The 57,671-nt window shown below is 60.5% G+C and carries 48 protein-coding genes and 1 pseudogene (1 of these 49 running past the window's edge); 22 read left to right on the forward strand and 27 right to left on the reverse strand.

Annotation, left to right across the window (positions count from 1 at the left end):
• Window positions 1-280 precede the first annotated feature (280 nt).
• Complete coding sequence (mrdA, locus tag JJD66_RS09475) at window positions 281-2,173, forward strand: penicillin-binding protein 2 (RefSeq protein ID WP_054898205.1); 1,893 nt, start codon at window positions 281-283, stop codon at window positions 2,171-2,173.
• Between the two features lies 1 nt (window position 2,174).
• Here the strand turns inward: mrdA and JJD66_RS09480 are convergent, their stop codons facing one another.
• Window positions 2,175-2,576: a GFA family protein gene (locus JJD66_RS09480; RefSeq protein WP_198716636.1), complete on the reverse strand. Its 402-nt coding sequence runs from the start codon at window positions 2,574-2,576 to the stop codon at window positions 2,175-2,177.
• A gap of 98 nt (window positions 2,577-2,674) precedes the next feature.
• Between JJD66_RS09480 and JJD66_RS09485 the strand changes: the two genes are divergently transcribed.
• The 3 genes from JJD66_RS09485 (at window position 2,675) to JJD66_RS09495 (ending at window position 6,486) form a co-directional block, all read left to right on the forward strand.
• Window positions 2,675-3,142 carry an SRPBCC family protein gene (locus JJD66_RS09485; RefSeq protein WP_198716637.1) on the forward strand — a complete coding sequence of 156 codons (468 nt, stop codon included), beginning with the start codon at window positions 2,675-2,677 and terminating at the stop codon, window positions 3,140-3,142.
• Window positions 3,143-3,328: 186 nt separating this feature from the next.
• Window positions 3,329-5,686 (forward strand): DNA polymerase II, encoded by a 2,358-nt coding sequence (locus JJD66_RS09490; protein WP_200648022.1) that lies wholly within the window; start codon window positions 3,329-3,331, stop codon window positions 5,684-5,686.
• 230 nt (window positions 5,687-5,916) lie between these two features.
• Entirely contained in the window at window positions 5,917-6,486 is a 570-nt protein-coding gene (locus tag JJD66_RS09495; protein WP_105226350.1) for a DUF4174 domain-containing protein, read from the forward strand.
• A 36-nt stretch (window positions 6,487-6,522) separates the two neighbouring features.
• Here JJD66_RS09495 and JJD66_RS09500 read toward each other — a convergent pair whose 3' ends face one another.
• The 15 genes from JJD66_RS09500 to JJD66_RS09570 form a co-directional block, all read right to left on the reverse strand.
• Window positions 6,523-7,929, reverse strand: coding sequence for a lipid II flippase MurJ (locus JJD66_RS09500; RefSeq protein ID WP_200648023.1), 1,407 nt, complete (start codon window positions 7,927-7,929; stop codon window positions 6,523-6,525).
• Window positions 7,929-8,750, reverse strand: a complete 822-nt coding sequence (locus JJD66_RS09505; RefSeq protein ID WP_105226352.1) for an acyltransferase — start codon at window positions 8,748-8,750, stop codon at window positions 7,929-7,931. Before JJD66_RS09505 ends, JJD66_RS09500 begins: the two co-directional genes overlap by 1 nt.
• Entirely contained in the window at window positions 8,747-10,150 is a 1,404-nt protein-coding gene (locus JJD66_RS09510; protein ID WP_105226353.1) for an O-antigen ligase family protein, read from the reverse strand. Before JJD66_RS09510 ends, JJD66_RS09505 begins: the two co-directional genes overlap by 4 nt.
• Entirely contained in the window at window positions 10,150-11,253 is a 1,104-nt protein-coding gene (locus JJD66_RS09515; RefSeq protein WP_198716642.1) for a glycosyltransferase family 4 protein, read from the reverse strand. The genes JJD66_RS09510 and JJD66_RS09515 overlap by 1 nt, the downstream gene beginning before the upstream one ends.
• On the reverse strand, window positions 11,244-12,458 hold the full coding sequence (locus tag JJD66_RS09520) for a glycosyltransferase family 4 protein (protein WP_198716643.1): 1,215 nt from the start codon (window positions 12,456-12,458) through the stop codon (window positions 11,244-11,246). Before JJD66_RS09520 ends, JJD66_RS09515 begins: the two co-directional genes overlap by 10 nt.
• Before the next feature lie 22 nt (window positions 12,459-12,480).
• Entirely contained in the window at window positions 12,481-13,821 is a 1,341-nt protein-coding gene (locus JJD66_RS09525) for a beta-galactosidase (protein ID WP_105226356.1), read from the reverse strand.
• Entirely contained in the window at window positions 13,818-14,999 is a 1,182-nt protein-coding gene (locus JJD66_RS09530; protein ID WP_200648024.1) for a glycosyltransferase, read from the reverse strand. The genes JJD66_RS09525 and JJD66_RS09530 overlap by 4 nt, the downstream gene beginning before the upstream one ends.
• Entirely contained in the window at window positions 14,999-16,978 is a 1,980-nt protein-coding gene (locus tag JJD66_RS09535; RefSeq protein ID WP_105226358.1) for a GumC family protein, read from the reverse strand. The genes JJD66_RS09530 and JJD66_RS09535 overlap by 1 nt, the downstream gene beginning before the upstream one ends.
• 76 nt (window positions 16,979-17,054) lie before the next feature.
• Entirely contained in the window at window positions 17,055-17,852 is a 798-nt protein-coding gene (locus JJD66_RS09540; RefSeq protein WP_105226359.1) for a polysaccharide biosynthesis/export family protein, read from the reverse strand.
• 6 nt (window positions 17,853-17,858) lie between these two features.
• Entirely contained in the window at window positions 17,859-18,770 is a 912-nt protein-coding gene (locus JJD66_RS09545; protein ID WP_200648025.1) for a glycosyltransferase family 2 protein, read from the reverse strand.
• Entirely contained in the window at window positions 18,770-20,230 is a 1,461-nt protein-coding gene (locus tag JJD66_RS09550) for a mannose-1-phosphate guanylyltransferase/mannose-6-phosphate isomerase (RefSeq protein WP_198716647.1), read from the reverse strand. Before JJD66_RS09550 ends, JJD66_RS09545 begins: the two co-directional genes overlap by 1 nt.
• Window positions 20,230-21,669 (reverse strand): undecaprenyl-phosphate glucose phosphotransferase, encoded by a 1,440-nt coding sequence (locus JJD66_RS09555; RefSeq protein ID WP_200648026.1) that lies wholly within the window; start codon window positions 21,667-21,669, stop codon window positions 20,230-20,232. The genes JJD66_RS09550 and JJD66_RS09555 overlap by 1 nt, the downstream gene beginning before the upstream one ends.
• Before the next feature lie 427 nt (window positions 21,670-22,096).
• Window positions 22,097-24,583, reverse strand: a complete 2,487-nt coding sequence (locus JJD66_RS09560; protein WP_198716648.1) for a TonB-dependent siderophore receptor — start codon at window positions 24,581-24,583, stop codon at window positions 22,097-22,099.
• A gap of 104 nt (window positions 24,584-24,687) precedes the next feature.
• Entirely contained in the window at window positions 24,688-25,638 is a 951-nt protein-coding gene (locus JJD66_RS09565) for a FecR domain-containing protein (protein WP_200648027.1), read from the reverse strand.
• The gene (locus JJD66_RS09570) at window positions 25,625-26,140 is read right to left on the reverse strand and encodes a sigma-70 family RNA polymerase sigma factor (RefSeq protein ID WP_034125829.1); all 516 of its coding nucleotides are present in this window, start codon (window positions 26,138-26,140) and stop codon (window positions 25,625-25,627) included. Before JJD66_RS09570 ends, JJD66_RS09565 begins: the two co-directional genes overlap by 14 nt.
• 168 nt (window positions 26,141-26,308) lie before the next feature.
• Between JJD66_RS09570 and JJD66_RS09575 the strand changes: the two genes are divergently transcribed.
• The gene (locus tag JJD66_RS09575; RefSeq protein ID WP_105226365.1) at window positions 26,309-26,938 is read left to right on the forward strand and encodes a LysE family translocator; all 630 of its coding nucleotides are present in this window, start codon (window positions 26,309-26,311) and stop codon (window positions 26,936-26,938) included.
• A 571-nt stretch (window positions 26,939-27,509) separates the two neighbouring features.
• Here JJD66_RS09575 and inhA read toward each other — a convergent pair.
• A complete protein-coding gene (gene inhA, locus JJD66_RS09580; protein WP_200648028.1) occupies window positions 27,510-28,190 on the reverse strand; it encodes an isonitrile hydratase in 681 nt (226 codons plus the stop codon).
• Window positions 28,191-28,279: 89 nt separating this feature from the next.
• Between inhA and JJD66_RS09585 the strand changes: the two genes are divergently transcribed.
• A complete protein-coding gene (locus JJD66_RS09585) occupies window positions 28,280-29,248 on the forward strand; it encodes a GlxA family transcriptional regulator (RefSeq protein WP_200648029.1) in 969 nt (322 codons plus the stop codon).
• Here JJD66_RS09585 and JJD66_RS09590 read toward each other — a convergent pair.
• The 3 genes from JJD66_RS09590 to JJD66_RS09600 are packed head-to-tail and all read right to left on the reverse strand — an operon-like array spanning window position 29,234 to window position 32,752.
• On the reverse strand, window positions 29,234-30,145 hold the full coding sequence (locus JJD66_RS09590; RefSeq protein ID WP_198716652.1) for an alpha/beta fold hydrolase: 912 nt from the start codon (window positions 30,143-30,145) through the stop codon (window positions 29,234-29,236). The two genes, JJD66_RS09585 and JJD66_RS09590, sit on opposite strands and share 15 nt — an antisense overlap.
• On the reverse strand, window positions 30,133-31,959 hold the full coding sequence (locus JJD66_RS09595; protein WP_034125824.1) for a glycoside hydrolase family 15 protein: 1,827 nt from the start codon (window positions 31,957-31,959) through the stop codon (window positions 30,133-30,135). Before JJD66_RS09595 ends, JJD66_RS09590 begins: the two co-directional genes overlap by 13 nt.
• Window positions 31,952-32,752, reverse strand: coding sequence for a glucose 1-dehydrogenase (locus JJD66_RS09600; RefSeq protein ID WP_200648030.1), 801 nt, complete (start codon window positions 32,750-32,752; stop codon window positions 31,952-31,954). The genes JJD66_RS09595 and JJD66_RS09600 overlap by 8 nt, the downstream gene beginning before the upstream one ends.
• Window positions 32,753-32,898: 146 nt before the next feature.
• Between JJD66_RS09600 and JJD66_RS09605 the strand changes: the two genes are divergently transcribed.
• From JJD66_RS09605 to JJD66_RS09635, 7 genes are all read left to right on the forward strand, one after another.
• Window positions 32,899-33,300, forward strand: a complete 402-nt coding sequence (locus tag JJD66_RS09605; RefSeq protein ID WP_200648084.1) for a c-type cytochrome — start codon at window positions 32,899-32,901, stop codon at window positions 33,298-33,300.
• Window positions 33,301-33,378: 78 nt separating this feature from the next.
• Window positions 33,379-33,879, forward strand: coding sequence for a sigma-70 family RNA polymerase sigma factor (locus tag JJD66_RS09610; protein WP_054898227.1), 501 nt, complete (start codon window positions 33,379-33,381; stop codon window positions 33,877-33,879).
• A 26-nt stretch (window positions 33,880-33,905) separates the two neighbouring features.
• A complete protein-coding gene (locus JJD66_RS09615; RefSeq protein ID WP_200648031.1) occupies window positions 33,906-34,856 on the forward strand; it encodes a FecR family protein in 951 nt (316 codons plus the stop codon).
• 97 nt (window positions 34,857-34,953) lie between these two features.
• Window positions 34,954-37,347 carry a TonB-dependent siderophore receptor gene (locus tag JJD66_RS09620; protein WP_200648032.1) on the forward strand — a complete coding sequence of 798 codons (2,394 nt, stop codon included), beginning with the start codon at window positions 34,954-34,956 and terminating at the stop codon, window positions 37,345-37,347.
• A 243-nt stretch (window positions 37,348-37,590) separates the two neighbouring features.
• A complete protein-coding gene (locus JJD66_RS09625) occupies window positions 37,591-38,607 on the forward strand; it encodes a type III secretion effector protein (protein WP_200648033.1) in 1,017 nt (338 codons plus the stop codon).
• A gap of 291 nt (window positions 38,608-38,898) precedes the next feature.
• Window positions 38,899-39,075, forward strand: coding sequence for a type III secretion effector protein (locus JJD66_RS09630; protein ID WP_080757665.1), 177 nt, complete (start codon window positions 38,899-38,901; stop codon window positions 39,073-39,075).
• A 421-nt stretch (window positions 39,076-39,496) separates the two neighbouring features.
• Window positions 39,497-40,159, forward strand: coding sequence for a type III secretion effector protein (locus tag JJD66_RS09635; RefSeq protein WP_234452193.1), 663 nt, complete (start codon window positions 39,497-39,499; stop codon window positions 40,157-40,159).
• A 9-nt stretch (window positions 40,160-40,168) separates the two neighbouring features.
• Here the strand turns inward: JJD66_RS09635 and JJD66_RS09640 are convergent, their stop codons facing one another.
• Window positions 40,169-41,320 (reverse strand): MFS transporter, encoded by a 1,152-nt coding sequence (locus JJD66_RS09640; RefSeq protein ID WP_054898231.1) that lies wholly within the window; start codon window positions 41,318-41,320, stop codon window positions 40,169-40,171.
• 359 nt (window positions 41,321-41,679) lie between these two features.
• On the opposite strand from JJD66_RS09640, the gene JJD66_RS09645 reads away from it, so the two are divergent.
• The 5 genes from JJD66_RS09645 (at window position 41,680) to JJD66_RS09665 (ending at window position 48,619) form a co-directional block, all read left to right on the forward strand.
• Window positions 41,680-42,666, forward strand: coding sequence for a diaminopimelate epimerase (locus JJD66_RS09645; protein WP_200648035.1), 987 nt, complete (start codon window positions 41,680-41,682; stop codon window positions 42,664-42,666).
• 285 nt (window positions 42,667-42,951) lie between these two features.
• Entirely contained in the window at window positions 42,952-44,847 is a 1,896-nt protein-coding gene (tssI, locus tag JJD66_RS09650) for a type VI secretion system tip protein TssI/VgrG (protein ID WP_200648036.1), read from the forward strand.
• The gene (locus tag JJD66_RS09655; protein WP_200648037.1) at window positions 44,847-45,683 is read left to right on the forward strand and encodes a DUF4123 domain-containing protein; all 837 of its coding nucleotides are present in this window, start codon (window positions 44,847-44,849) and stop codon (window positions 45,681-45,683) included. The genes tssI and JJD66_RS09655 overlap by 1 nt, the downstream gene beginning before the upstream one ends.
• A complete protein-coding gene (locus JJD66_RS09660) occupies window positions 45,676-46,455 on the forward strand; it encodes a hypothetical protein (RefSeq protein WP_371920446.1) in 780 nt (259 codons plus the stop codon). Before JJD66_RS09655 ends, JJD66_RS09660 begins: the two co-directional genes overlap by 8 nt.
• Window positions 46,456-46,468: 13 nt before the next feature.
• Complete coding sequence (locus JJD66_RS09665; RefSeq protein ID WP_200648038.1) at window positions 46,469-48,619, forward strand: lipase family protein; 2,151 nt, start codon at window positions 46,469-46,471, stop codon at window positions 48,617-48,619.
• Window positions 48,620-48,628: 9 nt separating this feature from the next.
• Here the strand turns inward: JJD66_RS09665 and codA are convergent, their stop codons facing one another.
• The 4 genes from codA to JJD66_RS09685 form a co-directional block, all read right to left on the reverse strand.
• The gene (gene codA, locus JJD66_RS09670; protein WP_200648039.1) at window positions 48,629-49,864 is read right to left on the reverse strand and encodes a cytosine deaminase; all 1,236 of its coding nucleotides are present in this window, start codon (window positions 49,862-49,864) and stop codon (window positions 48,629-48,631) included.
• Window positions 49,865-49,914: 50 nt separating this feature from the next.
• On the reverse strand, window positions 49,915-51,183 hold the full coding sequence (codB, locus tag JJD66_RS09675) for a cytosine permease (RefSeq protein WP_200648040.1): 1,269 nt from the start codon (window positions 51,181-51,183) through the stop codon (window positions 49,915-49,917).
• Window positions 51,184-51,580: 397 nt separating this feature from the next.
• Window positions 51,581-51,937 carry a 6-carboxytetrahydropterin synthase QueD gene (queD, locus tag JJD66_RS09680; RefSeq protein WP_003190259.1) on the reverse strand — a complete coding sequence of 119 codons (357 nt, stop codon included), beginning with the start codon at window positions 51,935-51,937 and terminating at the stop codon, window positions 51,581-51,583.
• Window positions 51,938-52,034: 97 nt separating this feature from the next.
• The gene (locus JJD66_RS09685) at window positions 52,035-53,114 is read right to left on the reverse strand and encodes a hypothetical protein (RefSeq protein WP_054898802.1); all 1,080 of its coding nucleotides are present in this window, start codon (window positions 53,112-53,114) and stop codon (window positions 52,035-52,037) included.
• Between the two features lie 158 nt (window positions 53,115-53,272).
• On the opposite strand from JJD66_RS09685, the gene JJD66_RS09690 reads away from it, so the two are divergent.
• The 4 genes from JJD66_RS09690 to JJD66_RS09705 are packed head-to-tail and all read left to right on the forward strand — an operon-like array spanning window position 53,273 to window position 55,864.
• Window positions 53,273-53,575, forward strand: a complete 303-nt coding sequence (locus JJD66_RS09690) for a PepSY domain-containing protein (protein ID WP_105226380.1) — start codon at window positions 53,273-53,275, stop codon at window positions 53,573-53,575.
• Window positions 53,575-53,886 (forward strand): PepSY domain-containing protein, encoded by a 312-nt coding sequence (locus tag JJD66_RS09695; RefSeq protein WP_198715420.1) that lies wholly within the window; start codon window positions 53,575-53,577, stop codon window positions 53,884-53,886. The genes JJD66_RS09690 and JJD66_RS09695 overlap by 1 nt, the downstream gene beginning before the upstream one ends.
• Window positions 53,886-54,554: a response regulator transcription factor gene (locus JJD66_RS09700; RefSeq protein WP_034125807.1), complete on the forward strand. Its 669-nt coding sequence runs from the start codon at window positions 53,886-53,888 to the stop codon at window positions 54,552-54,554. The genes JJD66_RS09695 and JJD66_RS09700 overlap by 1 nt, the downstream gene beginning before the upstream one ends.
• Window positions 54,551-55,864, forward strand: coding sequence for a sensor histidine kinase (locus tag JJD66_RS09705; protein ID WP_200648041.1), 1,314 nt, complete (start codon window positions 54,551-54,553; stop codon window positions 55,862-55,864). The genes JJD66_RS09700 and JJD66_RS09705 overlap by 4 nt, the downstream gene beginning before the upstream one ends.
• Before the next feature lie 128 nt (window positions 55,865-55,992).
• Here JJD66_RS09705 and JJD66_RS28450 read toward each other — a convergent pair whose 3' ends face one another.
• Both JJD66_RS28450 and JJD66_RS28455 read right to left on the reverse strand, forming a co-directional pair.
• A complete protein-coding gene (locus tag JJD66_RS28450) occupies window positions 55,993-56,748 on the reverse strand; it encodes a methyl-accepting chemotaxis protein (RefSeq protein ID WP_370694801.1) in 756 nt (251 codons plus the stop codon).
• Window positions 56,749-56,850: 102 nt separating this feature from the next.
• A pseudogene (locus JJD66_RS28455) lies at window positions 56,851-57,671 on the reverse strand (HAMP domain-containing protein) (its annotated part continues 469 nt past the right edge of the window); the annotation flags it as partial.

Genomic DNA, 57,671 nt, shown 5'->3' on the forward strand with positions numbered 1-57,671 from the left:
CAGTGAAACGATGCATCGCCGATGGTAGTGTGGGGTTTCCCCATGTGAGAGTAGGTCATCGTCAAGATTAAATTCCAAAACCCCAATTGCGAAAGCAGTTGGGGTTTTGTTTTGGGCGCTCGAAAATTCCAGCGCTTTCAGCAACATTAAATAAGCTGCCGTTGAGGGAATTCGATACAAAGTGTTTCTGCATTTTTGCTATGGTGCAGCACATTTTCAAAAGGATTGATCTTTATCCGCAGGATGCGGCGTCGACCTTCTCCAACGAGATGCTGTAGAAATGCCTGAACCAATACCTATCAAAGATCACGAAAAAGAAAACCGTTTGGTCAACAAACGTTTGTTTGCCTGCGCATTGCTGGTAATTGGGATCACGTGCGCCTTGGTGGGGCGTATGTATTTTTTGCAAGTCGTGCAGTACGACTACCACTCAACAATTTCGGAAAACAACCGGGTCCACGTACTGCCCATCACACCGACTCGCGGCTTGATCTATGACCGTAATGGTGTGGTCCTGGCCGACAACCGCCCGAGTTACAACTTGACCATCACCCGTGAGCGCACAGCCGACCTCAAGGGTGAACTGGACGAAATCGTCAATCTGCTGCATCTGCCTGCCGAAGACCGTGCGGTGTTTGATAAGGCGCTCAAGCAGGCCCGCCACCCGTTTGTTCCCGTCACGTTGTTCTACGAGTTGACCGAAGAGCAGATCGCCGTTTTGGCCGTCAACGAGTTCCGTCTACCAGGGGTGGACGTGGAGCCACAGTTCGTTCGCCACTACCCCCTGGGCGCGCACTTTGCCCACTCCATTGGCTACGTCGGTCGTATTAACGAAAAGGAATCCAAGACCCTTGATTCGGTGGAGTACCGCGGTACCCAATCTATCGGCAAAACCGGAATCGAGCGTTTTTACGAGTCTGAACTGCATGGCCATGTCGGTTATGAAGAGGTAGAGACCAACGCACAGGGCCGTGTGCTGCGCGTGCTCAAGCACACCGATCCGATACCTGGCAAAAACATCGTCCTGAGCCTCGACGTCAAGCTACAGGAAGCTGCCGAAGAGGCTTTGGGTGACCGTCGTGGTTCGGTGGTCGCCCTGGACCCGCAGACCGGTGAAGTACTGGCTATGGTCAGTAAACCGAGTTTCGATCCGAACTTGTTTGTCACAGGCATTAGCTTCAAGGAGTACGCTGCGCTACACGACTCCATTGACCGACCGCTGTTCAACCGCGTGCTACGCGGGCTCTATGCGCCGGGCTCAACCATCAAGCCGGAAGTGGCCATCGCCGGCCTCGACAGTGGCGTTGTTACTCCACAAACCCGAGTGTTCGACCCGGGTTACTATCAGTTGCCAGACTTTGACCATAAATACCGCAACTGGAACCACAGTGGTGACGGCTGGGTGGACATGGACGCGGCCATCATGCGTTCCAACGACACTTACTTCTACGATCTGGCCCATAAGCTCGGGATCGATCGCCTGCACGACTATCTGGCCGAGTTCGGCCTGGGTCAGAAAGTGTCCCTGGATATGTTTGAAGAGTCTGCCGGCTTAATGCCATCCCAGGCCTGGAAGCGTGCAACCCGACGCCAGCCGTGGTTCCCAGGCGAAACCGTGATCCTCGGCATTGGCCAAGGCTACATGCAAGTGACACCGCTGCAATTGGCCCAGGCCACTGCATTGATCGCCAACAAAGGCGTATGGAACCGACCGCACCTGGCCAAGACAATCAATGGTGTGCCACCGGTGGATGAGCACCCAATGCCCAACGTGATCCTCAAGGACCCGCGTGACTGGGAGCAGGTCAACCACGGCATGCAATTGGTGATGCACGATCCCCGCGGTATCGCCCGAGCGGCAGCGCAAGGCGCGCAATACCGCATCGCCGGCAAGAGTGGTACCGCCCAGGTGGTTGCGATCAAGCAGGGTGAGCGCTACAACCGCAACAAGACGTTGGAGCGGCATCGCGATAACGCCTTGTTCGTCGGTTTCGCGCCGGCCGAACACCCGAAAATCGTGATTTCAGTCATGATCGAAAACGGTGAGGCCGGCGGCCGTGTAGCCGGGCCTGTGGTGCGACAGATCATGGATGCTTGGCTGCTCGACCAGGAAGGCCATCTCAAGCCGCAATATGCAGCGCCGGCCAAGGCACCCGGCGACCCAAGGGTTTGACTCAAACCGCCCACTCATCCCAGCGCGCTACGCCGTCATAGGCCAGCCAGGGCACTTCATGGGCCGTCCAGATGTGCGAGGTGGCCCTGACGCCCGGATCATCATCCAGCGTCGCCACCCGGACGATCACGTGGGGCTGATGCCCACGTTCAGCGATCAGATGTGAGCCGCAGCGTGAGCAGAAATGTCTGAATTTGCCCGGCGAAGACTCAAAGGACGACAGCAGCTCCTCACCGAGTGTCCAGCGAAAATGTTCACGCATCACCCCGGCCGTGGCAACAAACGCGGCCGCGTGCGCCTTGCGGCAGCTTGCGCAGTGGCAGTGGCTGATGGGCATGTCCAGGCTGTCCACTTGATAGCGCACACCTTTGCACAAGCAACTTCCATTCAGTGGGTCAGTCATAACCTATGGCCAGGCAAGGAGGGGGTCATCATCATCGCGCACAACGCAAGGTTGCGCATTGATTGATGTCGCCTACTGTTCAATGAAGGAGGTGACTTATGCACGTATTAGATCGCATCGAACGTAAAGTCCTGCTCAATGCGTCACGTAAACAGGTCTGGGAGGCTCTCACGCAGGCCGAGCAATTTGGACACTGGTTCGGTATCGCGCTTAAGGGTAAAACTTTTGTGGCTGGGGAAACCATCGAAGCGCCGATTACCTATCCAGGTTATGAACATGTCGTATGGAAGGCCAGGATCGAACGTATCCTGCCCCAAACGCTGTTTTCCTTCTGGTGGCATCCTTTTGCAGTGGAAGAGGGCGTCGACTACGACAAAGAGGCACCGACGCTGGTGGAATTCACGATTGAAGATCGCGCCCCAGGCATCCTGTTGCGGGTCGTCGAGTCCGGTTTTGACAAGGTGCCCGAAGCGCGTCGTCAGAAAGCCTTCAAGATGAACTCCCGTGGCTGGGACGAGCAAATGAGCAATATCGAAAATTATCTGAGCAAGCCCCCAATAAGGTGATGGGGCACACCGGAGGGCAGTCTTCACTCCGCTAGGCAGACAGGCCGCTGACGGGCTCACAAAGCACGTTCAGCTCGATGCCTTTTCTTGATTTGCTGGCCTTCATGCACACAGCGGTCGGTGGTGGCGTTTGCACGGATGCCGAGTAGAATCACGCCCTGAAAGCGATTCCTGAGGTGCGGTACGGTGGATTTACAGCAGGGTTTTGTCCTGACCCGGCATTGGCGCGATACCCCAACCGGTACGGAGGTCAGCTTCTGGCTGGCCACCGACCAAGGGCCAAGGTGCATTCGCCTACCCGTGCAGACCTCGGTGGTGTTCATCCCAGAGGCCCATCGCAAGCCACTCGATTGGCTGCTCAAGGGGGAGCGCGATCTCGAGTTGCGGCCCTTGCAGCTATGCGACTTTCATCACCGTCCGGTTCTGGGCCTCTATGCCCGCCAGCACCGTCAGTTGATGGACATCGAGAAGCGCCTGCGCGCTGCCGGGGTCGATGTGTACGAAGGTGACGTGCGGCCGCCCGAGCGCTACATGATGGAGCGCTTTATCACCGCCCCGGTGTGGTTCGGCGGCACTGCTGATGCAAGCGGTACCTTGCTCGACGCGCAAATGAAGCCAGCCCCCGACTACCGTCCTCCCTTGAAGCTGGTGTCCTTGGACATCGAGACCACCGCCCAGGGCGATCTCTACTCCATCGCTCTTGAAGGCTGTGGCGAACGCCAGGTGTACATGCTCGGCCCGCCGAACAAAACCGACGCCGTGGATTTCAAGCTCGACTATTGCGACACCCGCGCTCAACTGATCGAACACCTCAACCAATGGCTGGCCACTTTTGACCCCGACGCGATCATCGGCTGGAACGTGGTGCAGTTCGACCTGCGCGTACTCCACGAACACGCCCAACGCCTGAACGTGCCGCTGTTGCTGGGACGTGGCGGTGAAGCCATGGCCTGGCGCGAACACGGCAGCCGCAATCACTACTCTGCGGCGGCGGCAGGAAGACTGATCATCGACGGTATCGAAGCGCTGCGTTCGGCGACTTGGAGTTTTGAATCCTTCAGCCTGGAAAACGTTGCGCAAACCCTGCTCGGCGAAGGCAAGGACATCTCCACGCCGTACCAGCGCATGGACGAAATCAACCGCATGTTTGCCGAGGACAAGCCTGCCCTGGCGTGCTACAACCTCAAGGACTGCGAACTGGTCACGCGGATTTTCGAAAAGACCGAGTTGCTCAAGTTCCTGCTGGAACGGGCCAGCGTCACCGGGTTGCCGGCCGACCGCAACGGCGGCTCCGTGGCCGCCTTCACGCATCTGTACATGCCGTTGATGCACCGCCAGGGTTTTGTAGCACCGAACCTGGGAGACAAACCGCCCCAAGCCAGCCCTGGCGGTTTTGTCATGGACTCGCGCCCAGGCCTCTATGAGTCGGTGCTGGTGCTGGACTACAAAAGCCTTTACCCGTCGATCATCCGCAGCTTCCTCATCGACCCGGTGGGCTTGATCGAAGGTCTCAAGCATCCCGACGACAGCGATTCGGTGGAGGGCTTTCGCGGGGCGCGCTTCTCCCGCACCCGGCATTGCCTGCCGTCCATTGTCACGCGGGTGTCCGAAGGCCGCGAAGAGGCCAAGCGCGAACGCAATGCGCCGTTGTCCCAGGCACTGAAGATCATCATGAACGCCTTTTACGGTGTACTCGGCTCCAGCGGCTGCCGGTTCTTCGACACCCGGCTGGCGTCCTCGATTACCCTGCGTGGGCATCAGATCATGCGCCAGACCCGTGCACTGGTCGAGGCCCAAGGGTACGAGGTGATTTACGGTGACACCGACTCCACCTTCGTCTGGCTGGGCAGCGCGCACTCTGCGCAGGACGCCAATCGCATCGGCCTGGCGCTGGTGCAGCACGTCAACGACTGGTGGCGCGCGCACCTGAGCAACGAGTACGGCCTGCAAAGCGCCCTGGAACTGCAATACGAAACCCACTTCAGTCGCTTCCTGATGCCGACCATTCGTGGCGCCGAGGAGGGCAGCAAAAAGCGCTATGCCGGCCTGGTCGTGCGCGAAGATGGCAGCGAAGAAATGGTCTATAAAGGCCTGGAAACCGTGCGCAGCGACTGGTCGCCCCTGGCCCGGCAATTCCAGCAGGAACTCTACCAACGCATCTTCCATCGCCAACCCCATCAAGACTACATACGCGACTATGTGCGGCGTACCTTGAGCGGCGAATTCGATGAGTTGTTGATCTACCGCAAACGCCTGCGCCGGCCCTTGCACGACTACGAACGCAACGTCCCGCCCCACGTACGCGCCGCGCGCCTGGCAGACGAGTACAACGACCGCCTGGGCCGCCCGCGCCAGTATCAGCGTGGTGGCTGGATCAGCTACGTGATCAGCGTCAACGGCCCGGAACCGCTGGAAGTGCGGCAGGCGCCCATCGACTACGACCACTATGTCACGCGCCAATTGCAGCCCGTGGCTGACGCAATCCTGCCGTTCGTGAATGACGATTTCGGTACGCTGGTGGGCGGGCAGATGGGGCTGTTCTAGAACGTCGAGCAGCAGTGCTCTCAATGCCCGTGGCTTGCATCGTGTGCAGACCCGCTCATCGCAGGAAGGCCTCGTAACCTGAAGAAACAATGACTTCAGTCACCACCCAAGCCCTTGCGTAGCGGGCTTCCTGACCTACGCTTCTCAAAGTGGTGTAGGAATCATCCTTGAATTTGGCTGTCGCAGACATGAAACTCAAGAACCCTGCATGGAATTCAAAGGAGGTGCGCATGCTCATCCGGTCGCTGACCCTGGCTACCTTGATGGCTTTTACGGGGCCTTTGTTGGCCGCTGATGATAATCCGCTCAAGCAGGAATTGGGCAAGACGCGCCCACTGGTGGTCGTGGAGCTTGATGCTGGAAACCCGACACTGGCAACGCTGAAGAAACAACTGGAAGAGGCTGCCACCAAGCAGGCGTTCGAAGAGCGCAGCATGGTGTTCTACACCGTGAAGTTCGGCAGCATTGGTGCCGAAGGGGAGAAGTTCGCCAAGGATCCCAAAGACAGCAAAAAGCTCACGCCGCCTGAAACCAACGCACTGATCCGTGCCCTCAAGCTCGGCGTCGGCAGCGGCACCAAAGTGATTCTGATCGGCAAGGACGGCGAGAAGAAACTCGAGAAAACCGTGCCGCCGGACAGCCTTGACCTGAAGGAATTCTTCAGCGCCATCGACCAGATGCCGATGGCGGAAAAGGAGCTTGCCGCCCCTGCGGAACCGGAGCCTGTTGCAGCCGCTCCAGCCAAGGGCACCAAACCCGCCAAGCCCGGCAACAAAACCCCTAAGCCACTGGAGGATTGAACAGGCCCCCACCCACCGTTCTGGTGGGAAGCGGCCTCAGGCTTTCCACGGCTTGAGCCAAAGCCCCAGCCCCACCAACACCAGCGCGCCGGCCAGGCTACTTAACCCCAACTGCCACCCATCGTTGTGCAATGGATGCAGGGCCAGCGCCGCCATACCCAACAGAACCCCGCTCAAGCCCCACTGCAACGGCCAGCCCAGTTGGCCGAGCAGTTGCTGGCGGTGCATTAGCAACACGTTGGTCACCACCACGCCACCCAACGCCGCCAAGGCGATCCCCGGCAGGCCGAAACAATAGGGCAGCGCCACCAGCAAAGCGGCGTTGACCAGGCTGCCCAGCAGTTCGCAGTTGAGTGGCAGGCGCGTGTCGCCGCTGGCATAGGCATAGCGGGCGAGCATGGCGTTCCAGGCGCCAAACACCAGTGGCGTGGCGAACCAGGCCAGCAGCGCCGGCAGTGGGCCGTCGACGCTCTGGGCGGGCATCAGCAGATGGATCAGCGTGGGGCTGGCGCCAATCAGGCCGAAGGCTGCAGGCAGGCTCAGCAGGGTCGCTGCATCCAGGCCGCGGCGCAGCAGGGCCAGGCGCTGTTGACCTTGCTCGCCGCTCATCATGCCCAGCAGCACTTGGTTGAGGCTCATCAGGGCGATCAATGGCAGGTTGATCAGCTTGCGTGCGAGGTTAACCCACGTAACAGCGCCTTCCCCCAGGAAACTGGCGATCAATCGTTCCAGTAGCGCCAGGCCCTGGCTGGCCACGTTGCTGGCCAACAACGGCCCGATGCGCCCCAGCAATTCGCGGCCGGCCAGAGGGTCGCCGGTGACCTGCCACGGCCGCCAGCCGAAAGACCAGACCGGCGCCAGCAACGGCAGGCACATCAAGACACTGCCAGCAAAAAAGCTCATGGCCAGTTCGGCACTGTCGCTGGAACTGCCGCGGATAAACAGGTACAGCACCGGTGGCAGATTGAACAGTAAAGAGCCCAGGCCTGGCAGGACAAAACGTTGGCGTGCCTGCAAGGGAATACTGAACAGCCCATGCATCACCAGGCCTGGCGCACAGGCGGCCAGCCAGCGCAGGTTGGCGGCGGCTTGTGCATGGGCCGCGGCGTCCAGGCCGGGCCCGATCAGGCGCACCCACAGCGGCGCGCCCAGCGCCAGTATGGCAAACAGCGCCAGGCCCACCCCCAGCAGGCGGGGGGACAGGCTGGCCAACCAAGCTTGCTGGCGGTGTGGGTCGCGTTGCTGATAGAGGGGCAGGGCCGCCGCTGCGAGCAAGCCGGCAGCCAGGGTCATGCGCAATGCTTCGGGCAAAAACACCGCCACCAGAAACCCGTCGCTGCGACTGCCCGCGCCCCAGGCCGCCACCAGTAGCCATTCTCGGGCAAAACCGGCCACCAACCCGGCGAGCGTCGCCAGGGTCAGCCAGAGCGTGCTGCCGAACATCAGTGAAACAGGGTGAACAGGCCCTTGCCACCCACCTTATAGTTCAGGTCATGGCAACGCTCGCCCATGATTTTGGCACCACTTCCGCCAATGATTTTGTAGGGCGCAACGGCTTTGGCCACCACGGTATTGGCGCTTATCACCGAACCATAGCCCAGGTGCGTGCCGAAGCCGATCAACGCACGGCTGCCGATCCAGACGTAGTCGTCGATGTAAGTCGGCCCGGAAATCGACCAGAACTCCGGCGCCTGCAAATCATGGCTGCCGGCGATGAGCAGAACATGCGACGCAATCGCCACATGGTTGCCGATCACCAGTCCGGCGCGGGCGTCCACTTGGCAATGCCAACCGATTACCGAATCGTCGCCGACCACCAAATTGTGCATGCCCAGCACTTCGGTGTTACGCCACAAGCTGGAGCCCTTGCCGATCTTCGCGCCACCCAGGCGCAGCCAGGCAATGCGCACATGGTGGCTGGGGATCTTGTTGATCAAGATGTTGTAGGCCATGTCCCAGGCACTGCGCCAGCGGTCTTTGACGGTTGCCCAGTTTTTGCCGTAACGGGGCAGTAACTCGGCCGCAAGGTCCTGTTTCATCCGGCGGAACAGGCGTCGGGCCACCGGGTGTTCAATCGCAGTTTCCAGGTCGATGGAGCTGATCCAGAACCGCTTGTTGTCGCCTTCGCCTTCTTCAAATACCACGTCGTTGGCCAGGCACCAGTCCAGCGCCTCTTCCAGGTCTGGCAGGCTTACGCCTAGTTCACTGGCCAGCATGGGGAGACGGTCGCGCAAGTCGGTGGAGTGAATCATCCGGTGCTTCATGGTCGGTTATCCTTTGGCGCAGTAGCAGGAACGGTGGCGGTAACGGTGGGGCGCAGGCGCACCTGTTGCAGGCTCATGCCCATCAACAGCCAGAACAGCGCGATCAGTACAAAGGTGAAGCTGAAATAGTGGTCGAAAATCCCCGTCAGCAGCGCCGCTAACACGCCACAGATGCACCCCAGCCACAGCGCATTGTCGGCGGTGACCTTGCGCACCTGGCCCAGGGGCCGCACTTCGCGCCACCACAACAGGGTGACGGTGATAAACAGCAGCATCCCTGGAATGCCGACCTTGTAGATGAAGTTCAGCCACAGGTTTGAGATCCCCAACAGATTGGTGCCGGGCACGGGCGGGTCGATCTTGAAGCCGATCCCCAGGGGGAAGGTCGCCATGGCGGCGGGGAACTTGGCGTACTCGTCAAAGCGGATTTCGGTACTGGCGTTGGTGGTCGAGAAGATGGTCATCAAGCGGTCCTGCAACGGCGGATAGAACATCACCAGCGCAACGGCGAACGCCGCCCCGATACCGATGATGCGTCCGCTGTTCGGCACGCGCTTGTAGGCCAGCCAGATCAACACCAGCGCCAGGGCCACGATGGCACCACGGGAAATACTCAGCAGCAGGCCGGCACACCCCAGCACCGCCACCGCCAGGCCCAGCGCCCGGCGCCAGCCGCTGCGGGTCCAGCCATAAAACAGCGCCAGGGGAATAAACAGCACCAGCACGCCACCGGTCAGGTTGGGGTGCACCCAGGGCGAGGCCATGCGTGTGTAGTTGGCAGAGAAAATATCCTTCACCGCTTCCGGGTGGGCGTATTTGAGGTCGGTGAGAATATCGATCATCGACATCGCGTTGCGCGTCTTCAGGAACATGAAGATCGACAGCAGCAGCATCGCCAGGTTACCCAGCAACAGGGCGACCACCACCTTGTCGCGGTCGGCATCGGTGCGTAGCAGCAGAGGCACGATAAACAGCATCGACAGGTTCATCAGCCAGCGCACCCAGTTCACCGGCCCGTTGCCTTCGGCATGGATGATCAACATGCCCCAGATAAACGGAATGGTGCTGAACAGCATCAGCCACATCAGCGCCCGCTCGGTCGGCCGCCACAGCATGAAACCACGGGTCTTGCCGATGAACGATTGCCAGAACACTCCGACCCAAGTCAGCCCCAGCACCGCCTCGCTGACGGTGGTGCGGATACCCAGTTGCAAGGTGGTGTAGGGAATACTGGTGGCCAGTACCGCGAAAATCAGCAAGCCCCACAGGGGAAAGCGGATCAGCGTCAAAGCCACGGCTACACCGGCCACGACCAGCATGACCTTGATCGGCGACAGGGCCAATAGCAACCCGCCGAACACCAGGCCCAGCAGCAGACTGACGAATTTTCCTGGCAGCATTAGCGATCCAATTCCTTGAGCAAAGTGTCCAGGCGTGAGCGATAGGCCGGTTCGGCAAATTGCCGGGCCCAGGCGCGGTGTGTTTCGCCGTCTTGCGTGGCATCGGCGGCTGCCAGTTGTTGCATGACGTTTTGCAATTGCTCGGCATCATGGGGGGCGAAGCGCGGGGCGTTGGGCGGCGCGATTTCATCCAGGGCGCTGCCGCGTGCCACCGCGACCGGCGTGCCGACACTCAAGGCTTCCACCACTGGCAGGCCGAAGCCCTCGGCATAGGATGGCTGCCACAGGCACGCGGCATGACGGTAGAGTGCTTGCAGTTGGCCGTCCGACAAACCGGTGCACCAATGCAGGCCCGGCAGGTCACCAAGTGCCGCCGGTACATCGCTGGCGTGGCCCACCAGGACCATGTCCGGCACGTCAGGGTTCAGCGCACGGCAGGCCTGCCATTGGCGCAGGAAGAACTCCATGTTCTTGCGCGGCTCCCGCGTGCCCACCACCAGCCAGTAGTGTGTCGGCAGGTTGGTTGGCAACGGCTCTGGCGCTGCATTCAATTCGGGCACTAGGTTGTTCAGCACGCGGAACTTGGCCCGGGCCCAGGGGAACAGGCGCGCGGCCTCATTGCAGGAAAACTGCGAAGGGCACCACACCCGATCAGCCTGCCACACCGACCAGGCAATCGAGGCCCCGTCGATCAGGCGGTAGGCCAGGGCCTTGAGCTTGGATCGATGGAAGTTGCGGTGGGTGAGCTGAAACAGGTCATGCAGCACCAGCACATAGCGGGTGCCAGCGGGTTTGCGGCACAGCGGCAAGCCCATATTGGCCGTGGCGATGTACAGGTCGATCTGCTGCTCGTGCAAAGCCTTGGGCAAGAAACCGCGCTCGAACCGCAGGCGCACTTGTGGGCGTTGCAGGCCGTCCAGCGGGCTGGCCCAGGCCGGGCAAACGGCAGTCTGGCGTTGTGGATGGTCCAGGGGCGCCTCGGTGAACAGCACCACCTCGGTGTTGCCGCGTGCGCGCAGGGCGTCTTCCAGAGCCACGACCTGGCGGGCGATGCCCGAAGACGGCGCAACCGTGGCGGGGCGATAGTCCAGGGCTACACGCATGGCTGAGACTCCTTGGCGGTGAGCAAGCTGCGGTAGAGGTGCTCCAGTTCGTTAGCCGCCACCGCCCAGTCGTGGTAGTGACGCGCATAGTCGCGTGCGGCATCGGCCAGCCGCCCGGCCAGCGCCGGTTCATCCAGCAGGCGCACAACGGCGTCGGCCAGGGCCTCGGCGTTTTCGCCGGCCAGGTAATGCACCTGGGGCTGCACCGCCAACCCGGAGACACCCTGGGCCGTGCTGACCAGCGGCAAGCCGGCGGCCATCGCCTCCAGCACTTTGAGCTTGGAGCCGCCGCCATGGCGCAACGGGGCGACAAAACCGGCGCAGCGGCGCTGCAAGGCGCACAGGTCGGGAACAAAACCCAGCCACTCTATACGCTCATCTGGCCAACGCTCGCGCCAGTGTTCGGGTAAGCCATAGCCGACCACCGCCAGGCGCGCATTCGGGCACTGCAACCAGACCCTGGGGAAGATCTCTTCGAGCAGCCACTGCACGGCGTCCAGGTTCGGTGCATATTCGTAGTTGCCAACGAACAACAGGCGCTGGCTCTGCGCATCAGCGCTGACGTCGGCAAAGGCTCGGCTGTCCACCCCGTTGACCACCACGGTCACCGGCGTCGATGACAATGGCCGCATGGCCTGGGCGTCCGCCTCGGTCACGGCGACTACCTGGGCGGCGGTATCGAATGCCTTGCGTTCCCATTGTCGGCAGCGCCACTGGTCATACTGTACAAACGGTGCGGCCCACTTCGGGAAGCGGTCGTAAGTGGCGCCGCCGAGGCTCGATTCCAGGTTGTGCTCGGTCAGCACAAAGTCGCGCCGTTGCTGCTGCAGGGTGCGCAGGAACGGCTGCAGGCTGTAGCTGTGTTCCACCTGAATCACGTCCCAGCGCTCGTTCAACAGTTGCGCAAACTGTGCCTGCAACGGTGCCGATAGGCCGTTGACCGTGGTCAACAGCGGCCAGGGGGCGAACACGCCACCGAGCAGGGTCAGCGGGTGTTTCAGTGGCCGGCGCGGTACGACGATCAAGCGTTCGAGCAACGGCTCCAAGGCCGCATGCACCGCGTCATCGGCCAGCGTTTTTGATTGCGCCAGCAGCGTGATGCGATGCCCGCGCTCACTCAAGGTGCGCAGCAAATGGTACTGCCGCGTTTTGCCGCCGCTGGTGGTCGGCCACGGCAGGTAGGGCACAATCCATAGGATTCTCATGTACAGCTCTCCATGCCCAGGGCTACCACACCAGTATCTGCAAACTTGGCTTCACCACCGGGCGAATACCGTTGTCGTCGCTCAGGGTTTGCCGGGCGCCGGTCAGCGGGTCCAGCAGTTCTGCGCGTTTGATGCTGGGCAGGCTGATGTTGCTGCCTTCGGCACTCCAATACATCAGCAGGTGTTTTCCGTCAGGGCGGGTCCAGGCCACGCTGTAGAAGCTGTCTGGTACATCCTGCAACGGCGGCGTGTTGCCGGGTTTAAGCGTGGGGCCGGTGATCTCCAGGAATCGGGCGAGGGCGGTGTATACCGGCTTGGGTTCGCCATCAAGGTTCAACAGGCCGTAATGCTGGTCGCGTGGCGAGGCGCGTTGGTCGAGGTCAGACAAGGCGAACAGAAAGATCTTCTGGTAGTCCTGGGAAGCCATCAAGGCCAGGCGGCGCAAGGTGTAATCGGCTTGCCCGTCGATACCGATCAGGTCCTGCATTTCCTTGGGGCCGGCATAGCTGGACCAGCCCCATTCAGTGGCCCATACCTGCTTGATCCCGGCACCGTGGAGCATCGAATTGAGTTGATCGCCGCGCAGCAGCACTTCGTTCTTGCCTGGCTCATCGGTTTCCGGGGTCATCGAATAAGGGTGATACGCCGCGACCATGCCCAGGCTTTGCACGCCCAGCGCGCCGAGGGCTTCAAACATCAGGGTTTTGCCACGGGGCGGCATCTGGCTGTAATACGCCATGCCGCCCATGACTTGCAGTTTGTCGGGCGCAGCAATGTTCAAGGCCTTGTGACTGGCCAACAACAACTGCGCGTATTCCTTGGCGTTGACTTTAGGGCGCCAGTTGTTCGGCAGGTTCTGTTCATTCCACACCTGCCAGGCATCGATATTCGGGTAGCGCTTGGCCAGGACGGCCAGGCGCATCGCATAGATGTTGGCGTCCCGTGGCTGATACTGGTCTTGGAACGGCACGCCCTTGGGTGCGGTGGTGATGAAGGGCGCCGAGCCCACCAGGTAAAACACCGAGCGCAGTTTTTCGGCGGTCAGGGTGCGGTCTAGTTCGTCGAAGGTGCTCAGCTGATACTCGTCTTCCTTGGGTTCCAGGCGATCCCAGTGCAGGTCGACCCGCACCCATTGCAACCCTAGCTTTTTATATTGCTTGATCTGCTTGCGGTACTGCTCGGGTGTGAACCACAGGAAGTGCGCGTTCACGCCGAGGAAGTCCTTCCAGACTATGGTGCGCTCCGGGGCCAGGTTGACCGGCTGCGCATCAACTTTTTCACTCAACAGCAGGGCGCTACCGACGGCGATTGACAGCGCCAGCGGCAAGTAGCGCCACACTGGGCGAACGGATGACAGGTTCATCGCAACGGCTCCTCACAAGCATCCCGAAATAATTCAGCAAACCGCTGGGCCGTGTTGGCCCACTGGCGTTGGCGGCCGATTTCTCCCGCCCGGTCGGCCCATTGCTGCGCCTGTTGCGGGTCGAGGATCAAGCGGTTCAAGGCGTTGCTCAAGGACGCTGTATCGCCCTGCTGATAGGTGATGCCATTGCCGCCGGCCACCTCTTCGGCAAAGGCGCGGGCGTTGGAGGTGATCACCCCGCGCCCGCATGCATTGGCCCACGACAGCGCGCCACTGGTGCCGCGCATCTGCCCTAGGAAACTGAGTTTTTTCGATTCGCGATAGGGCAGCACCATCACATGGTGCGCCTGGATCGTAGAAGGGATCTGCGCCGAGGGCAGGTCCAGTTGCCAGTCCACCACATCCTCCAAGTGCAGCGCGCTGATCTGCTGGCGCAGGCCATCGAGGTAGTTGCCGGCGGGGTCAAAAGTCATTTCCGGCGCGGTGCCACCGGCCAAGGTCAGGCGTACCTGGCCTCGGCATTGCGGGTGGGCGGCCAGTGATTGGGCCAGGGCCTGGAGCAGGTCCTCAATGCCCTTGCCACGGTAGATAAAGCCGAAATACAGCAGGCGCAGTGGCGCCAGTGGCGGCAAGGCCTGGGGCGCGATGGGCAGGTTGCCATGGGCAATCACCGCCACCTGTTGCGGGCGCAGGCCCATGCGCTGGCGCAGGCAGTCGCCGCCCAGGCGGGTGAGGGTGATCAGCCGGCGCATACCTTTGGCCAAGCGCCGTTCTTCGTGCAAGGTCAGCGGGTCGGCCAACAGCGCGGCCGCTTGGGGCAGCGGGTGGGGCAGGCGTTCAAGTAGCGTCAAGGGGAAAAACAGCTTGGCCCGGCGCCAGATCAGGCGCTCCGGGTCATGCACCGTGGCGGTCAACGGCAGGTGCGGTTGCGCCCGGCGCAGGTACTCCAGCGCCTGGAACTCACCGAAGCGTCCACCTCCCAGTTCAGCATGCACCAGGTCCACGCTGCGCCAGTCAAAGGCCTGCAGGCGCTTCAACTGTTCAGGCAGCTCCAGGCAGCCGGCGAGCGGGGTCACCACCTCCAGGCCCTGTTCGATCAACGCGTTGCGCAAGTGCGCGGCGTAATCGGCGATCCCGGTCTGCTCCGGTGGCAGCGGCGCCAGCAATGCGATACGCATCAGGCCGCCCCACGCCAGCTGTTGAGTCGCGCCAGCACCTTGGCCGGCACTTCGAAGCGGCGGCGGTTGAGGATCATGCCATCGACTTTGCCGAACGCAGTGGTCAGCAACGACACGGCATTTTCGATCGTCGGTACGGTGCTGGTGCGGGCCTCGATCACCAGCACGATCTGGTCGGCGCGGCGCAGCGTCAGGAACGCCTGCGGGTTGGAGGACAGCGCCGAGGCGTCCAGCAGTAATACTTCACCCGGCGTTGGCGCGTTCGCCCCATCGACCGAGACGCGATGGCCACGCTCCTCCAGCAAACGCTTGAGTTGCGAGGCGATAAAGGTCACACCCTCGCCATGGCGCGCCGAGGTCAGGCCCAGGGCGAAACCTTCGGCGGCGATGCGATCCAGGGGCAGCAGGCTGTACAAGCGATAAAGGCTGGCGGTGACGGCTGCCGGCGTTGCGTCCTGTACATCGGGAATGCTGCTCCACAGCGGCACATGGAACATCTCCTGCAAGCGGGTGCCATCGTGGATGCGCTGGTCCAGCAGGTACAGCACATAGATGGTCAGCAAGCCCACGGCAACGCCAGCGGGAATGGCGAACAACAGCATCAGCAGGCTTTTGGGAAACACGCGTGCCGGGTTGAGGGTGGCGTGTTCGATCAGGGCAATGTTACTGATCTGGCTATTGTCCAGTTCGTGGTCGATTCGCGCCTGTTCAAGATTGTCCGAGTACAAGGCATAGCTCTTTTCGGCCGTGCGCAGTTGTTGGCTCAGGGTATTGAGTTGCGGTTCATCGGTCATCGCCTGGTCACGCTGGGTGCGCAGTTCGGCAAGGGTCTTGTCGTAGTTCTCGATTTCCCCGGCCAGTTTGCGCTCTTGCAACTGGGCGTCGATCATTTGCTGTTTGACGTTGATCACCAGGCTGTTGGGCGCGGTGTTTTGCGAGCGTTCCAGGCGTGTGGCTTCCTGAGCACTGAGCGCTTCCATGTCGCGGATGTTCTGCTCGATCTGATTGACCTGCGGCGTACCCGGCAGGTAAGTGCGCAACAGCCGTGCCCGCTCCACTTGCAGCGCATTGAGCTGGCGCTTGAGGTCGAGCTGGGTGGGGTTGAGGCTCGTTTCGCGCATCGTCACCACGTCTGCCGGCTGGCTCTTGATCTGCTGGCTGGCGTTGGCCAGGAGGCTGCGAATCCCTGATATCTGGTTCTGAGCACTGACCTTGGCGTCGGTGACGCGGTCGATCTGGTTGGTCAGGTTCTTCAGGCGCGCATCGACACTGATCGAGTCGATCTGCTTCAAGCGGCCTTGCAACTGATCTTTCAGGCTCTGGATATTCTCCGCCACCTTGGCGCGTTCGGTTTCATAGAAGGTGTGCAGGCTCTTGCGCCCAAGAATCCGCGCACGTTCTTCGAGGTAGGCGTTGACCCATTCCTCGACGATTTTTTGCGCCACCGCCGGGTCGTCCCAGGTGAAGGAAATCTCGATCACCGAAGAGCCCGGCTCGTGACCAGCGGTGAAGTTCTTCTCCAGTGAGGTCGCCAAGCGCTCCAGCGGGCTTTGTTTCTCGGCAAGGCCCACGAACTGCAGCACACTACGAATGCCATTGATGACTTCGCCAACGCCCTTTTTGATGTAGAACTTGGTGACCTTCCAGAAGCCTTGCGGCGGTTCGGCGGTCATTGCCATATAGCGCTCGGCAACGATGTGCACGATAGGCCGGCCCGTGAGCATTTTTTCTTCGTCGACAATCGGGTCGTGCTGGGTGCTTGGGGCAATCAGCGTCTGGCGATTGGCGGCTTCGATCGGCAAGGTGGTGTTGTCTCGCCCCGGCTTGACCAGCAAGCGTGCGTCCGACTCGTAGCGGGCCGGCAACAGGAAGGCACCCAGCACCGCGACGACGATTGTGGTGATCACGGCTAGTTTGAATTCGCGGCGGTAGATGAAAAACAGCCGCAGCAGGTCGCGAAGAGAGCGGATTTCGATCACAGGATCACTCCGTTGGATAGATGTTGTTCATCGAATAAAATCAGCGTGCTCAAGTGATATAAAGCCTGCGTCATAATCATTGTGGAGCGCTGATATAGGTATCGCCGGACTTGTTGCCATTGAGCTGATAATTCAAGCCCAGTCCAATCCCTTTGCTAACCGGAAACAGCTTTGTGAAATACATATCCACAGCCTCCACCGTCGCGCCGATGCCCGACTGCGGCACAAAGATCAAGTCGCCGCGCTGCAAGGCCACGCGCGGCTGATTGGGGTTGGTCAGCATGCTCTCCAGGCTGATGAAGTACGTCTTGTACTTGCCATCTGGCCCGGTGCGCAGCAAGGCCACGTTGGAGGCATCCGCCGAGGGCAATACACCACCGGAACTGAGCAGTGCCTGCTCGACGCTGACGTTGCCGGCCAGGTCGAAAAATGCCGGGTTAGGCACTGCACCGCCGATAAACACCTTGTTGCTCGGTGCGCTGGCGATGTTCACCGTCACCGCAGGTTCGCGGTAAATGCGCTTGTACTTCTCGGTGATTTCCTTGCCCAGGTCTTCGGGCGTGCGCAAGGCCGCCTTGACCCGGCCAATATTGGGCACTGAGATCACGCCGTCGGGGCGCACCACGAACACCGTCATGTCATCGGCCGCCGCCGGTTCCTGGGCATCACGCACGATACGCAGCGAGTCGCCGCTCTGGATCAGCACCTGCGGCGGCGGCAGGTCGGCCAGGGTCAGTGCCGCTTGATGACCTGCCTTGAGCGTATCGTTGTCAGGAAGCGGCACCCGCGCGGGGGTCGAACAGCCAGCCAGCCAGATTGAGGCGCTCAAGAGGCCGAGCAGGGTAAGACGGGAACGTCGGTTGATAGTCTTCATGACGGCTCAAGTCCAGTAGGTGGAAAACATGCCCAGGCGCCGTTTAAGCGCGTTGGGCAGGTGGCGTTCAAGGTGGCCGAGGCGGTAACCCAGCAATTTAAAGGCACTGCGCACCACCACTTCGGGGGCGCGGTACAGCGAGTTGGCCTCGCGCAATGCGTGCAGTTCGGCCAGCACATAACGTTTGCCTTCGCCGCCGGCGTCGCCAAACGCCTGGCGAATCCACGGCTCGCGGCCGTAGAACACACCGATATCGAAGTAGCGGCGAAACTCTTCCAGCAAGCGGTAATCGTGGGAGTGATAAACCTGCGCACTCGCGGCGTAGCGCACCTGGTAGCCGGCCAGCAGCATGCGCGCGGCCACATAGGCGTCTTCACTGCCAATCACATCCTGGGGGAAACCGCCCACCGCGCTCAGGGCGCTGCGTCGGTACACCGAAAATGAGTCGGAGCTGAAGCAGGTCTTGATGCCTAGTTGCGCTGCATCGTCCAGGCGCTTAGTGCGGCTGGCCGCCGGGTAATTGAAATGCCGCGACTGCGCGCCGAGCACGCCGGCACCGGGGTGCGGCAGCTGCCGTCCATAGGCCACGCCATTGAGCGGCTCCAGTTGCAGCTCGCTGATCAGGTTGGCGAAGGTCTCGGCGGTGGCGGGGATCGCGTCCTGGGTCATGACGATCAAGGCGTCGCCGCCCACCTGTTCACTGGCCCAGCGCCGGGTACCGCCGTGGTTGAAATCACGCGCATCGATCCGCTCCACGCGGGCGCCGAACTCGCGAAAGCGCGCCACGGTGGCATCGCTCGATGCGCTGTCGACCACCAGCATTTCGTCGGGTTGCAAGGTTTGCATGCGCACCGCTGGCAACAGGCGATCCAGATGGCTGGCCGCGTTGCGGGTGGGGATGATCAATGACGTACGCATCAGGGCTTCACTTCAACCGGCGCGCGGCCGTAGATGTCGTCATAGCGCACGATGTCGTCTTCACCCAGGTACTCACCGCTCTGTACCTCGATCATCACCAGGTCGATGATGCCGGGGTTGGTCAGGCGGTGTTTGTGCCCGGCGGGAATGTAGGTGGACTCGTTCATGTTGAGCAGGATCTCGCGCTCGCCATTGGTGATCATCGCTGCGCCGCTGACCACCACCCAATGCTCGCTGCGGTGATGGTGCATCTGCAGGGATAGCGAACCTTTGGGCTTGACCACGATGCGCTTGATTTTGAACCGCGTGCTTTCTTCCAGCACCGTGTAGGTGCCCCACGGGCGGGTGACGGTGCGATGCAGGCTGAACGCCGGGTGATTCTGGCGCTTGAGTTCGGCAACGATATGCCGCACGTCCTGGCTGCGATGGGCGTCGGCAATCAGCAGGGCATCCGGGGTGTCGACGATGATCAGGTCGCGCACACCCACTGCACCGAGTACTCGTTTGGGCGAGTCGATATAGCAATTTTGCACGTCGTGCAGGATTGCCTCGCCATTGACCTGGTTGCCATTGTCGTCACTGGGCGTGAGTTGGCGCAGGGCTTCCCAGGAGCCGATATCGCTCCAGCCTATGTCGCAGGGCACGACCGCCACCTGGGCGGATTTTTCCATCAGCGCCACATCAATGGAGATATCCGGCGCGCTGGCGAAACCTTCAGGGCTCAGTTCGCGTTGGCGACTGCTGCTGTTTTGCAGGCTCTGGCTGTGCTCCAGTGCAGCCTTGGCCGCCTCTAGAACCGCCGGGGCGTGGCTGGCCAATTCTTCCAGCAGGGTGGCTGCCTTGAAGCAGAACATGCCGCCGTTCCACAGGTGCTTGCCGCCGTCCAGGTAGCCTTGGGCGGTGGCCAGGTCGGGCTTTTCGACAAAGCGCTGCACTCGAAACCCAGCGCCCAGTGCCGGCCCTTGTTCGATATAGCCAAAGCCGGTTTCTGCTCGGTCAGGCTGGATGCCAAAGGTCACCAGGTAACCGGCCTCGGCCAGTGCGCGGGCTTTTTCCACCGCCTGGGCAAAGGCGCCTTCATCGAGGACCAGATGATCGGCCGGCATCACCAGCAACTGCGCGTCTGCGCCAAAATGCTCTTGCACGTGCAAGGCCGCCACGGCGATGGCGGCGGCGGTGTTGCGGCCAAACGGCTCCAGCAGCAGGTCGAGGCCCAGGCGCTGGGTGTTCACCGCTCGGTAGTCGTCCAGGGTGCGAAACAGCAGGTCGCGGTTGGTCACGGTCAGGATGCTGTCGACGCCCGGCAAGTGACTGGCCCGCAGGAAGGTCTTCTGCAACAGGCTCTGGTCGTCGCGCATACGCATGAAGGGCTTGGGCATGTTCTGTCGCGAAACCGGCCACAGCCGCGTACCCGAACCACCGGAGATGATGCAGGGAATCAATCCGTTAAGTGGGTTCATCAATAGACTTCCTTGGTGGAAAGAACGGCCGGGACCGTCATGAAAACGATGTAAAGGTCCAGCCACACGGACCATTTGGCGATGTATTCAAGGTCGTACTCGACCCGCTTCTGAATCTTGAACAGCGTATCGGTCTCGCCGCGGTAACCGTTGATCTGCGCCCAGCCGGTAATGCCAGGCTTGACCCGATGGCGCGAACTGTATTCGCTGACCGCCTCCTCGAAAGGAATCCCGGCGGCCTTGGTGGCCGTGGCGTGAGGGCGCGGGCCGACCATCGACATATTGCCCAGCAGCACGTTGAACAGTTGTGGCAGCTCATCGATGCTGGTCTTGCGGATGATCCTTCCCACCCGGGTGATGCGCGGGTCCTGGCGCGTGGTCTGGTTTTCGGCGTTGAGGTCGGTCTGCTCGACGTACATCGAGCGGAACTTGAACACGCGGATCAGGTTGTCGTTGTAGCCAAAGCGCTTCTGGCGAAACAGCACCGGGCCCTTGGAATCGAGTTTGATCGCGATGGCGGTCACCAGCATCACCGGCGACAGCAGCAACAGACCGATGCTGGCCAGCAGCAGGTCTTCGCAACGCTTGATAAAGGGCGACCAGCCGCGCAGTGGCAACTGCGAGGTGTTGAACATCAGGATGCCGCCCACATCGGTGATACGGTTATGGCCGTAGCGCAAGGCGGCCATGTCCGGCACCAACATGACGTTCACCGACATCTGCCGCAGGCGCTTGACCAGCCCATTGATGCGCTGCTCGGCGGCCCAGGGCAGGGTGATCATCACCTGGTTGACCTGTTCGGAGCGGATCAGCTTTTCCAGGTCGCGGGTATTGCCCAGCAACGGCAAGCGGCTCAGTTCTTTGGGAATACGCTCGGTACGGTCGTCGATAAAACCGATGAGGCCGGAGCGGATATCACTGTTGCGCGACAGGTGTTCAGCCACATGCACGGCGGTATCGGTAAAGCCCAGGATCACGGTGCGCTGGAGGAATTTGCCGTTGTCCATCAAATGGCGATACAGGCGCAGCATCAGTATCCGCTCCAGGCCAAACAGCAACAGGCTCGCGCAAAACCAGAACGCCAGGTTGCGAGGGCTCAACTGCGGGAACAGAAGCAGGATCTGGTACATGAACAACAGGATGCAAAATGCCGAGACCCAGGCCACCAGCATCACACGAAAACGCAGGCGATTGCTGAACAGGTCATCGGAGTAAACCCCCAAGGCCTGGAACAAAATAATGGTCAGGATCGCAAAGAACGCCAGCAGGCCCAGATAGTGAGAGCGCATGTGCTCAGCGACGGGATCCGGGTAGAACAGCAGGATGATCGCCGGCGAGATTGCGGTCAGCCCGTGAAGCAGTTTTACGAAAACGACAAAAAACTCAACGAAACCGGTGCGAGTTAAAAACAGGCTATCAACCGACGACTTACCGCGCATAAATCAGATCCTCAATACACCACCAGAACGTTCCTATTCGTCTGCTCATCCATAAGGCATGTGTGCTTTACAAGTGGTGCAAATCGAACGACTTCTGTTGCTGGGTAATCCGTAATGTCTGTCTACGCGCAGGCATTTACTGGGTGATGGCTAAATAGTGGCTCCTTTGAGGATTTGTGTCAATGATTTGGCTTTTTGTCCTTTTTATTTGATGTTCCTCTCAAGATCTCCATGTTATGACGGTTTGTTGACGTGTGTGGTGGGTATTTCAGAATAATCGAGAATCGATGATGGCTTTTTGGAGTGTAGGAATAAACGTAGGGATTTGCCTGCCAGCGACGAAAAGCTTTTTGATGGCGGTGCATGAGGAAGGGGCACAGCGAACCAGGGCCGGCGTACCGGCTCTGGTGGAGGAGAGGGGCAGCGCTTAGAAGTTGCCTTTGAGGCTCAGCGTAAGGTTACGCGGCTCCCCGTAGAGATTACCCCAGCCTGCTGTACCCACGGTCTGGTAGTAGTTTTTATCGAACAGGTTGTTGCCGTTGAGCGCCACCGTCCAGGTGTCGTCCACCTGATACGCCAGGCGCGCATTCCACAACGCATATCCGGCCTGTTCCAGCTTGATGGTTTGCAAGCGGTAGTTGCTGCTCTGGGCGTTGACCCCTGCGCCGACTGTCCATTTCGAGAGCGCACCGTCCAACTGGTAGTCGCCCCACAAGCGCAGCATATGCCGTGGTACGTAGGTGTTGGACACCGCGCCTTCGGCTGCGCTGTCGATGTTCTTCAGGTTTTTGGTTTGCGTGTAGGTATAGCCGCCGAACACTTGCAGGCGTTCAAGCAATTCGCCGCTCAGCTCGGCCTCGACCCCTTGGGCGCGAACTTTGCCCGTGTCGGTGTAGCAGTAGCCGTCGGAGGAGCTACCGCAGCGGGTCTCGAAATCGGTTTGGGCGGCGTTTTTTTCGATGGCGCGAAACACCGCCAGGGAGCTGTTCAGGCGCCCGTCAAACCATTCGCCCTTGATGCCCAACTCATAGTTCTCCCCCATTTTCGGCTTGAGGGCCGAACCGCTGACCGTGGCGTAGGAGCTTTGTGGCTGGAAGATATCGGCGTAGCTGGTGTACACCGAGAGGTTGTCATTGAGGTCATAGATCAACGCGGCAAACGGCGTGACCACCCCGGTTTCCTTGGTGCGTGCGTCCTGGTCGGCCCACTCGCCCCACGCCAGGTTCAGGGATTTGCGGCGGTTTTCGTACCAGCTCACGCGACTGCCCAGAACCAGCATCAGAGGCTCGGCCAGACGCAGGCGCAAGGTGGCGTAAGCGCCGTATTGGGTGGCGGTTTCGTTGACGGTGCCGCCACGGTACATGTTGGGCCAGAAGGTATCGTCGGCAGGTTCCGGGAAGTGGTGATTGGGGTTGAAAACGCTTTGGCGCTGGGGCAGGTTGCGGATCGCATAGACATCGTCTTGGGTACCACGACTGCCATTGGCACCGAGGATCAACTCATGTTGCAGGCCAAAGGCTTCAAATTGACCATCGATATAGGCATCCAGGCCGTAGTCTTTGTGGTCGTAGTCCAGCAATGCTGCGTAGCTGGTGAGGGTGGGGGCTGGGTTGCCATAGTCCACGGTGCTTTCGCTGGCAGCGTATTTGATGTCTTGCAGGTTGCGGCTGTGTACGGCGCTGACTTTGAGTTTCCAGGCGTCATTGAAGTGGTGAGTCACATCGGCGAACAGCGTGGTGCGCTGGCTTTGCCAGTCGTTCCAGGCTTGGCCCAGGCAGGTGGAGCGGCTCAGACCGAGGCTTTTGCCGTCGCGGTAACGCGGCAGGCCACTCCAGCACGGCGTGGAATCGACATCCTCATAGCTGGCACCGAAGCCTAAAGTGGTGTCAGGGCTGATATCCATGTCCAGGGCCGCGTAAAACGCCTGGTCCTGGCGCTTTGCAAGGTCCATGTAGGAGCCGCGATTCTGTTGGCTGACCGATGCACGGCCACGCACCGTGCCGCTGTCGTTCAACGGGCCGCCGGTGTCGAACTCGGCGTGGTAGTTATCCCAGGTGCCCGCCGATAGGCCAAGGCTGGTGGTGGGCTTGTCCTGGGGCCGCTTGCGCACGAAGTTCACCGCACCACTGGCCGTGCCGGCACCCTTGAGCATGCCAGCAGCGCCTTTGAGGACTTCTACCCGATCATAGATCGCCATGTTCGCGCTGAAACTGTCGGCTTGTATGTAGTCCTTGCCAATGTCCAGCGGTACGCCATCGAACTGGTACTGGCCGAGCATCTTGAAGCCCCGGGAGTAGAAATACTTGCCGCCCATGGGCGATTCGTAGCTGGTGATCCCCGGGGTGCGCTCCAGCAATTGGTCGATGGTGGTGATGTTCTGGTCATCCATGAGTTTGCGGGTCATCACGCTCACCGATTGCGGCGTTTGTCGCAGGCTGTGTTCGCCCTTGCCGATGGTCACCGCGCCGGTGGTGTAGGAGCCGCTGCCTTCGGTAGTAGCGCCCAGGCGTTCGCCGGTAATGGTGGTGGCGCCCAGGTTCAGGGTCGAGTTGGCGGCCTGTTGGGGCAACAGTAACCAAGCGTTCGGACCCTGGCTTTGAGCTTGCAAGCCCTGGCCTTGAAGCAGTCGGCTCAGGGCCTGTTGTGTTTCCAGAGCGCCGCTCAGCCCAGCACTGCTTTTGCCGGCTACGCTGCCGGCGTCATACGACACGCTGATACCGGCCTGCCGCGCAAATTGATCAAGGGCGCCGGCCAGTGGGCCGGGGGCGATATTCCAAGTGCGCGCCTGGCGTTCGCCGCCGGGTGGCTGGGCACCTGCGCTATACGGCAGGGTACTGGCCGCCAGGCACGCGCCGAGGAGGGTCGCCTTGATGGCGTGCCTGAGAGGTAAACGCAGTGAGGGGAACGCTTGCATGACCGCGGGATGCTCCTGAAGGAAGTGGACAAACCAGCCTGTTGATCGGCCTTTCCTTACAGGTCGAATGGCAATGAGAATTCACCTCATTTATTTTTGGCCGGTCATACCCGAGCGGAGACTGTCACCCAGTAGCGGCTGCGGTAGGTCACATCAATCGCTAGCGATTGAGCCACCAACTTGAGCACCTGGTCGGTGTCGTCCAGTTGGTAAGTGCCCGAAACCCGCAACCCTGCCACGGCTTCGCTGCAACGCACCAACCCATTGCGATAGCGGCCCAGCTCGGCCAGGAAGTCGTCCAGGCGCATGTTGTGGGCGCTGATCACGCCGTCACTCCAGGCCCAGGGGTCCAGGCCGTTGTTGGGGGAAGGGCGAATGCCGCTGCGGTTGAACATCACCTGTTCCCCGGGCTTGATCACCTGGCGTGCGGCGCTGTCATGGCGATCGGCAAACACCGCTACCGCACCCTGTTGCACGGCCAGCAGGGTGCCTTGGGGTTCTTCGCGCACCAGCAAGCGCGTGCCGAGGGCGCGCAGGTAACCGTCGCGGGTATGCACCCATAGCGGGCGGTGGTCGGCGCCGGTATTGATCAATATTTCACCCTGGCGCAGGTTCACCAGCCGTTGTTCGGCGCTGGCGGTAATGTCGACGGCGCTGGCACTGTTGAGCTGAACTTTGCTGCCATCCTCCAATGTTACCCAGCGCCGCTCGCCAGTGGCGGTGCGGTAGTCCGCCATCAAGGCAGGCAGGGGCGTGTAGTCGCGGCCCAGCCAGGCTAAACCTGCGGCGCCGGCAAACAGCCCGAGCAGTTTCAGGCTTTCACGACGGCTGATGTGCTGGCGTGCGCCGTCGAGTGCATGGCGACTGACATGCGCCGGCAAGTGGTTGAAATCGTCATTCAGGGTGGCGACCCGTTGCCAGGCTTGTTGATGCGCCTCGCTGGTGTGCAGCCACTGGTCAAAGGCCGCGGTGCTGGCGTCGTCGGCGGTGTTGTAGCGCAGCTTGATCATCCACTGGATGGCCTGGTCGACCAGGTGCGAGTCAGGAGTCGGCATAGCGCAACCGGTAACAGGCGTGCAGCGCCTTGGACAGATCGCGTTCCACCGTTGCCTTGGACACGCCCAGGCGCAAGGCGATCTGCGGGCAGGTCAGGCCGTCCAACTGGGCCAACAGGAACGCCTCGCGTACCCGCGGCTTGAGCTGGTCGAGCAAACGGTCAATGCGCTCCAGGCTGTCGAGGATCAGCCGCTTTGTTTCTTCGCTCGGCACCTCTACTTGCGGGAAGTGCGCCAGGCTCTCCAGATAGGCGCGTTCCAGTTCGCGGCGCCGGTATTGGTCGATCATCAAGCTGCGCGCGATGCTGCTCAGATACGCGCGCGGCTGCTGCAAGGTCTGTTGCTGACGCGCGTTGAGCAGGCGCACGAAGGTGTCCTGCGCGAGGTCAGCGGCGCGCTCATGGCAGCCCGTGCGCCGGCTCAACCAGCCGCGCAGCCAGGAATGGTGGGCTTGGTAAAGCTGGCCGATGGCAGCAGGGTCCAGTGGGTGATCGCTCGACATGGTCATCCTGGCGCAGCAGGCTTAATTGATAATGTTTCGCATTCTAGACGTTGGTCGTGGCATTCAGCAATCACTCGGTTCGCTGCGTGAGCAATGTATCCAGCACAATTTTTTGTAGGGCCTGCAAACGCCGATTAATCTGGATTTTTTCCAGCGGACGGTTCAACCATGATCAGCCTCGTCACACTCGGCGTTTTTTCCGGCGCTGTGTTGCTGTTGCTGCTGTCACCGGGGCCGAACATGGCGTTTGTCATCAGTCAGGGCGTCACCCATGGCTGGCGCGGCGGCGTGGCCTCGGCCCTGGGCATTGGCGTGGCCGACCTGTTGCTGACAGCGTTGACCGCCATGGGGGTGACGGCGTTGGTCGCCAGTTGGCCACCGGCATTCGATCTGATCCGTTATGCCGGCGTGATTTACCTGCTGTGGCTGGTCTTCAAAACCTTGCAGAAACGCCCCGGCCTGGGCACCGCTCACGTCGGCCGCGTGGCGTTGGGCCGAGTGTTTCTGCAGGCCATGCTCAACAGCTTGCTCAACCCCAAGGCGTTGTTGTTTTTCATGGTGTTCCTGCCACAGTTTGTGCGGCCCGAGGCGGGGCCTATCGCCTTGCAACTGATGGTACTGGGCGGCGTGCTGACGCTGATCGCAAGCGTGTTTCATGTATTGTTGGGCTTGTTTGGCGGAGCGCTCAGCCGCTTTTTCGCCAAACGCACAAAAAGCGCCTGGCTGCAGAAATGGGGCTTGGCGGCCGTGCTGATGGCGTTGGCTGTGCGCTTGGCGGTGATGTCACGTCCTGCCTGAAGCCACGCGGGAAGCCAAGCAAGTTTCTTTGTGGCGAGGGAGCTTGCTCCCGTGACGGCCCGACAGCCGATGCTCATCTACCTGACACCCCACAATCCGACACCCCACGCTCCAATTGTGGGAGCGGGCTTGCTCGCGAAGGCGGCCTGACAGTCGACACAGCTATACCGTGTACATATCCATTCCTGCGGTAACGGCCACCTAGGGTTCCGCTCTGACAGCGGCTCACTTTTGAAAAAAAGCGCAAAAGTGAGCAAAACGCTCTTGCCCCACCACTCGGCACCTCGCTTGGGCTCGGTGTGCCCGAACGCAGGCTTGAATCCGTGGGCCACGAATTCAAGCCTGCGTTCGGCCAGCGTGGTTTAACGGGGCGCCCAAGATCAAGAGCGACTCGCTTCGCATCGTGATTACTGTCGGCTACAGCTGGACGGCCGTTGAGCACTGAAATAATCAAAAGGAGTTTCGTACAGCGGTCTAGGACTTACCTCACGTTCAAGCGTTGAAACCGGTTCATTCCCACGGACCTTCCCAGTCGCTGCAAATTCAGCGACCGGACGTGAGAAATCCAAATTCACCCCAACCGCGCAGCCGCCCGCGCAACAATCTCCCCGCGCACTTTGCGTGACTCCACCGTGCGCTTGTTGGCTTCCTCCAGCACATGCCGGGGCGCTGTCTCCGGGCGGCCTGAGTCAAACGGTGGGGCCGGAGCGTATTCGATCTGCAGTTGCACCAGTTGCGCCCCCGCGTCGCTGTACAACTCCGCGGCCAGAGTCAGGGCAAAATCGATGCCGGCGGTGATCCCGCCGCCGGTAAACAGGTTGCCATCACGCACCACACGTTCCTGTACGGGGATGGCACCGAGCGGGGCGAGCAGGTGGTGGTAGGCCCAATGGGTGGTGGCCTTGCGACCGCGCAGCAACCCTGCCGCGCCCAGTACCAGTGAGCCGGTGCACACCGAGGTCATGTAGCGCACTGTCTGGGCCTGGGCCTTGAGGAAGTCCAGGGTTTGCGGGTCTTCCATCAATGGGCCCACACCGGCGCCGCCGGGTACGCAAAGCACATCCAGGTTCGGGCAGTCGGCGTAGGTCATGGTCGGCGTGAACACCAGGCCAGTGCTGGAGGTGATCGGCGCGAGGTCTTTCCACACCAGGTGCAGCTTCACGTCTGGCAGCGAACCGAGGACATCATAGGGGCCGGTAAGGTCCAGTTGCTGGATGCCGGGGAACAACAGAAAGCCGATCTGCAAGGTCATGATTCAAGCTCCGAAAAGGAATGGACGTGCTCACTGTAGAAGCCTAGGCTTTGGCGAATACGCCATTGAGCCCACTAATCTCGCCAATCATGCCTAAAATTATTCATGTACTCGCGTTTGAGAATGCCCAGGTACTCGATGTCACCGGGCCTCTACAGGTATTCGCATCGGCTAACGATTTGGCGCGCCAGCATGGTTTGCCATTGCCCTACGCGGTCAACGTCATCGCCGCTCAGGCTGAGCCGGTGATGACGTCCTCCGGCCTGGCGCTGCTGGCTGAGCCGCTGCCCGCCATTGACCAGCCCTGCGACACCCTGGTGATCGCCGGTGGCTGGGGCGTGTACGGCGCTGCCGAGGACCCGGCGCTGGTGCAATGGGTGCGCGATAAATCCCATTACACCCGGCGCATGGCTTCGGTTTGCACCGGGGCTTTTCTGCTGGCCGCCAGTGGCTTGCTCGATGGCTGCCGCGTGGCCACGCACTGGACGCGCTGTGAAGAACTGGCGCGCAAGTTCCCTGCGCTCACGGTGGAGGCCAATCCGATTTTCATCCAGCAAGGTGCGGTGTGGACGTCTGCCGGCGTGACCGCTGGGATCGACCTGTGCCTGGCCCTGGTAGAGGATGACCTGGGGCGTGCGATTGCCTTGGAGGTGGCGCGCCACTTGGTGGTGTTCCTCAAGCGCCCTGGCGGTCAGTCGCAATTCAGCGTGACGTTATCCCTGCAAAAGAGCGACAGCCGTTTTGCCGAGCTGCATGCCTGGATCGCCGATCACCTGACGCTGGATCTGAGCATCGCCACCCTGGCGGCCCAGGCTGGCATGAGCGAGCGCAGCTTTGTACGCCACTACCGCACCGAGACTGGCCAAACCCCGGCGCGGGCTGTGGAACTGATTCGCGTCGAAAACGCACGCCGGCAACTGGCAGATAGCACAACCTCCATCAAGCGTATCGCCAGGCAATGCGGTTTTGGCTGTGAAGAGACTTTGCGCCGCAGCTTTCTAAGGGCTTTGTCGGTGACGCCCCAGGCTTATCGAGAGCGTTTTTCACCGCTCCAGTAGTTCCAGCAAAGCTTGAAGCGTGACCTGAGGCGCTTCCTGGAAAACGTTATGACCCACGCCGGGCAACACCTGGCGGCGATAAAAACCGCTGAAGTGCTCCACGTCATCATCCTCCAGCGACGGTGGGCCCACGCCATCGTCGGCCCCGCACAGCGAAATGCTCGGTACTGATATCGGCGGTTGCGGCACCAGCGCCTGCTCGATGTATTCCAGCGCGGGATCACCCGGCGCATACATGAAGCGATGGCGATAGGAGTGAATCACCACCTCGACAAAATCCGGGTTATCAAACGACGGCGCGGTCAGGGCGTAGCGGCTTGGCCCTTCGGCCCAGGACGGTGACCACAGCGTCCAGAGCAATTGGCAGAGTTCACGCCGGTTGGCCGTCAACCCGTCGACCCCGCGCTGGGTGTGAAAGTAGTACTGATACCAGAGCCGGTGCTCTGTCTCAGGTGGCCTGGGCTTGAGCGACTGGCTGATGGCCTGGATGTTGTAGCCATCGCCGGTCACCAGGCCGCGCACCCGCTGCGGCCATAGCGCCGCTACAATACAGGCGGCGCGCCCACCCCAGTCAAAGCCGGCGAGGGTGGCTTGCGGGATCGACAACGCATCCATGAAGTCGAGCAAGTCCTTGGCCAGCGCTGCCTGTTGGCCAGAGCGCATCACTTGCGTGTTGATAAATCGCGTCGGGCCATAACCGCGTAAATACGGGACCAATACCCGATAACCACGTTCAGCCAGCACCGGCGCGATGTCGTCGTAGCCCCGTGGGTCGTAGGGGAAGCCATGCAACAGGATCACCGGTTCGCCATCGAGGGGGCCGTGGGTTTCGTAAGCCACATCAAGCAGGGTTGTGCGCACATACAGCAGCGGGGCGGGGGACGTCAGGGTTGCCATACGGTTTTCTCCCCGCTGAGTTTGCGGTCCAGGAACGTTGCCGCACTGATCAATGCCAAGTGGCTCAAGGCCTGGGGCGTGTTGCCCAGGTGCCGGGCCTGGCTGTCGAACTCTTCGGCGTACAACCCCAGCGGGTTGGCGTAACGCAGCAACTGTTCGAATTCCAGATGGGCTTTTTCGACTTGCCCGGCGCGCGCGAGGCATTCGACGTACCAGAACGAACAGGCGGCAAACGCGCCTTCGACGCCTTGCAGCCCATCGATCTGGCTATCGTCATTGCGGTAGCGGTAGACCATGCCGTCGCGCACCAGGCTTTTCTGGATCGCTTCCAGTGTCGTGAGCCAGCGCGGGTCCGTGGCGGCGACAAAGCGCACCAGCGGCATCAACAGCATCGAGCCGTCGAGGGCGGTGCTGCCGATATGCTGCACAAAATGCCCGCGTTCTTCGTTCCAGAAGTTAGTCCAGATGTCGGCGTAGATCGCCTGGCGCGTCTGGTCCCAGCGTGCGAACGGGGCCGGCAGCGAACGTTTGGAGGCCAGGCGAATGGCACGGTCCAGGGCCACCCAGCACATCAGGCGTGAGTGCAGGAAGTGGTGCTGCTCACCGCGCATTTCCCAGATGCCCACGTCTTTGTGGTTCCAGATCTCACACACTTGGTCGACCACTTCCACCGTGTGTTTCCAGCCTTGGTGGGAGATGGCTTCGCCGTACTTGTTGACCAGATAAACCGCGTCCATCAGTTCGCCGTAGATATCCAGCTGGATCTGGTCGAACGCTTCGTTGCCCACCCGCACCGGTTGGGCGCCGCCGTGGCCGCTCAAGTGGTCGAGGGTGGTTTCCGGCAGTTCCTGGCGACCGTCGATGCCGTACAGGATGTTGATCTTGGTCGGCTGGCCGCAGCAGTCGCTGACCCGGCCCCTGAGCCAGCGCATATAGGCGTTGGCTTCCTCGACGAAACCCAGGCGCATGAACGCATAGACGGTGAACGAGGCATCGCGGATCCAGGTATAGCGGTAGTCCCAGTTGCGTTCGCCGCCGGGCGTTTCCGGCAGCCCGAACGTGGCCGCGGCGATGATGGCGCCGTGTTTGCGCGAGGTGAGGAGTTTCAGCGCCAGGGCCGAGCGGTTGACCATCTCGCGCCAGCGTCCGCGATAGTTGGACTGGCTGATCCAACCGCGCCAGAACTTCAAGGTGCGCTCCAGGTAGAGGTCGGTACAGTCGTTGGTGACGCGCGCATCCTCCTGGCCACCGAGGACAAATTCGGCGCCTTCATCCTGGGCGAGGGTAAAGGTGGCGATGGCGGTATTGCCTTGGAGGGTCAGCGGCTGGCTGCCAATCAGGCGCAGGCCGGGCTGGCCGCTGGCGGTGAACACCACGCTGGCAGCCTCGGCCTTCGCCTCGGTGGGGGCCCGGGCATAGTCGTGGCGCACGGCGCAGCTCAGGTGGATAGTCGCCTTGCCACTGACCACCCGTACCCGCCTGATCAGCAAGGGCAGTTCATCGACGTTTTCGCTGACGGTCAGCAGGTCGGTGATCTCCACCACCGCTTCATCGCTCAGCCAGCGAGTCTGCAGCACATTGGTGTCGGGCAGGTAGATCTGCTCGCGGCGGGCGTTGGGTAAGTCCGGGGTAAGCTGGAACGTGCCGGCCTCGGGCGTGTCGAGCAGTGCGCAAAACACCGAAGGGCTGTCGAATTCCGGCCAGCAGAAGAAGTCGATGCTGCCGCGGTCGTTCACCAGTGCCGCGCTGCGCATGTCGCCAATGATCCCGTGGGCATCAATGGCGCTTTGAGGTTCGTTCTTGAAATCAACCATTGCCACGGAACTCCGGGTAGAGGCTCATACCGCCATCGATGAACAAGGTGCTGCCAACCACATAATCAGAGGCATCGCTGGCCAGCCAAACCACCGCATTGGCCACATCTTCCACATCACCGACGCGGCCATAAGGAATCAATTTGAGCAGCTCTTTTTCTGCCGCGCCTTCAGTGGCTGCGCGGTTGATCGCCGTGCGAATCGCCCCAGGCGCAATGCCGTTGATACGGATGCGCTGTTCGCTGACTTCCTGGGCGAGGGTGCGCATCAGCATCTCCACGCCGCCCTTGGACGCGGCGTAATTCACATGCCCGGCCCAAGGGATGACTTGATGCACCGAACTCATATGGATGATTTTGCCGGCGGCCCGTGACACACCTTCGCGAATACCCTGGCGATTGAAGGTACGCACCGCCGCGCGCGCGCAGAGGAACTGCCCGGTGAGGTTGACGCCAATCACCGTGTTCCAATCCTCAAGGGTCATATCGACCAGATTGGCATCTTTTTGCAGGCCGGAGTTGGCCACCAGAATATCCAGGTGGCCGAAGGCGTCGAGGGTTTGCGCGAACAGGCGTTCGACATCGGCCTCCTTGGACACATCGCCGCCAATCGCAAGCGCTCGGCCGCCGTTGGCATTGATCTGCGCGGCGAGGGCCTCAGCCGGTGCCGCCTGGGAGTTGTAGTTAAGCACTACCGCCGCGCCTGCCGCGGCCAGGGCTTTGGCCGCGCCCGCGCCAATGCCGGAACTGGCCCCGGTGACCAGGGCCACTTGTTGCTGCAAGGAAATCTGCATCGCCCACCCACCGTTTTATGAGAGTCCTTCTTGCTGACTGGCGGCTGGGAGCGGAAGTTCAGCCCCTGGCGCTTACGCCCAACTCGGGCAAAGCGCGACTTTATCGTATGATGCTGAAAACAAAGGGCAATACAGGAAGCGATGGAATGCATGCGTGGGCCGATACCCGATGGATGAAACTATTACTCAGCGGCGTAGTGGCCGCTTTATCACTGGCTCAGACAGCCTTGTGCGTCGCGGAAAACAGCAATGGTAAAGCGCTGTATCTACAGCGCTGTGCTGTGTGCCACGGGCCCGATATCAAAGGCACGGGCCCATTGGCAAAAAAAAGTAATCCGCCAACCCCCGACCTGACAACTGCCACCTTCAAGAAACGACTCCATGATTATCCGGGCGTTATCGTCTCCTCGGTCATCCTTCGCCCCAATGGCAACCTGATACCCAAGACGCTGCAAGACAATGGCGTAAAGATCGCGCCACATGCCTGGAGCGTTAAAGACTTTCGCGATTTGCATCAATACATGAGTGAGATCATTTCAAACAAATAGTGGGGGGCGATGAGCTGCAATTGCCCTGCTTAATAGGAAGCATTACTATTCACGCCCCGCCTTCCCAGTGCTCTCGCGATGACTCCTCAGCCGCCCCGCAGAACAGGCTTTTTCGAGCACTACGAAGAGTTGATCGGCACCTGGACGCGCCGCCTGAGAAACCGTCAGCAAGCCGAAGACCTGGCGCACGACACCTTCGTGCGGGTGCTTGAGTCCGCTGCCTGCGAGGTGGCGCAACCGCGCGCTTACCTGCATCAAACCGCGCGCAATATTGCGGTGGATGCCTACCGCCGCGAAGACCGCCGCGAGGCGTTGACGCTGCAGGCGGCTGATCACAGCACGCCTCACAGTAGCGACCCGGAGCATTACATGCACGCGATCCAGTTGGCCGACGCCATCGAGCGGGCGCTGGCCGAGTTGCCGCTCAACTGTCGCAGGATTTTCATCTGGCAAAAGATCGAAGGGCTCACCCAGCAGGAAATCGCCACACGCCTGGGGCTGTCTAAAAACATGGTGGAAAAGTATATGATCCGCACCCTGCGGCATCTGCGTGATCGTCTGGATGCGAGCGCGCCATGACCGGCTTTGAAACAGGATCTTCCACGATGGATAACCGTGTCCGTGATGAGGCCGCGCAGTGGTTTGTACGCCTGCAAGACGGCCCATTGAGCGCCCAGGAACGTCAATGTTTCGATGCCTGGCGCAGGTCGCAGGCCGCGCATCAGTACGAAATCGATGTGCTGCAAGGGCTATGGAGTGCGACGGATTTGCTGCCCAAGGCCCGCTTGCAGGCGCTGGGCGATGCGCCGACCGAGCGCCTTGGACGGCGTGCGCTGCTGCGTTATGCCGTGGCCGCCAGTGTGGTCGCCGTTGCAGTGGGCCTGGGTGCGTACAGCGGGCAGGGGCAGCCAAAGCCCTACAATGCCGAATTCAGCACGCGGTTAGGCGAACATCGTCAGGTGACCTTGCCTGACGGTTCCGTGATGGACCTCAACAGCCGCAGCGTGGTCTCGGTTCATTACGAAAAGGGCCGTCGGGGCGTAGAGCTCAAGCAGGGCGAGGCGATGTTCAGCGTGCAGCATGACGCCGGGCGCCCGTTTGTGGTCGCAGCCGGGGCAGGGCAGGTGACCGTCACCGGCACGCGCTTTGATGTACGTCGGGAGGCGGACCAGACCCGCGTGGCGGTCGAAGCCGGCACGGTCAAGGTGCAGGGCCGGGCATCCGATCACATCGTCACGCTCACCGCCGGGCGTGGCACCCATGTCGATCCCCAAGGCCAAGTGGCGGCGGCCTACGCGGTGAACCCTGAAGAACTGACCGCGTGGCGCAACGGTAAACTGGTGTTCAACAACGCCACCCTGGTCGACGTGGCACGGGAAGTGTCGCGCTACCGCGAGCAACCGCTGCGTGTCGGTACGGCAGCGGTGGGCAATCTGCGCTTGACCAGTGTCTTCAACTCCAGCGATACCGATGCCTTGCTCAAGGCCTTGCCTCACATCCTGCCGGTCGCCTTGCGCACTCTGCCGGACGGTAGCCAGGAAATTATTTCGCGCTGACATTCAGGTTTTTTTCGAGTTCTTCGTCTTCTCCTGCAACTGCAACTGGTTTGCATTAACGGCCGCGCATGCTTGCGATCACAGGACTAGGTTCGACGTGAAAAAACTTGCCCCCCACAACAATAAAATTTCCCGCTGGGCGCCCTTGGCCCTGGCCGTTGCCATCAGTACCGCACAGGCTGCCGAGGGTATCCACATTCGTGCGCAATCCCTCGGCGCAGCCTTGAGCCAATTGGGCCAGCAGACCTCGCTGCAAGTGTTCTTCAGCACCGATATGGTTGCCGGCAAGCAAGCTCCTGCGGTCGATGGCAACCTCTCGCCCGAACAAGCCCTGCGGCAATTACTGCAAGGCAGTGGCCTGGATTACCAGATTGACGCCGGCTCCGTGACCTTGCGTCCGGTGAGCCGCGGCACCGGTGAAGCGGGCTCACCGCTGGAACTGGGGGTCACCGATATCAAGGTGGTGGGCGACTGGCTTGCCGACGCCGATGCCGAAGTGGTGCAGAACCATCCCGGCGCACGCACCGTCATTCGACGCGAAGCCATGGTAGAGCAGGGCGCGATGAACATCGGTGACGTCCTGCGCCGCGTGCCTGGCGTGCAAGTGCAGGAATCCAACGGCACCGGCGGCAGTGATATTTCCCTCAACGTCGGCGTACGCGGCCTGACCTCGCGCCTGTCACCGCGCTCCACCGTGCTGATTGACGGCGTACCGGCTGCGTTCGCTCCCTATGGCCAGCCACAGCTGTCGATGGCGCCGATTTCTGCCGGTAACCTGGAAAGTATCGACGTTGTCCGCGGTGCGGGTTCAGTGCGTTATGGGCCACAGAACGTCGGCGGCGTGATCAACTTCGTGACCCGTGCGATCCCGCAAGACTTCTCCGGTGAAGTCGGTACCACCCTGCAAACGTCTGCCCACGGTGGCTGGAAGCACGTAGAGAATGCCTTCATCGGCGGCACGGCCGACAACGGTATCGGTGCCGCGCTGCTGTACTCCGGGGTCAATGGCAACGGTTACCGAAACAGCAACAACGGCAACGACATCGATGATGTGATCTTCAAAACCCACTGGGCGCCGACCGATCAAGACGATTTCTCGCTGAACTTCCACTATTACGATGCCAGCGCCGCTATGCCCGGCGGCCTGACCCAGAAGCAGTTCGATGCCAACCCGTACCAATCGGTGCGTGACTGGGACAACTTCAGCGGGCGCCGCAAGGACGTGTCGTTCAAGTACATCCGCCAGATCGACGACCGCACCCAGGCCGAAGTGCTGACTTACTATTCCGACAGTTTCCGTGGCAGCAACATTGCCAACCGCGATCTCAAGACCCTCAGCTCCTACCCGCGCACCTACTACACCTTCGGCATCGAGCCGCGTGTGTCCCATGTGTTTGACCTGGGGCCCAGTACCCAGGAAGTCAGTGTGGGCTATCGCTACCTCAAAGAAGGCATGCACGAGGAGGCCACCAGCCTGAACCTGGTCAACAACGTACCGACGCCGGGCGGGCAGAGCGACGGTCACGTGTATCAGGACCGCACGGGGGGCACTGAAGCCAACGCCTTCTATATCGATAACAAAATCGATATTGGCAAATGGACCATCACCCCGGGCATTCGCTTTGAAGATATCCGTACCGAATGGCATGACCGCCCGGTCGTTGCCCTGAACGGCAAGCGTACCGAGGAAAAACGCCGCGAGGTCCACAACAACGAACCGCTGCCGGCGCTGAGCGTGATGTACCACGTGTCTGACGCCTGGAAACTGTTCGCAAACTACGAAACCTCCTTCGGCAGCCTGCAGTATTTCCAACTCGGCCAGGGCGGTACCGGCGACCAGACGGCCAACGGCCTGAACCCGGAAAAGGCCAAGACCTACGAGGTCGGTACGCGCTACAACGACAGCGTCTGGGGCGGCGAAGTGACGCTGTTCTACATCGACTTCTCGGATGAACTGCAATACGTCAGCAATGACGTGGGCTGGACCAACCTCGGCGCCACCAAGCACAGCGGCATCGAAGCATCAGCCCATTACGACCTGTCCAACCTCGACCCGCGCCTCGACGGCCTGACCGCCAACGCGGGCTTCACCTACACCAAGGCCACCTCCGAAGGTGATGTGCCCTTCAAGGGCCGTGACCTGCCACTGTATTCCCGCCAAGTGGCGACCCTGGGCCTGCGTTACGACGTCAACCACTGGACCCACAACCTGGACGTCTATGCCCAGTCCGGCCAGCGTGCGCCCGGCACCGGCACCACCTATATCACCCAAGGCACTGCTGATGGCCAATACGGTGATATCCCCGGGTATGTCTCGGTCAACCTGCGCAGCGGCTACGACTTTGGCGCGCAACTGTCGAACCTGAAACTGGGCGTGGGCGTGAAGAATGTCTTCGACCAGCAGCATTACACACGCTCTAGCGACAACAATGCAGGGTTGTACCTGGGTGAGCCTCGCACGTTCTTCCTACAGGCAAGCGTAGGGTTTTGAGCTTTAGCCGATAAAGAAAAATCGCGATCTCAAAGGTCGCGATTTTTTTTGGCCCGGGGCCAGGGGCACCGCCCATACATCGCGAGAAGATCGCCGCTATCCAAGCTTTCCTACACCTTGATCACATATTGTTGCTGGATCAGGAACTGATTCCGACGCAAAACCACACATGGGAAAGCTGATGGGCTTCGACATTGCGTTGGAGCGACAAGCTGAAAATCGCCCACTGTCATGGAGAAACTTATGTCGGTATCGATGTTGGATACACCCGTCTCTGCTTCAGCAACGTCTGACCTTCCACCGGCCAAGGTCGACATCAAAGTCGCTAACGAGGCTGCGGCTGCGCGTTCTTTCAATGGCCAGAATGCTGCCCATGTTAATTTCCAATCCAGGGAGAACAAGGATGGGCCGGTATTTGGTAGTCCTCAGGCGCCGACCACCACGGCTGACGCGCATGGGCGTCACCACAGCCCGCAGGGGGCGCAGAGTTTGCTGAGCCAATTCAAGCAGTGGGTCGGTCATTGCTTCAGCGGACATCGGCCGCCCACGCATCCTGGTTGTGAACATCGGCCGCCAAGGCCGAACCCAGGTTGCAGCAACCCGCCCCCCAGACCGAATCCTATTGAGAGCAATCCTCCACCACGACCGGACCCCACCGCAGGTCGACCGTATCCGCCCGCCCCCGGCAGGCCGGATCCGCAGTACGCGTTGAAGAACCGCGAAGAGTTGGCCCAACAACTGCTCGACAGCTTCAATGCCTTCAGAGACCCGAAGAAGCCTGGCTACGTCAGCGTTGACAGCATTCTTGCGATGGCGAAAAGAGGGTGGTCGCCTAACCCCGTCATGAACGAGAACATCCGCCTGGCCAATGAGCTGCTACGACGCCCGGAACTGATGGCAGCGATGGATCGGCACAGTTCCACCGGCGCCCTGGATGGTCTTATCGACCGGCAAAAACTGAATATGGTGATCAAAGGAGAAAACTACTTCAAGTACAAGACTGACAAGGAACTGGCCGGTGAGCTGCTTGATCATTTCGACGAGTTGAAGAAAAGGAGCGGGGGCTCAAGCCTGAAAATCAGCGAGCTGAAAGAGTGGGCGCGCAAGCCGCTCACTGGCGATGCAGCCAAGGACCATCTGATTCAGTTATCCCAGGAAATACTCACGCGCAGTGACGTGCTCGAAAAAATGGATAACCACTTCAGTAAATACGGCGATGGGAAGATCAGCCGTAGAGGGTTGTACTCGTTGTCCCGCTGACCGCTCTTGCGGCGCCACCTTTTTGAGGTGGCGCCAGTTTTATATGTTTCAAGGAACGAATTATTCCCGGTTGCCACATAGGTGGTACCTGCGGTAGTGATTTGGCATGCCGTTTTTTCAGCTTTCGAATGAGGGAAACATATGACTTCAACCTCGTTTAATTCCCCCAAACCTGGCCCTCTCGAGCTTTTGCACAACACCCGGCAAGCGAGTCTGGCAATGCCAGAGGAGTGCGCAGCGTCGCAAAGTCTTCCCTTTGAGTCGACCGAATATGAGGCCGAGGCGCGGCGCATGAAGGCTTATGCCGGCGAGCGCAAATTCCAGGCGCCCGTTTCGGATGATTTTTCCCGGGGCCTGCTGGCGGAGTTGCAGACGCCGGGGGCCGGTGGCGATTCATTGAAAGACACCGGCTTGATCAACAGCCTGGCAGGCTGGTGGCGTAGGCGAAAGCTGGATGAGGGTGGTTGACCACGGTTTTACATATTGTCATTGGTATTAGCCTTTTACTCGGAACTGTCGAGCCCATCCAACCACACATGAGGTACCTGCCTGAGGAGAGTCTATTCGTTGATTTTGCCCATCACGGCACAGACCACCCAGCGGATATGCATCTGAAAAGAGTTGGAGAAAACCCATGACAATTAAGGGTGCAGTACCTTCCGGCCGGCCGCTTCCTCCCGACAGGCTGGCCGCACAATCAACCACTCCACCACCGGTCTGCCAATCTGAAACCTGGTATGAAGCCCCATCCGCGCCCTCGGCTGGAGGCTCGCACAAACCCTTTCTCTTGCGTGGGACCTTATCCGCTCTGCGCTATCGAGACTTGCAGAACTCCCCTGTTGAGCGGGCCAGTGGTTCCCTGCCGAGTGCGACTACAAAGGATAGCCAGTTGGCAAAGGCCTTGGAAAAATCCTTCGGCGCAGTGCACCCGTTCCTGAATGACGGGCGCTTGACTTGGACGTCCTTGAAGCGGATCGCTGCTCAACCGACGGGTGAAAACGAGGTGTTGGACAACGCGATCCAGGTCGTCAGAGAAATTCTCAAACGCCCTCGGCTAAGCGACGCTATCTTCAGCCGTGATGGCGATATCACACGTGACAGCCTCCGTGCGGCTGCCCAGACCTTGCAGGGCAACAGCTCTCCAAGTGTTTTCAGCCAGGATCCGTTTCATGCCCAAAGCAATGCACAGGTGGTGCAAGCGCTGCAAAGCCAGTTTGCGCACCTGCGAGACGAGACCATGGATCGAACCTATCTCTTTGAAACGCATCAGTACGTTGAAATAGCCAAGCTTCGGTCGGTTATGCAAGACCCGTATGAGGTAGATCAACACGGCGCGCCTGTGCTGGATACGTCTACAGGCATGCCCAGGTCCCAATACAGCGAGCTCAGTGTCTACACAGCGAAGAATATTCTTGACCGTCCGGGTTTGCTGTCGTCATTACAGCGAGCCAATGGCACACGACTGTTTGGCCCGCCTCACAAGGACGGTTGGCTCAGCAACAAAAGCCTCGAACGTTGGCGGGAGCAGGACGATGCTCGCAAAGCGCGTTGAAGCTTGGACTTATACCTTGAGGATTTTTCCACTGATGGCTACTGCAGCCAGCAATACCGCGATCAGGATGAACGCAGTACTCAAGCTGCTGCCATGGGCGATAAAGCCAATCATGGCGGGGCCGGCGAGAATCCCGGCGTAGCCCAATGTGGTGATGGCAGGCACTGCAATATGCTCTGGCATCACCGTTTGCTTACCCACGGCGGTATACAGTACCGGTACGATATTCGAACACCCTGCACCCACCAGCGCGTAGCCGAGCAGCGCCGTTTCCCACGCTGGCAATAGGGTCGCGAGGAGCAAGCCGGCACAGGCCAGCGCGCCACCGATCACGATTACGCGAGTGGGCCCCAGGCGTCGAACAATGGCATCGCCGGTCAGGCGTCCAGCAGTCATGGTCAAGGCAAATGCCGCGTACCCCAGGCCGGCGTAAGCCTCATCCAGGCCGCGCTCGGCGCTGAGGAACACAGCACTCCAATCCAGCACGGCACCTTCAGCCAGGAATACGATGAAACACAGGCAACCGATAAACAACACCACGCCATGGGGCACTGCAAATGCCGGTCCCGAGCTTTTGCTGCCATAAGGCAACAAATGCGGTGCGGCTTTCAACAGCGCCGCCACCGTGATAACGACGACCACCAGAGTCGCCTGCAATGGCGACAGGCCCAGCCCCAGCAACCCCGCAACCCCCGCTGCGCCGACAATGCCCCCCAGGCTGAACAACCCGTGAAAGCCCGACATCATGGTTTTGCCACTGGCGCGCTCAACGATCACCGCTTGCAGGTTGACGGTGGAGTCCACGGTGCCCAGGCCCGCGCCAAACAGGAATAACCCCGCGATCAACAGCGGGATCGAACTGACAGTGGCCAGCATCGGCAGGGCCAGGCAGATCATCAGCGTCCCTGCGGTGAGCACGCGTCGGCAGCCAAAGCGAGATGCCAGCACGCCCGCAGCGGGCATCGCGATGATCGACCCCACCCCCAGGCACAACAACAGCAGGCCAAGGGTCCCTTCATTCAGATTTGCACGCGCCTTGGCGTACGGCACCAAAGGCGCCCAGGCGGCGATACCAAAACCTGCGATAAAAAAAGCGATGCGGGTCGACATCTGCTCCAGCCGCCCGGGAACCACGGGGGCAGGGGTGGGAATGGCAGTCATGAAAAATCCTTGGTTTGGCGTTCAACGAACGATGTCCGGCGCGACATCCTTGCACATCAGGCCCTGTCGAGCGAGCTGGGTTCCTTTTGTGATCAGGATTAAAAACGCAGATTGCGAGCTTTTTTTTACAAAAAATGGAACGCTTTGGCGTCGGGTAACCACGTAGGAATGGTCGAACCTGTAGGAGGTGGTCCGGAAGGTGTGTACTCCCAGCAGGAGTGGCTGAACCCCAGGTTCTTGCAGTGGCTTACTGCCTTTGCGCCCACCTCCCACAGATCGACCGTTCTGTAATACGCTGCTGTCCCGATGGTCGATAAGTGAGCGGACGAACCGATGAAAAATCTCTGGCTGGCGTGGTCATGACTCGGTTCTACGATGCACGCGGAAATATCTATGGGGTGGTCAGCCCGGCCCATTTGCGCGTTCTGGGTATCGATGTGCCCGACAACGCCCGCTTGGCTGCAAGCACGCGCAAGATGTGGGCCGCGTCGGCCATTGCGTCCGAATGTGGCTGGGGTGCATTACCACCACCGGCCGGTGCAAAGGCGTATCGCTGTGATGGTTTGTTAGTCGGGCCATTTCAAGCACGGCCACCGTTTGATCTGCTGATCATCAATACTGACAGTTCTCTCGCCGAACGCAGTGGTAATGGCCTGACCATTTTTGCTCAGGCGTTAACCGACCAGGGGTTAATGGTGCACGGTAGCGAGTTGCGGGTGTATCACGACAAGCCGGATGCGGTATCGCCCGTGATCACCTATGTCGAGCCGGCGAAGCATGAACAGGTGCCAGGCTTCTGGCTGGCGTTGGGCAGGCCCGAGTTTGGCCCCTTGGCGGTGGGGGCGGTCGGTGTGAGCCCTGTGGTCGCGGCACATCATGAATTCAGTCGCGTGGCGGCATTGGCGTCGATCAATGCGCAATGGGGAAACAGCCAATTTGTCCGGATAGGCAACCCTCATTGTGTGACGCTGGTTGAGCATGTGTCGGCGTTGCCGGGTGATGACACGATGCACCAGTTGGCACTTTTCAATCGGTTGAAGGCCATCGCTTTTGCACCGCCGGCAGGGTGCGGGCAACTCTGTGTTGGCGGGGTCAACCTGCAATGGGTTGCTCGAGACGCTGGCAATCGAGTCATCGCGCGCGTATTTGAGCGAGGAGAGGGGCCTACGGCGTCTTCGGGGACCAGCGCCAGCGCAGTAGCATGCGCGGCATGGCGCGCGGGTTGGATTGAGGGTGACGACGTAACGGTGGTGATGCCGGGTGGCACGGCGCCAGTGCGATTGCAGACCGAGTCTGGAAATGTGCTGAGTGTGAGTCTTTTCGGGACGGCGCGACTAATTATTTAGACCTCGGAACAGCAGGCGCCTTGAATTAGTGTCAGTCGTTTCCTTAAACCTTAGTTGTAAAGAGACAAGCAACAGTCCGCGTTTTCTGTTTGTTATGGAAAGTATTAATATTTTGTTAAAAGACACTTCCGTCCTCGTTGTACGAAACTTCTTTTTTATTCGGTGCGGGCCGAAAATCGCCTGAAATCGCTAAGCTTGAGCATGTTCAGGTGCTTTTTTTCCAATCCAGTTGGCGTTGGCGAAAGAGAGTCGTTCAATCGAAAAGTTGATGGCGGGTAACAAAGGATGGTTAACAAGTTTCTTTCGTCATGTTTCAAATTGATCCTTTCAGAAATAAATACAGATTTTCAGGTAGTAGCGTTCAAAGGCAGCGAAGCCCTCGATCAACCTTACTTCATACAGGTGCAGTTAGTCAGCGAAGATCCTTCTCTTGACCTGGAGGCATTGCTTCATAAACCCGCCTATCTGGACTTCGGGGAAGCAGGGCAGGGCCTGCATGGGTACGTCTACGCCATCGGTCGGGACGATCCCGGTGCGCGACTCACCCGTTATCACATCACGCTGGCTCCACGTCTGGCATCCCTTGCCCATCGTTGCGACCAGCGGATTTTCCAGCAGCGCAGCGTACCGCAGATCATTGCGACGGTCCTCGAACACCACGGCATCTTCTCTGACGCCTATGCCTTTGAACTCGGGCCGGTGGTGTATCCGCCACGCGCGTTTTGCGTGCAGTACAGGGAGTCCGACCTGCATTTTATCCAGCGGCTGTGTGAAGAGGAGGGCATCCACTATCACTTTCGTCACAGCGTGGACAATCATCTGCTGGTGTTCGGTGATGACCAGACAGTATTTCGACGGTTGCCGGTGCAGCGGTATTGTTCGTCGCCTGATCCGGCGCTCCAGAGCCGTGTTGTACAGCGTTTCGACCTGCGATTGGAGACGCGCAGCCGGCGCACTGTACGTCGTGACTATGACTTCGAGCACCCTTCATTTCGCCTGCAAAAACATGCCGGTGCCGGGCAGGCGCAAGCTTTGGAAGACTATGCCTACCCTGCCGGTTTTAAGGGGCATGCGCGCGGCGCGCAGCTGGCGCGACGCGGCCTGGAGCGTCACCAGCGTGATCGCCACAGGGTGTTGGGCAAGAGCGACCAGCCGGCATTGTGCAGTGGTCACTTCCTTGAGCTATGTGATCACCCCGACCCACTCTGCAACGATTTATGGCTGCTGACTTCGGTGCGTCATGAGGGTTACCAGCCGCAGGTGTTGGAGGAGTCGATAGTTGAGTCCAGTGGATTCCAGGGCTATCGCAACCGATTCACCGCGACACCCTGGCGTGCAGTGTATCGACCGGCCCTCAAGCATCCCAGGCCAACGATCAGTGGCAGCCAGACCGCGACGGTAACCGGGCCTGCGGGCGAAGACGTGCATTGCGATGCCTATGGTCGGGTGAGGGTGCGCTTTCATTGGGATCGTATGGACAACCGCGAGGGGGCGAGCAGTTGCTGGCTGCGCGTGGCGTCCGGTTGGGCGGGGGACGGGTTTGGGGCCATGGTGATTCCACGGGTAGGCATGGAAGTGCTGGTGAGCTTTCTGGAGGGCGACCCGGACGACCCTCTCGTTACGGGTTGCCTGCCCAATGCATCACACCTGCCAGCCTATCCCTTGCCACAGCACAAGACACGCAGCGTGCTGCGTAGCCGCAGTTCACCGGATGGCGGAGGGGCTAACGAGCTGCACGTTGAAGATCGACGCGGCGAAGAGCTCATCTACCTGCGCGCCCAGCGTGACTTGGAACAACGGGTGGGTCATGACAGTCGCCTGGAGGTAGAGGGCGATAGCCTGACTCGCGTTGGCCAGAGTCTGGTGATCGAAGCTGGGCAGCAGGTTCACCTCAAGGCCGGTGCCAGCCTGGTCATTGAGGCCGGTGCGCAACTGAGCTTGATGGCTGGCGGGGAACACTTGGTGATGCAAGCGGGCAGTATCTCAAGCAGCAGGCCCCTCACCCAGGCCGGTTCGTCGGTCGCAAACAGTTCGGTGAGCCCGGCTTTGCTCGCTGGCGCGCAGTTATCGGCAGTGCAAAGCATTGTCATGGACTTGGCCAGGCAACTGGACGCGGACTTTTGCCCCCTGTGCGAGCGCTGCCGCGAAGGCCTGTGCGATATCACGCAGAGGGCGGCTTGATGGACAGCTTGCCCCATCGTTGGATGGCCCAACAGCTGCAGAACGGGCACCGATTGTGCCTGATAGTGGAGGGTAGCCACGAGACTCGCCAGCCTCTATTGGCAGGTTGCACCCCGTCGCACTATTGCAATCTCTATAGCGATACCGCCGCGGCGGAGCTGGCGGGTTCTGGCCCGATCATCCTCTTGCTTGAGCAGATCAATGAACCCGCCCTGGCTGATCTGTTGCAACACCCGGAGTCAAACTGGGGGTGGCTCGCGAGCTTGTCGGCTACCGACTTGGCGGATGTGGCGCGCCATTGGCGCGAAAGGCTCCTGATAGGGCCGGAGGGCCAGCAGGCGCTTTACCGCATTCACGACAACCGCACCTTGGCCCGCGCCTTGGCCTATCTGGCCAAAGAGCATTGGCCGGTCTACCTCGGGCCGCTGATCAGTGTGTGCTATTGGCACGAAGGCCATTGGTGCCATCACGAAAACCCTGCGCCGGGCGATTATCCAGCGCCTCGGCTACCGCCTTGGCTCGATACACCCAACCCCCAGGCCGAAGCCATCCTGAACGCCAATATCCTGCGTTACCTGTTGGCGGAACACAGTGAAGACCTGGCGGCATTGGTCGAATTCCAAGACCCAAGGATTTGGCTGGCCCAGGTACTGGCGCAGGCGCGCGCCTGGCAATGGCGGGAGCCGGAGAAGCTCGAATTTCTGGTGGTGCGTCGTTTGGCAGAGGCGACCCGAAGCAGTGTTATCCATTGGCAGCCGAGGGCCGGTGAGGCGCCAGGGGAGCATTTTGAACGAGTGGTGGAGCAGTGGCACAGGGAGGTAGGGAAAAGTGAATAGGTGGATAGGGTGGGTGTTGCTGGTTGTTGCGGCTGCGTGGCTGTCGGGGTGTACGGGGAGGACGGTGGAGCGTTTTACATTGGAGGTGGATTTGCCGGCGCAATTTGAACTTAAAACGGCTGCCAACTACCGCCCCGCAACGGGTGAGACCTGCACCTTGCCTCGGCGGCGAGGCAAAAGACCTGAGCGGAAAGTCTTTTTTACAGACTACAAGCCTGTGGCGAGCAGTGTGAGTTACGAGTTGCCACTGACTGAAACGGTAGAAGGATGTCCGTTGGTCCTGCGCAGCGTGGAATTTGACTTCTATGCGAAGTGGGGGACGCGGAGTACGGATGTGGGCGGGAATTTCGGGAGTATTTCCATTCGAGACCGTTTGGAGGCCGAGCTACCGGGGATGCCCGACTCGGGTGTGCAGGAAATACTTGGGCAATGTAAGTGGCATTTTCGGACGGTAGGGCCTTTGCATGCGATTAGAAAACTCCTGATCTGCAATTCATTGGATTCGATGGGCAACTTGCAAGAGTCGCGGGTAGGGGGCGTTGTACAAAGAGATCAACTGTCGGGAAGAAAGCTCAAGGTTGTGTTGAATTTGACTGATGAGGAACGACCCGCCTTTGACGATAATTGGATAAATGTTCCAGGTGGATGGAAGCGATGTAGGGGTAAAAACTTTGCCGATCGGGACGCTTATTGCAACGGCAATACCACCGACTTTAAACCGATAAAAATGCCGGATGGCCGCATTTGTAATATTTATCCATCGTGTGAGTAATAAGGAGTAAGCCATGTATTTGGACGCAAGGAAGCGACCCTTTTTCAGTGACAGCACGCCAGCTTGTTCATTGCGAGGGCAATGGGTGAGTTTTTGCTTGGTCGATGAAACTGGAGTTGGGGCGACGTACGGCGGCCTGTCGTATACGGTCCGCGACAGCGCTGGACGAGAGTACAAAGGTAGATTGAACGGGGAAGGATTCGCCAAGCTAAAAGATATTTACAGCGGTCCTGTGGTACTCGTTTTTGACGATCTGTATTCAGGAACCGAGCAGCCATATCGTCGGTTAATGATGCGGCCGACTTATCAGCTACCTATCACCGAGCTTCAAGTTCGTGCTGAGCAAACCAGATTTGCTGCGGTCGACGGACGTCGTATTGAAGCCAATCTCGCTCAACATCAACCCAACAGATTTTATCAAGTCGAAGTTAGAGATTTAGTTCGTCATGTCGCCCATTTGCCTCCGACAACGCCTCGAGTCCACTCTCCCAAGCGTCACGCACTGAAAATGATGGCCGATCTGGGCTTCGGCCCGCCTCAGCCTTCATTGGTGGGTATCGTACTGTTCCCCAACAAGCACACCGTTCTGGAAGTGCGACCACTACGGGCCTTACGCCCCATCTTATCCACCGAAGACGGCTTCTGCGCCCTGAACCTATACCAACTGGCATTGTTTGCTGCGTTGAGTTACTGCGATTTTGGACAGGCCCCCGCCGAAAAACCATTAGACGAAGTCCGGTTTCCGTTGGATCCGAGCGTTGGAAATTTATTCGCTGAACAGCTTTCGGTGTATCACGAAGCCTGGCGAATTGATCCGAAGCAATCACACCGTTTTTACCCGATCTACGAAGATATCCCTTACTCCCAACGCTTCGAAATCCTGCCGTTCGATCCCGTGTTGTATCCCCAAAATCGCCCGGAACGAAACGAAGAGCAGGAGCATCCCGCACGTCTGCACTTTTTCGATGATGAAAAATTCGGTACTGACACCCAGGCCTTCATCACCCACCACGATGAAGTCATCCTGATTTCTGTGCGAGGAACGGTCAGCCGTGCCGACGCATTACGTGACGCCGACGCCCATCAGGTGTCTTTCGACGACGGTGTTGGAAAAGCGCACGGTGGTTTTTACCAGGCCTACCGGGCTATGCGTGATTTCGTATTGCAATACCTTGATCAGTTTCATGTGGGCCAGCGCATCGTAATTTGCGGCCACAGCCTCGGAGGCGCCATTGCATTGCTGTTGGCCGAAGGGCTGCGCCGAGCCCAGGATGCCCATTACAACATCCTGCTCTACACCTACGGCGCCCCCCGCGCCGCCGACTCTGAATTCACCGCCGGTGCCTCTTCCCTGGTCCACCACCGCATCGTCAACCACAACGACCCTGTCCCCAGCGTCCCGGCGCCCTGGATGAATACCACCGCCAAGCTCTGGATTCCCGGGGCCATCACGCTATTCAGCAACCCTTTACCCGGTGGCCTGTTGTTCGCCGCAGGGCTGGTGCGCGTGGGTGGTAACCCCTATCGACATCATGGCGAGCAATATCATTTCATGCCGATCACGCTCCCGGATGGCAGCCATTCTTCGGTGTTATGGAAGCCTGGCTGTGAATCCCTCCAAGAAGCGGGTTGCAACCGCGCATTGCAACTGCAGGGCGACATGCCCGACCGCGATAATGTGCTGAGGCAGCTGTTTCAAGCCGACCAGCACTTCATGACCACCAGCTACATCCCCGCGGCGTGGGCGACATTGCGCCGCTGGCAACAAACCCTGGAGAGTGAGGGCTCGTTGGTGACCCAGAGGGAATTCGAGCTGCTCGACCGGGCCTTTGAAGACATGCGCGAGCAACTACGGGCCAAGCGGCGTGAACTTGCTCTGCGGCGCCCTGCCAATGATCGTAGCCATGAACCTACTGATGCCTTGAACGCAGAGATCGACCGTTTGCACACCAGCCGCGAGCGCTTGGCAAGCCTGCGCTGGCGTCGCCTGCAAGCCCGCGATGTCTACGGCAGCCATGCCTCTTCTGCACATCTGCAAGCGAGCCTCAAGCGTTGGTTCCGCCATCGCGAGAATCGTGAGCCGGCCCAATTCACCAGCGTCCCGCCGCCTTCCCACGATGAACAGGCACGGGTGCAAACGTTGGACATCGACTCAGTCGTCTAACCCACGCGGTTACATAAACTCTACCTGTGCCGGTTGCCGTTTCATCAGTACCTTGCCGTTGCGAATCGAGTACAACGGCAGGCCCTGGCTACGTATGACTTCGTAGTCGCTGTCGGCCGACAGGATCAGCAGGTTGGCTGGGCGACCTGCTTGCAACCCATAACGATCGCCCAGGGCCATGGCTTTGGCACTGTTGTCGGTGACCAGGTCCAGGGCGTTTTGCAAATTGCGGTAACCGAGCATATGACAGATGTGCAGACCGGCCTCCAGTACTCGCAGAATGTTGCCGTTACCCAGCGGGTACCAGGGATCGACGATGGAATCCTGGCCGAAACACACGTTCATGCCGGCCTCAAGCAGTTCGTTCACACGGGTGACACCACGGCGTTTCGGGAAGTTGTCGAAGCGGCCCTGCAGGTGGATGCTTTCGGTGGGGCACGAGACAAAGCTGATGCCGGAGTGCCCTAGCAGGCGAAACAGCTTGGCGCAGTAAGCATTGTCGTAGGAACCCATGGCGGTGGTATGGCTGGCGGTCACGCGGGCACCCATGTCGCGGCTGCGGGCTTCTTCCGCGAGGACTTCGAGAAAGCGTGAGTGGGGGTCATCGGTTTCGTCACAGTGCACGTCCACCAGGCAGCCAGTACGCTCGGCCAGATCCATGAGGAACTTCACCGAACTCACGCCTTGGTCGCGGGTGTATTCGAAGTGGGGGATGCCACCGATCACATCGGCACCCAGGCGAATGGCTTCCTCCATTAACTCGCGACCATTGCGGAAGGACTCGATGCCTTCCTGGGGGAAGGCAACGATTTGCAGGTCGATCAGATGCGAGCTCTCTTCACGTACCTCCAGCAGGGCCTTGAGTGCGGTGAGGTCCGGGTCGGTGACGTCGACATGGGTGCGCACATGCTGGATGCCATGGGCGGCGAGAGCCTGAATGGTTTTTTTGGCCCGGGTCTTGGTGTCTTCCAGAGTAATGGTGGCCTTGCGTTCGCCCCAGCACTCGATGCCTTCAAACAGCGTACCGCTCATGTTCCAGCGCGGCTCGCCGGCGGTGAGGGTGGCGTCGAGGTGGATGTGGGGCTCGACAAAGGGCGGTATGACCAGGTTGCCGGCGGCGTCCAAGTCGCCGCCCATCAGTATGGGCGCTCCGGTTTGCGCAGTGATGCTGGCGATCCGGCCATTTTCCAGGTGCAGATCATGCAGGCCTTCACGGTTGCGCAGGCGGGCATTGATGATGTGCATGGGCAAGTTCCTCTTGGCTAAAAACAATCAGGCAGACAGCCGCCAGATCCTCAGGGCGATACCGATGTCCGGGCGGTCATGACGCGTAGTATGGCGCTGAGCAGCACATAGGTCAGCGATGCGGCAAAAATTCCCACCAACGGTGCGACCCACGGCGAGTTGAACGCGACCACGGTGCCCACCCCATACGCGATCAGACCTGGCCAATTGAATGCCGGTAAGTGAGCCTCTGCCAAGCGCGGATATTGGCCGCGATAGCGATAGAAGAAGTCCGCCATGATCACGCCTCCTATCGGCGGGATGACCGTGCCTAGCAGGATCAGGTACGGCACCAACAGGTCGTACATGCCGAACAAGGCGAGCAGGGTGCCGATCACCGCGCCGGCCAGGGTCACGCTCTTGCGACGTTGGGTACGTAGCAGGTTGCAACCGGCGACGGCGAAGTTGTAGATGGTGTTGTCCTGGGTGCTCCAGATATTGAGCAGCAACATCGCCATCGCCGCCGTGGCGAAACCTTGCAGCAGCAAGACTTCCACTACATCCGGTTGCTGATAGACGATGGCGCCATAGGCCCCGATCAGCACCATCAAGCCATTGCCGACAAAAAAGCCGATCAGGCTGGCCAGCACCGCAACCTTGGCCGAGCGCGAAAACCTCGTCCAGTTGGTGGCCTGGGTTGCCCCGCTGACAAAGGTCCCGAACACCAGGGTGATGGCGGTGGACAAGTCCAGCTCAGCGCTGGGCACCACCGCCAGCAGCCCCTCCAGCCCGCCGACCTTCACGGTGGCGACCCACATCGACAGCATCAACAGGATGCCCATGGCCGGCACCGCGATGTAGGACAGGATTTCCAAGCCGCGGTACCCCACGTAGGCGGTGGCGCAGAACAGTAAGCCAAATACCACCATCAGCCCCAGCACACTGCCCTGGCTCAATTGGAAATACTTGCCCAATACCACCGCAGCCGTGGCCGTGCCCCAGGCATACCAGCCGATCTGGGTAAAACCGAGGATCAAGTCACTGAGCTTGCTGCCCACTTCGCCAAAGCAGAAGCGCCCCATCAACACCGAGTTCAAGCCGCTCTTGAACGCGATGTAACCCAAGCCTGCGGCGTAGATACCCAACAACAGGTTACCCAGGGCCACGACGCCGAGCATGTCGATGAAGCTGAACGCTACCCCCAGCTTGCCGCCGGCGAACATGGTCGCGGTAAAAAAGGTGAACCCCAGCAACACCATGGCCGTAGAGGCCAGACCCTTGCGCGCGTGCAAGGGGACTTCGCTGAGAGGGTAGTCGTTGCCGGGGTCTTGCTGCGTCATGGGGGCTGCTCCCTGAGTGGTGACCCAGGTCGTGTGCATCCTGCGTGCCAATGCAGGTGCAGGCAGGTATGCGCTGACGGAGTAAGCCCTTTATAAGGCCGTCCCCTCCCAATCAGCGCAAAAGCAGTGCAGCGGTGAGCCAAACTGGCTCAGTCGATCGGCGTCTGTGCGGGTTTTCCTAATGGATCAGCCCGCCGCTTCGAAAAAAACACCTACAGTTGGCAATGTCAGCCAATTAAGAGCTAGAGCGAACAAACAGTGACCTGTGGCGAGGGAGCTTGCTCCCGTTGGGCAGCGTAGCAGTCCCATCTTTTGGGGCCGCTTCGCGACCCAGCGGGAGCAAGCTCCCTCGCCACAGTGACATTCCCCGCAGGTGGTCTTTTCATCACTCGATCACTTACTCGCCGCGATAAATGCACCCACTGGTGCAGGTCTCGTGGATACGGATCGCACTAAGTTCCGGCAGCAAGGGTTTCAGTTCATTCCAGATCCACTTGGCCAGTACTTCGCTGGTAGGGTTTTCCAGGCCGGGAATGTCGTTGAGGTAGTTGTGGTCGAGGCGTTCATAGAGCGGCTTGAAAATCGCCTTGATCTCCGAGAAGTCGCGAATCCAGCCGGTATGGGGATCCAGATCGCCGCTCAGGTGGATGGCCACCTTGAACGAATGCCCATGCAGGCGCCCGCATTTGTGGCCTTCCGGTACGTGGGGCAGGCGGTGGGCGGATTCGAATGTAAATTCCTTGAAGATTTCCACAGTGTTTTCAGCTCGGTCAGGTGTCTGGCAGGCGGCGAGTTTAACAGCTTGATCAACCTCTGCGCATACCGCCCCTCGGCCGCAGGCGCCCATGCGGTCAAAGGGCTAGCAAACGGTCGCCGAGCTTGCCGTTATCCGCCAATGCCAAAAACTCATCCCCCAGCCGTTGGCTCTCGCTCATGGCAGTTTGCCAATATTTGTTGCGGCCAGGGTCATCGCCCATAAAACGCTTGAAGTCGCTGCGGTCTGGCAGCTTGCCGTGGGGCAGGCGGGCCAGGTAGTCCCTGGACGGCGCCAGCAGTAATACATCCTGCAAACCTTGCTGGTTGCTGCGCCGCCATGGCAGGCCCTTGTCGAACCAGCCGGGGATCACCCGGTCGGTAAAATGCGGGTACAGCACGATGTCATCGCCGTGGTAGGGCAGGTCGAGGTGGTAGTCCAGCAGGCCGCCGTCGCGGTAGGTGCCGGCCCCGGCCCCGGGCAGGTCGCGCACGCCTTGCATGACCATGGGGATCGACCCGGACGCGAGCAACGCCTGGCGCAGGTTGCCCACGTCCAGGGTGAGGAAGCGCGAGGGGAAGTCTTTCAGGGGGTGTACCGGTGGCGCCTGGCGCGGGTCGTGGATGATCAGCCGTTCGAAATGCCGCGACAGCCGTGCGCGGCCCCGCAGGTTATCGGCAATCACCGACGACAGGCCCAGCCCCAGCCGCCCACGGTGGTCATCGGCGAGCAAACCGTGGCTCTTGACCACCATGATGTTCAGCCGATAGTCGGGGTTGTCCAGCACCCGCGCATCGCGCCCGGCCAGCAGGTCGTCGAGCATGCGTTGGCAGCTCTGGCTGACTTGCGCCATGGTCACACCTTTGGCGAAGCGCTGTTCGTTGTACAGCCGGCCCAGGTCGAGCAAGCCTTGCACCGGGTCGGGCAGGCAGGCGCTGGCAAACCGCCAGGAGCCAATGGACGCGCCGATCAGCGCACGCTCGCGCGGCGCACGGGGCAACCAATCACCGAACAGCGCCAGGTCGAGCCCTTGGATACCAAGAGCCTTGGGGCCGCCCGCCGCGCCGGGGAGGATACCGACGTCGGCAGGCGCAAGGCCCTGCTCGCGGATGCGGGTGATGGCGCGTTTACCGGCCTTGAGTGTCAAGGCCGGGAACTTGATATGGATGGCTGTCATACCGGTCTCTGTTGAGGCGAGCGGGGCAGTATAGGAAATCTCGCAGGCAGTGGGAAAAATGGCTTGACTGGAATTGCCATGGTGGCAATTCAGTTTCAGTTAAGTTGCGGCGCGTACCGTGGCCGGCGTAGGAAAACATCATGTAACGGAGACTTATAATGAAGCGCCTCACTGGCCTGGGCGCCGCCGCTATCATCCTCGTTACGGCGACCCCGGCCGCCGCCGTGGACCCCGACAAGCCACTGATCGTGCCGGCCACTGTTACAATTGTCGCTTTCGATCAATTGGAAGCTACGGCCCTGGCCCTTCACCCTGGTTCGACGCTGCTGGACACCGATTTGGATGAGGAATACGGCAAGTACGTCTATGAAGTCGAGCTACGAGATGCAGACGGCATTGAATGGGACGTTGAATTGAACGCGCTCACCGGGCAGGTTCTCAAGAATCATCAGGATACGTAATGAACGTAAATTTACGCGTCGGCAGTCGCGTGGCGCTGGTGCTCATGGTGTTCTGTTCCAGCCTGGCGGCCCGCGACCTCAACCAGGACGAAGCCCTGGCCCTGCGCCAACAAGGCGTCATCCTGCCATTGGAACAGCTGTTGCAGCAGGCCATGGCGCGATACCCCGGCTCACGGCTGCTGGAAGCCGAACTGGAAAAGAAACACGGGCAATACGCCTATGAAGTGGAACTGGTGACCACCGAGGGCGTGGTGCGCGAGATCAAGCTGGATGCCACCAATGGCGACCTGATCAAAGATGAGGAAGACTGATGCGCCTGCTCCTGGTGGAAGACAACGTGCCCCTGGCCGACGAACTGATGGCCGGCCTGCAGCGCCAGGGCTACGCGGTCGACTGGCTGGCCGATGGCCGCGACGCCGTGTATCAAGGACGCAGCGAGCCGTATGACTTGATCATCCTCGACCTTGGCTTGCCCGGTTTACCCGGGCTTGAAGTGCTGGCGCAATGGCGCGCTGCCTCGTTGGCCATCCCAGTGCTGATCCTCACGGCCCGCGATTCCTGGGCCGAGCGTATCGAAGGGCTCAAGGCCGGCGCCGATGATTACCTGAGCAAACCCTTTCACCCTGAAGAGCTGTACCTGCGCATCCAGTCGCTGCTGCGCCGCTCCCACGGCCAGACGAACCAACCCACCCTGCAAGCTGCCGGCCTGCATTTGGATGAAGGTCGCCAGTGCGTGCTACGTGACGGCGCCGAGATCCAGCTGACGGCTGCCGAGTTTCGTTTGTTGCGCTATTTCATGCTGCATCCCGAACAGATTCTGTCCAAAAGCCACTTGGCCGAACACTTGTATGACGGTGAGACCGAACGCGACTCCAATGTGCTGGAGGTGCACGTCAACCATCTAAGGCGCAAATTGGGCCGCAGCGTGATCGAGACCCGGCGCGGCCAGGGCTACCGTTTCGGCGCCACCCCGGCATGAGGTCGATCCAGCGGCGCTTGAGCCTGGGGTTGATCAGCGTGATGGTGATCGTCGGCGTGGTGCTGGCGCAAACCAGCCTGTGGTTGTTCGAGGCGGGTTTGCAGCGCTACCTTGAAGCGGGCTTGCGCAACGACAGCGAAAACCTGCTGGTGGCGCTGGTGCGTGGGCCCAACGGCGTGCAGTTGGATGAGCAACGCCTGTCGCCGGCGTACCAACGGCCATTTTCCGGGCATTACTTTCGTATCGACTTTGCCGATGTGCATTGGCGCTCCCGTTCATTGTGGGACCAGGAACTGCCCCGGCTCCCGGTGGCGGGGCTCAAGGGCAACCTGCAACTGGGGCCCGAAGGCCAGCAACTGTTGGTGCTGCGCTCGGACTACAAACGCTTCGGCCAATCGATTTCCATCAGCGTGGCCCAGGACTACACGCCTGTGCGCGAAAGCTTTCGCCTGATGCGCCAGGTCGGCCTGGTGATGGGGCTGGCGGCGCTGCTGTTGGTGCTGATCCTGCAACGGGTCACCGTGCGCCGTGCCCTGCGCCCCCTGGAGACCGCACGCAACCAGATCGCCCAACTGCAACAAGGCCAACGCTCGCAACTCGATACCCAGGTGCCGCTTGAGCTGGAGCCCCTGGTGGCGCAGATCAACCACCTGTTGGCGCACACCGAAGACAGCCTCAAGCGCTCCCGCAATGCCCTCGGCAACCTGGGGCATGCGCTGAAAACCCCGCTGGCAGTGTTGTTGAGCGCCGCTTCCAGTGACGCGCTCAAGGATCATCCGCAACTGAGCCAGTTGCTGCGCGAGCAATTGGAGCAGGTGCAGCAGCGCCTCAACCGTGAACTCAACCGTGCGCGCCTGGCGGGTGATGCCTTGCCGGGCGCGTTGTTTGACTGTGAACAAGAGCTGCCCGGTTTACTGGCCACCCTGCGCATGATCCACGGCGAACACCTGGACCTCAGCTATCAGGTGGCGCCGGGCCTGCAATTGCCCTGGGACCGTGAAGACCTGCTGGAGCTGCTGGGCAATCTGTTGGACAACGCCTGTAAATGGGCGGACGCCGAGATACGCCTGAGCGTCAGCGAGACGCCCCAGGGCTATCGGCTGGCGGTGGAAGACGACGGCCCCGGCATTCCCGAGGCCCAGCGCGACCAAGTGTTCAGCCGTGGCGCACGCCTGGATGAGCAAAGGGTTGGCCATGGCCTGGGTTTGGGGATCGTGCGCGACATCGTTGAGGTGTGGGGCGGGGTGTTGCAACTGCAAGAGAGCGAGCTGGGTGGGCTCAAGGTATTGATCCAGTTGCCACGCCGCTGACACTGGCACACCACCGCTCAAAATGTGGGAGCTGGCTTGCCTGCGATAGCATCGACTCGGTTTATCTGAAATACCGAGGTGTCTGCATCGCGGGCAAGCCCGGCCCCCACAGAAAAGCCTTGCTACATTCAGACCCGAAACTGATCCATCAACCCCTGCTGCTGGTTCGCCAGGCTGTTCAACGCCTGGCTGACCCGCGCCGATTCATTGGCCTGCTCCGACAACGACTCGGTCACATCGCGAATGGTCGCCACGTTGCTGTTGATCTCTTCGGCCACGGCGCTTTGCTCTTCCGCGGCGCTGGCGATTTGCAGGTTCATATCACTGATCACCGTGACCGCATCGCCAATCTGGCGCAAGGCGGTGACGGCCTGACCGACCTGTTCGACGCTGCCCTGGGCCTGGCGATAGCTGTTGCCCATGGAGCCGACCACGTCGCTGGTACCGGTTTGCAATTGTTCGATCACCAGGCGGGTTTCTTCCACCGATTCCTGGGTGCGCCGTGCCAGGTTGCGCACTTCGTCGGCGACCACGGCAAAACCGCGGCCGGCTTCACCGGCGCGAGCGGCTTCGATGGCGGCGTTGAGCGCCAACAGGTTGGTCTGCTCGGCGATGCCGCGAATCACTTCGAGCACCGAGCCGATCTGTTCGCTGTTGGCGGCCAGGCCTTCAACTTGGGTCATGGCGGTGCTCATGTCGGCGGCGAGCTCGCCAATGTTGGCGGTGGTGCGGTCGATAACCGTCAAGCCTTGGCGAGTCGCCTGGTCGGCATCTCGGGCGGCTTGGGCCGCCTGGGCGGCGCTGCGAGCCACATCCTGGGCGGTGGCGCTCATTTCGTGGGATGCGGTGGCCACCTGATCCACCTGACGGTACTGCTGCTCCATGCCGGCGCTGGTTTGCGTGGCAATGGCTGCGGACTGGTCGGCGGTGCCGCGAGCGTCCTGCACCGAGCGTTTGACCTCGGCAATGATCGGCTGCAGCTTGTCGAGGAAGCGGTTGAACCAGCCGGCCAATTGGCCCAGTTCGTCCTGTTTGGCATAGGCCAGGCGCCGGGTCAGGTCGCCTTCACCGCTGGCGATATCCTCAAGCATGTGCGCCACGCCGAGGATTGGCCGGGTCACGCTGCGCGCCATCAGCCACACCAGGATCAAGCCGACCACGGCGGCGAGCAGGCCCAGGCCCAGTTCCAGCAGGGTGCCTTTGGCGTTGTCGGCGTCCAGCTGGTTTTTCAGCGCTTCGGCGGGGGCGACCAGGACTTTTTCCGGTACATCCAGCAATACGCCCCACGCCTTACCGCCGGGAATGGGCGCAAAAGGCGCGAGTACCTTGAGTTGGTGGTCGGTGCGCAGGCTGCGGGTCTGGGTACTGCTGGCCAAGGCACTAGTCAGCTGTGCGCCGCTGGCCGGGTCGATCTGCTCCAGGCGTTGGCTGAGTTTGCTGGCATCCGGGCTGTAGCCAGCCAATAAGCCAGTGGCGCTGAGGATGCTGACCTGGGTCTGGCCGTCGTACAGTTTCTGGCTGGCCTGTTGGCTGACCGCCTGCAGGCTGTTGAGGTTGATATCCACCGACAGCGAGGCGATGACTTTGCCATTGACCATCAGCGGGAACACGATGCTGGTCATCAGCACGTTCTGGCCGTCGATCACATAGAAGTAGGGCTCGATCACACAAGGCTTGAGAGTCGTGCGCGGGCAGGTGAACCAGGCGTTGGCCTTTTCGCCGCTGGGGCCGATGGAGGTGTCGGCCATGTCGCTCTCGGGCAGCGCCATCGAGGTGATTTTCCCCGGCGTCGGTTGCGACCAGTACA

The organism is Pseudomonas sp. MF6751 (genome assembly GCF_016613265.1).
GTDB classification, from domain to species: Bacteria; Pseudomonadota; Gammaproteobacteria; order Pseudomonadales; family Pseudomonadaceae; genus Aquipseudomonas; species Aquipseudomonas fluorescens_BV.

Excerpts from the sequence above, each read along its gene's own strand:
- mrdA (WP_054898205.1), top strand. The coding sequence starts at position 281 with ATGCCTGAACCAATACCTATCAAAGATCACGAAAAAGAAAACCGTTTG.
- JJD66_RS09480 (WP_198716636.1), bottom strand. The coding sequence starts at position 2,576 with ATGACTGACCCACTGAATGGAAGTTGCTTGTGCAAAGGTGTGCGCTAT.
- JJD66_RS09485 (WP_198716637.1), top strand. The coding sequence starts at position 2,675 with ATGCACGTATTAGATCGCATCGAACGTAAAGTCCTGCTCAATGCGTCA.
- JJD66_RS09495 (WP_105226350.1), top strand. The coding sequence starts at position 5,917 with ATGCTCATCCGGTCGCTGACCCTGGCTACCTTGATGGCTTTTACGGGG.
- JJD66_RS09500 (WP_200648023.1), bottom strand. The coding sequence starts at position 7,929 with ATGTTCGGCAGCACGCTCTGGCTGACCCTGGCGACGCTCGCCGGGTTG.
- JJD66_RS09505 (WP_105226352.1), bottom strand. The coding sequence starts at position 8,750 with ATGAAGCACCGGATGATTCACTCCACCGACTTGCGCGACCGTCTCCCC.
- JJD66_RS09510 (WP_105226353.1), bottom strand. The coding sequence starts at position 10,150 with ATGCTGCCAGGAAAATTCGTCAGTCTGCTGCTGGGCCTGGTGTTCGGC.
- JJD66_RS09515 (WP_198716642.1), bottom strand. The coding sequence starts at position 11,253 with ATGCGTGTAGCCCTGGACTATCGCCCCGCCACGGTTGCGCCGTCTTCG.
- JJD66_RS09520 (WP_198716643.1), bottom strand. The coding sequence starts at position 12,458 with ATGAGAATCCTATGGATTGTGCCCTACCTGCCGTGGCCGACCACCAGC.
- JJD66_RS09525 (WP_105226356.1), bottom strand. The coding sequence starts at position 13,821 with ATGAACCTGTCATCCGTTCGCCCAGTGTGGCGCTACTTGCCGCTGGCG.
- JJD66_RS09530 (WP_200648024.1), bottom strand. The coding sequence starts at position 14,999 with ATGCGTATCGCATTGCTGGCGCCGCTGCCACCGGAGCAGACCGGGATC.
- JJD66_RS09540 (WP_105226359.1), bottom strand. The coding sequence starts at position 17,852 with ATGAAGACTATCAACCGACGTTCCCGTCTTACCCTGCTCGGCCTCTTG.
- JJD66_RS09545 (WP_200648025.1), bottom strand. The coding sequence starts at position 18,770 with ATGCGTACGTCATTGATCATCCCCACCCGCAACGCGGCCAGCCATCTG.
- JJD66_RS09550 (WP_198716647.1), bottom strand. The coding sequence starts at position 20,230 with ATGAACCCACTTAACGGATTGATTCCCTGCATCATCTCCGGTGGTTCG.
- JJD66_RS09555 (WP_200648026.1), bottom strand. The coding sequence starts at position 21,669 with ATGCGCGGTAAGTCGTCGGTTGATAGCCTGTTTTTAACTCGCACCGGT.
- JJD66_RS09560 (WP_198716648.1), bottom strand. The coding sequence starts at position 24,583 with ATGCAAGCGTTCCCCTCACTGCGTTTACCTCTCAGGCACGCCATCAAG.
- JJD66_RS09565 (WP_200648027.1), bottom strand. The coding sequence starts at position 25,638 with ATGCCGACTCCTGACTCGCACCTGGTCGACCAGGCCATCCAGTGGATG.
- JJD66_RS09570 (WP_034125829.1), bottom strand. The coding sequence starts at position 26,140 with ATGTCGAGCGATCACCCACTGGACCCTGCTGCCATCGGCCAGCTTTAC.
- JJD66_RS09575 (WP_105226365.1), top strand. The coding sequence starts at position 26,309 with ATGATCAGCCTCGTCACACTCGGCGTTTTTTCCGGCGCTGTGTTGCTG.
- inhA (WP_200648028.1), bottom strand. The coding sequence starts at position 28,190 with ATGACCTTGCAGATCGGCTTTCTGTTGTTCCCCGGCATCCAGCAACTG.
- JJD66_RS09585 (WP_200648029.1), top strand. The coding sequence starts at position 28,280 with ATGCCTAAAATTATTCATGTACTCGCGTTTGAGAATGCCCAGGTACTC.
- JJD66_RS09590 (WP_198716652.1), bottom strand. The coding sequence starts at position 30,145 with ATGGCAACCCTGACGTCCCCCGCCCCGCTGCTGTATGTGCGCACAACC.
- JJD66_RS09595 (WP_034125824.1), bottom strand. The coding sequence starts at position 31,959 with ATGGTTGATTTCAAGAACGAACCTCAAAGCGCCATTGATGCCCACGGG.
- JJD66_RS09600 (WP_200648030.1), bottom strand. The coding sequence starts at position 32,752 with ATGCAGATTTCCTTGCAGCAACAAGTGGCCCTGGTCACCGGGGCCAGT.
- JJD66_RS09605 (WP_200648084.1), top strand. The coding sequence starts at position 32,899 with ATGCATGCGTGGGCCGATACCCGATGGATGAAACTATTACTCAGCGGC.
- JJD66_RS09610 (WP_054898227.1), top strand. The coding sequence starts at position 33,379 with ATGACTCCTCAGCCGCCCCGCAGAACAGGCTTTTTCGAGCACTACGAA.
- JJD66_RS09615 (WP_200648031.1), top strand. The coding sequence starts at position 33,906 with ATGGATAACCGTGTCCGTGATGAGGCCGCGCAGTGGTTTGTACGCCTG.
- JJD66_RS09625 (WP_200648033.1), top strand. The coding sequence starts at position 37,591 with ATGTCGGTATCGATGTTGGATACACCCGTCTCTGCTTCAGCAACGTCT.
- JJD66_RS09630 (WP_080757665.1), top strand. The coding sequence starts at position 38,899 with ATGAAGGCTTATGCCGGCGAGCGCAAATTCCAGGCGCCCGTTTCGGAT.
- JJD66_RS09640 (WP_054898231.1), bottom strand. The coding sequence starts at position 41,320 with ATGACTGCCATTCCCACCCCTGCCCCCGTGGTTCCCGGGCGGCTGGAG.
- JJD66_RS09645 (WP_200648035.1), top strand. The coding sequence starts at position 41,680 with ATGACTCGGTTCTACGATGCACGCGGAAATATCTATGGGGTGGTCAGC.
- tssI (WP_200648036.1), top strand. The coding sequence starts at position 42,952 with ATGGTTAACAAGTTTCTTTCGTCATGTTTCAAATTGATCCTTTCAGAA.
- JJD66_RS09655 (WP_200648037.1), top strand. The coding sequence starts at position 44,847 with ATGGACAGCTTGCCCCATCGTTGGATGGCCCAACAGCTGCAGAACGGG.
- JJD66_RS09665 (WP_200648038.1), top strand. The coding sequence starts at position 46,469 with ATGTATTTGGACGCAAGGAAGCGACCCTTTTTCAGTGACAGCACGCCA.
- codA (WP_200648039.1), bottom strand. The coding sequence starts at position 49,864 with ATGCACATCATCAATGCCCGCCTGCGCAACCGTGAAGGCCTGCATGAT.
- codB (WP_200648040.1), bottom strand. The coding sequence starts at position 51,183 with ATGACGCAGCAAGACCCCGGCAACGACTACCCTCTCAGCGAAGTCCCC.
- JJD66_RS09685 (WP_054898802.1), bottom strand. The coding sequence starts at position 53,114 with ATGACAGCCATCCATATCAAGTTCCCGGCCTTGACACTCAAGGCCGGT.
- JJD66_RS09690 (WP_105226380.1), top strand. The coding sequence starts at position 53,273 with ATGAAGCGCCTCACTGGCCTGGGCGCCGCCGCTATCATCCTCGTTACG.
- JJD66_RS09695 (WP_198715420.1), top strand. The coding sequence starts at position 53,575 with ATGAACGTAAATTTACGCGTCGGCAGTCGCGTGGCGCTGGTGCTCATG.
- JJD66_RS09700 (WP_034125807.1), top strand. The coding sequence starts at position 53,886 with ATGCGCCTGCTCCTGGTGGAAGACAACGTGCCCCTGGCCGACGAACTG.
- JJD66_RS09705 (WP_200648041.1), top strand. The coding sequence starts at position 54,551 with ATGAGGTCGATCCAGCGGCGCTTGAGCCTGGGGTTGATCAGCGTGATG.
- JJD66_RS28450 (WP_370694801.1), bottom strand. The coding sequence starts at position 56,748 with ATGGAGCAGCAGTACCGTCAGGTGGATCAGGTGGCCACCGCATCCCAC.